42 protein-coding genes and 2 pseudogenes (1 of these 44 running past the window's edge) are annotated in these 57,671 nt (G+C 72.3%); 16 read left to right on the top strand and 28 right to left on the bottom strand.

All coding sequences use genetic code 11. The annotated features are described in order from the left end of the window. The 12 genes from ACWD01_RS20530 to ACWD01_RS20475 form a co-directional block, all read right to left on the bottom strand. Positions 1-1,413 carry the 5' portion of a TOMM precursor leader peptide-binding protein gene (locus tag ACWD01_RS20530; protein WP_451163790.1) on the bottom strand. The gene continues 540 nt to the left of window position 1, outside the view, so 1,413 of the gene's 1,953 nt are visible here — the first part of the coding sequence; the start codon lies at positions 1,411-1,413; the stop codon falls past the left edge of the window. After that, complete coding sequence (locus tag ACWD01_RS20525) at positions 1,410-2,165, bottom strand: ABC transporter permease (protein ID WP_451163788.1); 756 nt, start codon at positions 2,163-2,165, stop codon at positions 1,410-1,412. The genes ACWD01_RS20530 and ACWD01_RS20525 overlap by 4 nt, the downstream gene beginning before the upstream one ends. Then, a complete protein-coding gene (locus ACWD01_RS20520; RefSeq protein ID WP_451163786.1) occupies positions 2,162-3,121 on the bottom strand; it encodes an ATP-binding cassette domain-containing protein in 960 nt (319 codons plus the stop codon). The genes ACWD01_RS20525 and ACWD01_RS20520 overlap by 4 nt, the downstream gene beginning before the upstream one ends. A gap of 46 nt (positions 3,122-3,167) precedes the next feature. Beyond that, a complete protein-coding gene (locus tag ACWD01_RS20515) occupies positions 3,168-4,310 on the bottom strand; it encodes a metalloprotease (RefSeq protein ID WP_451163784.1) in 1,143 nt (380 codons plus the stop codon). After that, the gene (locus ACWD01_RS20510; protein ID WP_451163782.1) at positions 4,307-5,431 is read right to left on the bottom strand and encodes a lantibiotic dehydratase C-terminal domain-containing protein; all 1,125 of its coding nucleotides are present in this window, start codon (positions 5,429-5,431) and stop codon (positions 4,307-4,309) included. The genes ACWD01_RS20515 and ACWD01_RS20510 overlap by 4 nt, the downstream gene beginning before the upstream one ends. Then, complete coding sequence (locus tag ACWD01_RS20505) at positions 5,419-8,247, bottom strand: lantibiotic dehydratase (protein WP_451163780.1); 2,829 nt, start codon at positions 8,245-8,247, stop codon at positions 5,419-5,421. Before ACWD01_RS20505 ends, ACWD01_RS20510 begins: the two co-directional genes overlap by 13 nt. Positions 8,248-8,260: 13 nt before the next feature. Beyond that, positions 8,261-9,895, bottom strand: coding sequence for a nitroreductase family protein (locus ACWD01_RS20500; RefSeq protein WP_451163778.1), 1,635 nt, complete (start codon positions 9,893-9,895; stop codon positions 8,261-8,263). Between the two features lie 65 nt (positions 9,896-9,960). Beyond that, positions 9,961-11,895: a TOMM precursor leader peptide-binding protein gene (locus tag ACWD01_RS20495; RefSeq protein ID WP_451163776.1), complete on the bottom strand. Its 1,935-nt coding sequence runs from the start codon at positions 11,893-11,895 to the stop codon at positions 9,961-9,963. After that, complete coding sequence (locus tag ACWD01_RS20490; protein WP_451163774.1) at positions 11,885-14,134, bottom strand: TOMM precursor leader peptide-binding protein; 2,250 nt, start codon at positions 14,132-14,134, stop codon at positions 11,885-11,887. Before ACWD01_RS20490 ends, ACWD01_RS20495 begins: the two co-directional genes overlap by 11 nt. 183 nt (positions 14,135-14,317) lie before the next feature. Further along, positions 14,318-16,102, bottom strand: coding sequence for a BTAD domain-containing putative transcriptional regulator (locus tag ACWD01_RS20485; RefSeq protein ID WP_451163772.1), 1,785 nt, complete (start codon positions 16,100-16,102; stop codon positions 14,318-14,320). Positions 16,103-16,674: 572 nt separating this feature from the next. Further along, positions 16,675-16,845, bottom strand: a complete 171-nt coding sequence (locus ACWD01_RS20480; RefSeq protein ID WP_451163770.1) for a thiazolylpeptide-type bacteriocin — start codon at positions 16,843-16,845, stop codon at positions 16,675-16,677. A 198-nt stretch (positions 16,846-17,043) separates the two neighbouring features. Continuing rightward, a complete protein-coding gene (locus tag ACWD01_RS20475; RefSeq protein WP_451163768.1) occupies positions 17,044-17,976 on the bottom strand; it encodes an NADP-dependent oxidoreductase in 933 nt (310 codons plus the stop codon). 119 nt (positions 17,977-18,095) lie between these two features. Here ACWD01_RS20475 and ACWD01_RS20470 point away from each other — a divergent pair, with 119 nt between their 5' ends. Beyond that, the gene (locus ACWD01_RS20470) at positions 18,096-19,124 is read left to right on the top strand and encodes a GlxA family transcriptional regulator (RefSeq protein WP_451163766.1); all 1,029 of its coding nucleotides are present in this window, start codon (positions 18,096-18,098) and stop codon (positions 19,122-19,124) included. A 36-nt stretch (positions 19,125-19,160) separates the two neighbouring features. Here ACWD01_RS20470 and ACWD01_RS20465 read toward each other — a convergent pair whose 3' ends face one another. Further along, positions 19,161-19,607: a hypothetical protein gene (locus ACWD01_RS20465; protein ID WP_451163923.1), complete on the bottom strand. Its 447-nt coding sequence runs from the start codon at positions 19,605-19,607 to the stop codon at positions 19,161-19,163. A gap of 101 nt (positions 19,608-19,708) precedes the next feature. On the opposite strand from ACWD01_RS20465, the gene ACWD01_RS20460 reads away from it, so the two are divergent. From ACWD01_RS20460 to ACWD01_RS20445, 4 genes are all read left to right on the top strand, one after another. Beyond that, positions 19,709-20,497 (top strand): GntR family transcriptional regulator, encoded by a 789-nt coding sequence (locus ACWD01_RS20460; protein WP_451163764.1) that lies wholly within the window; start codon positions 19,709-19,711, stop codon positions 20,495-20,497. Further along, on the top strand, positions 20,494-22,905 hold the full coding sequence (locus ACWD01_RS20455; RefSeq protein WP_451163762.1) for a dolichyl-phosphate beta-glucosyltransferase: 2,412 nt from the start codon (positions 20,494-20,496) through the stop codon (positions 22,903-22,905). Before ACWD01_RS20460 ends, ACWD01_RS20455 begins: the two co-directional genes overlap by 4 nt. Before the next feature lie 201 nt (positions 22,906-23,106). After that, positions 23,107-23,757, top strand: coding sequence for a hypothetical protein (locus tag ACWD01_RS20450; protein ID WP_451163921.1), 651 nt, complete (start codon positions 23,107-23,109; stop codon positions 23,755-23,757). 146 nt (positions 23,758-23,903) lie between these two features. Then, on the top strand, positions 23,904-24,401 hold the full coding sequence (locus tag ACWD01_RS20445) for a hypothetical protein (RefSeq protein ID WP_451163760.1): 498 nt from the start codon (positions 23,904-23,906) through the stop codon (positions 24,399-24,401). A gap of 738 nt (positions 24,402-25,139) precedes the next feature. Here the strand turns inward: ACWD01_RS20445 and ACWD01_RS20440 are convergent. Then, complete coding sequence (locus tag ACWD01_RS20440; protein ID WP_451163758.1) at positions 25,140-25,883, bottom strand: SLATT domain-containing protein; 744 nt, start codon at positions 25,881-25,883, stop codon at positions 25,140-25,142. 404 nt (positions 25,884-26,287) lie between these two features. Here ACWD01_RS20440 and ACWD01_RS20435 point away from each other — a divergent pair, with 404 nt between their 5' ends. The 4 genes from ACWD01_RS20435 (at position 26,288) to ACWD01_RS20420 (ending at position 28,828) form a co-directional block, all read left to right on the top strand. Continuing rightward, the gene (locus ACWD01_RS20435; RefSeq protein ID WP_451163756.1) at positions 26,288-26,623 is read left to right on the top strand and encodes a YbaB/EbfC family nucleoid-associated protein; all 336 of its coding nucleotides are present in this window, start codon (positions 26,288-26,290) and stop codon (positions 26,621-26,623) included. Positions 26,624-26,702: 79 nt separating this feature from the next. After that, entirely contained in the window at positions 26,703-27,302 is a 600-nt protein-coding gene (gene recR / locus ACWD01_RS20430) for a recombination mediator RecR (protein ID WP_451163754.1), read from the top strand. Next, on the top strand, positions 27,295-27,954 hold the full coding sequence (locus ACWD01_RS20425; protein WP_451163752.1) for a DUF5063 domain-containing protein: 660 nt from the start codon (positions 27,295-27,297) through the stop codon (positions 27,952-27,954). The genes recR and ACWD01_RS20425 overlap by 8 nt, the downstream gene beginning before the upstream one ends. A gap of 106 nt (positions 27,955-28,060) precedes the next feature. After that, the gene (locus ACWD01_RS20420; RefSeq protein ID WP_451163750.1) at positions 28,061-28,828 is read left to right on the top strand and encodes a hypothetical protein; all 768 of its coding nucleotides are present in this window, start codon (positions 28,061-28,063) and stop codon (positions 28,826-28,828) included. Between the two features lie 63 nt (positions 28,829-28,891). Here the strand turns inward: ACWD01_RS20420 and ACWD01_RS20415 are convergent, their stop codons facing one another. The 3 genes from ACWD01_RS20415 to ACWD01_RS20405 form a co-directional block, all read right to left on the bottom strand. Next, on the bottom strand, positions 28,892-29,737 hold the full coding sequence (locus tag ACWD01_RS20415) for a class I SAM-dependent methyltransferase (protein ID WP_451163748.1): 846 nt from the start codon (positions 29,735-29,737) through the stop codon (positions 28,892-28,894). Between the two features lie 52 nt (positions 29,738-29,789). Next, positions 29,790-30,662 (bottom strand): alpha/beta fold hydrolase, encoded by an 873-nt coding sequence (locus ACWD01_RS20410; protein WP_451163746.1) that lies wholly within the window; start codon positions 30,660-30,662, stop codon positions 29,790-29,792. A gap of 292 nt (positions 30,663-30,954) precedes the next feature. Continuing rightward, positions 30,955-32,691 (bottom strand): LuxR C-terminal-related transcriptional regulator, encoded by a 1,737-nt coding sequence (locus ACWD01_RS20405; RefSeq protein ID WP_451163744.1) that lies wholly within the window; start codon positions 32,689-32,691, stop codon positions 30,955-30,957. Positions 32,692-33,300: 609 nt separating this feature from the next. On the opposite strand from ACWD01_RS20405, the gene ACWD01_RS20400 reads away from it, so the two are divergent. The 4 genes from ACWD01_RS20400 to ACWD01_RS20385 all read left to right on the top strand — a co-directional run bounded on the left by ACWD01_RS20400 (position 33,301) and on the right by ACWD01_RS20385 (position 37,928). Next, positions 33,301-34,572: an aspartate kinase gene (locus ACWD01_RS20400; RefSeq protein WP_356894463.1), complete on the top strand. Its 1,272-nt coding sequence runs from the start codon at positions 33,301-33,303 to the stop codon at positions 34,570-34,572. A gap of 25 nt (positions 34,573-34,597) precedes the next feature. Next, positions 34,598-35,650, top strand: coding sequence for an aspartate-semialdehyde dehydrogenase (locus ACWD01_RS20395; protein ID WP_451163742.1), 1,053 nt, complete (start codon positions 34,598-34,600; stop codon positions 35,648-35,650). Between the two features lie 398 nt (positions 35,651-36,048). Continuing rightward, on the top strand, positions 36,049-36,711 hold the full coding sequence (locus ACWD01_RS20390; RefSeq protein ID WP_451163740.1) for a SigE family RNA polymerase sigma factor: 663 nt from the start codon (positions 36,049-36,051) through the stop codon (positions 36,709-36,711). Between the two features lie 143 nt (positions 36,712-36,854). Then, entirely contained in the window at positions 36,855-37,928 is a 1,074-nt protein-coding gene (locus tag ACWD01_RS20385) for a hypothetical protein (protein ID WP_451163738.1), read from the top strand. A 255-nt stretch (positions 37,929-38,183) separates the two neighbouring features. Here ACWD01_RS20385 and ACWD01_RS20380 read toward each other — a convergent pair whose 3' ends face one another. The 8 genes from ACWD01_RS20380 to ACWD01_RS20345 form a co-directional block, all read right to left on the bottom strand. Next, on the bottom strand, positions 38,184-38,939 hold the full coding sequence (locus tag ACWD01_RS20380) for an SURF1 family protein (RefSeq protein ID WP_451163736.1): 756 nt from the start codon (positions 38,937-38,939) through the stop codon (positions 38,184-38,186). Between the two features lie 83 nt (positions 38,940-39,022). Next, complete coding sequence (locus ACWD01_RS20375) at positions 39,023-40,837, bottom strand: prolyl oligopeptidase family serine peptidase (protein ID WP_451163734.1); 1,815 nt, start codon at positions 40,835-40,837, stop codon at positions 39,023-39,025. Positions 40,838-40,975: 138 nt separating this feature from the next. Next, complete coding sequence (locus ACWD01_RS20370) at positions 40,976-46,087, bottom strand: DNA repair ATPase (RefSeq protein WP_451163732.1); 5,112 nt, start codon at positions 46,085-46,087, stop codon at positions 40,976-40,978. Positions 46,088-46,179: 92 nt separating this feature from the next. Continuing rightward, a complete protein-coding gene (locus ACWD01_RS20365; protein WP_451163730.1) occupies positions 46,180-48,282 on the bottom strand; it encodes an SPFH domain-containing protein in 2,103 nt (700 codons plus the stop codon). 271 nt (positions 48,283-48,553) lie between these two features. Next, positions 48,554-49,198, bottom strand: a complete 645-nt coding sequence (locus ACWD01_RS20360) for a hypothetical protein (RefSeq protein ID WP_451163728.1) — start codon at positions 49,196-49,198, stop codon at positions 48,554-48,556. Between the two features lie 558 nt (positions 49,199-49,756). Further along, complete coding sequence (locus ACWD01_RS20355; RefSeq protein ID WP_356894479.1) at positions 49,757-50,332, bottom strand: TerD family protein; 576 nt, start codon at positions 50,330-50,332, stop codon at positions 49,757-49,759. A 162-nt stretch (positions 50,333-50,494) separates the two neighbouring features. Continuing rightward, positions 50,495-51,001, bottom strand: a complete 507-nt coding sequence (locus tag ACWD01_RS20350; protein WP_451163726.1) for a cupin domain-containing protein — start codon at positions 50,999-51,001, stop codon at positions 50,495-50,497. Positions 51,002-51,199: 198 nt separating this feature from the next. Beyond that, positions 51,200-51,742, bottom strand: coding sequence for an MOSC domain-containing protein (locus ACWD01_RS20345; protein WP_451163724.1), 543 nt, complete (start codon positions 51,740-51,742; stop codon positions 51,200-51,202). Positions 51,743-51,822: 80 nt separating this feature from the next. Between ACWD01_RS20345 and ACWD01_RS20340 the strand changes: the two genes are divergently transcribed. Then, entirely contained in the window at positions 51,823-52,500 is a 678-nt protein-coding gene (locus ACWD01_RS20340; protein ID WP_451163722.1) for a TetR/AcrR family transcriptional regulator, read from the top strand. Between the two features lie 68 nt (positions 52,501-52,568). Further along, a complete protein-coding gene (locus ACWD01_RS20335) occupies positions 52,569-53,054 on the top strand; it encodes a hypothetical protein (RefSeq protein WP_451163720.1) in 486 nt (161 codons plus the stop codon). A 357-nt stretch (positions 53,055-53,411) separates the two neighbouring features. Here the strand turns inward: ACWD01_RS20335 and ACWD01_RS20330 are convergent, their stop codons facing one another. After that, positions 53,412-56,141 carry an FG-GAP repeat domain-containing protein gene (locus ACWD01_RS20330; RefSeq protein ID WP_451163718.1) on the bottom strand — a complete coding sequence of 910 codons (2,730 nt, stop codon included), beginning with the start codon at positions 56,139-56,141 and terminating at the stop codon, positions 53,412-53,414. 373 nt (positions 56,142-56,514) lie between these two features. Continuing rightward, on the bottom strand, positions 56,515-56,694 hold the full coding sequence (locus tag ACWD01_RS20325) for a hypothetical protein (protein WP_451163716.1): 180 nt from the start codon (positions 56,692-56,694) through the stop codon (positions 56,515-56,517). Between the two features lie 457 nt (positions 56,695-57,151). Here ACWD01_RS20325 and ACWD01_RS20320 point away from each other — a divergent pair. Beyond that, positions 57,152-57,577 (top strand): annotated as a pseudogene (locus tag ACWD01_RS20320) (MerR family transcriptional regulator); the annotation flags it as partial. Between the two features lie 10 nt (positions 57,578-57,587). Here the strand turns inward: ACWD01_RS20320 and ACWD01_RS20315 are convergent. After that, positions 57,588-57,671: pseudogene (locus ACWD01_RS20315) on the bottom strand (IS5/IS1182 family transposase); the annotation flags it as partial.

Raw genomic sequence — 57,671 nt, 5'->3', positions numbered from 1 at the left:
GGAGGCCGCCGCGGCGAAGGACAGGGTTCCGGGGCCGCCGTCCCGGCGGACGCCGACCACGGTGACGGCCGGGATCGCCAGGTCGATCCGGTTGTCGAAGACATGGACGTCGTAGCCCTGGAGGGCGGCCCGCTCGGCCATCGCGACGGCCGTGGGACTGCCCACCGTGGCCAGGTCGATGCGGGGCAGCCGGGCCGCGCCGTACCAGCCGTTCAGGAAGGAGTCCCGCTCGACGAGCTCGAGGAGGCCGCCCAGGACGGCCTCCTCCAGACAGCCGCCGATGGCGCAGCCGTTGGAGCACTCGAAGACGAAGTTGTCGCCGGCGAGCGGGATGCTGTAGTAGACGAGCCGGGACGGCACCAGCACCGGACGTTCGTCCCGCAGCGACCAGCCCCACTCCCAGGGGATCGGCCGACGCGGGTCGAAGGGGTCGGTCAGCGGATCGTCCCGGTACGTCTCCGGGCTGTACAGGCCGCACACCGCGGGGTCGACCGCGTCGGCCCGCAGTTCCTCGTAGGAGCCGACGACCGGGGCGCGGCCGCCGCGCCGGTGGGTGCCCGCGTACCGCTCCAGCCCCTCCAGGAACGCCAGCCGGCGGCTGGTGGCGAACGAGTTCTCCTGCCCGCTCCAGGTGACGTCGTGCAGCCCCGCGTAGCCGCGGACGAAGGCGCTGCCGGCCACCGGAGCGGTGGTGGACGAGGTGACATCGGTCCAGGTACCGGCCCCCAGGGCGCCGCAGACCGGGTTGGCCAGGGCGTTGGTGGGCAGCGGGTGGGCGAAGGCCGACCGCAGCCGGTAGGTGTCCGGGTCCGGTTTGGGGCGCGAGAAGAGGGTGAGCGGCTCGGCGTGGTCCGTCGCCGGGGTGCGGTGGCCGCAGTCCGGGCAGAGCGGGTCGGCGAGCAGCGGATACGTCCGGACGGTCAGGTTCGCCAGGCCGAGCCGGGTCACCTGGGGCAGGGCGCGGTCCGCCGGATCCTGTGCCGGGGGCGCCGGGAGAGGCCCTCGCAGCAGCGCCTCGCACAGCGCGGTCACGGTGTCCCGGACGTGACCGGTGAGCACCGGCCAGGCGCCGGCCGGGCGGGGCCCGTCGGGCCCGGCGGTCTCCAGGGCGTTGCGTTCGCTGCGGCTGCGCAGCCGCTGCCAGCGCAGGGCCAGGCAGCGGCCGCAGGCGGGGGCGGTGCCGTCGCCGCCCCACGGGCCGAGCAGGACCGCGGAGGCGGTGACGTGGACCAGCGCGGCGGGCCGGTCCGCGGCCCACGGGTCCCGGTCCCGGGCGTGCGGGCCGCCCGCGCCGACGGCGCCCACCGGGACCACCCGGGGAGCGTCGGCGCCGAAGTGGCCGTCCAGGTCTGCCTGCAGGGTGTCGCGCGCGTGCGCCATCGGCTGGGCGAGCGGCGGGGCCGGGGCGCTCATGAGGACTTCGTCCAGCGGAAGGTGCGCGCCGCGACGGCGCCGAAGACCACGGCGAACGCGACGAGCCCGACGGCGCCCCAGCCGATGTCCGACAGATCGCCGCGGCCGGTCAGCGCGGCCGACACCGCGTCGTTGAGATAGCGGAGCGGCAGGACCGTCGAGACCCTCTGCAGCCAGTCCGGCATGGAGTCCAGCGGGAAGAACGAACCGGACAGGAACGCCATGGGCAGCATCACGAAGTTGGCGATGCCGGCCACCGACTCCGGGGTGTCGGCGATGCTGCCGATGATCACGCCGAGCAGCAGGAAGGTGGTGATGCCGAGGAGCATGACCGGAATCAGCAGGGGCCACTGGGAGTCGGGCACCAGGTCGAAGCCCGGCAGCATCGCCACCCCGATGAACAGCACCGACTGCACCAGGCCCACGCCCAGGGCGAGTACGTAGCGGGAACCGATGACGGCGGTCAGCGGGGCGGGGGACAGCCGGATCATGCGCAGGATGTCGTCCGAGCGCCACTGCATCAGCGTGAAGCCGATACCGAAGACGGCGGCGTTGGCGACACCCCAGGAGAGCACCCCGGCGGCGGTGTAGGACAGGTAGGAGAAGCCGCTCTCCTCGACGCTGCGCCCGCGGAAGACGAGACCGAAGACGACGAGGAAGACCAGCGGGAAGGCGAAGGTGAAGAAGACCGTCGTCTTGTCCCGGACCTGGGCGCGGTAGCCCGCCGCGGTCAGCGCGGAGTAGGCGCTCATGACTGCTCCTGGTGGTTCGATGCGAGGGCGGCCTGCGGCCGGGAGGTGAGCTCGAGGTAGACGTCCTCGAGGCTGGGACTGCGGGTCTGCACGCCGTCCAGGCCGGTGAGGGGGTCGAGGGCGGCGAGGACCCGGCCGGTGGCACGGGTGTGGAGGACGAGGTGACCGCCCTGTACGGCGACGGACTCCACGCCCGGCAGGCCCGCGGCCTGCTCCTCGCCGATCCGGCCGAGCGGGACCAGCAGCCGGCTGGTGGCGCCGAAGGTCCCGATCAGGTTCTGCGGTTCGTCGGTGACGACGAGCCGGCCGTCCACCAGGATGCCCACCCGGTCGCAGAGCGCTTCCGCCTCGTCCATGTGGTGGGTGGTGTAGACGATGGTCCGGCCCTGCGCCTTCAGCCCCCGCAGCACCTCCCACAGATCGCGCCGCCCCTCCGTGTCCAGCGCGGCGGTCGGCTCGTCCAGGAAGATCAGTTCGGGGTCGTGGACCAGCGCGGAGGCGATGGCGAGCCGCTGCCGCTGGCCACCGGAGAGGTTGTCGACCCGGGCGCGGTGCTGGTCGCCCAGGCCCACGGACGCCAGAGTGCGGTCGACGGCCGCGCGGTCCGTGCCGAACAGCGCCGCGACGGTGCGCAGATGCTCGTGCACGGTCTGCCGTACGAAGAAGGCGGAGGACTGGGTCTGCACGCCCATGCGCGGCAGCAGACCGGTGTTGCGCGGCCAGGGCGACTCGCCGAACACCGTGACCGAGCCGGAGTCGGCCCGGCGCAGCCCCTCCATGATCTCCACCAGGGTGGACTTGCCCGCCCCGTTGGGTCCCAGCAGCCCGAAGAACTCACTGCGCCCGATGTCCAGAGAGACCCCGTCGACCGCCCGTCGGCTGCCGTAGTTCTTGGTCACGTCGTCGACCACGACGGCCGGCCCGGCCGGGTCCGTGGTGGGGGAGGGGGAGCTCATACGGGTACCTCATTCATGAGTTGCGTGTTCTCTCGTGGTCGGGGCGTCAGTGGAGGAACAGCCATACGACGGCGGCGCAGCTGCCGGCCGCGGCGCTCAGCACCAGGGCGGCCGCCGCGACGGCGTAGGAGACGTACAGGCGGCGGGCGCGCCGCGGGTAGGCGGCGACGGCGTCCCGCCCGTGGCGGCGCAGGGTCAGATACGTCCCGGTCTCCGGGGCGAGGTTCGCGGCCCCCAGCAGGTGGCCGAGCATGCGGTAGCCGTCCAGCGGCGGCAGCGGGACCAGATTGCTCAGCGCCTGCACGATGCCGATGAAGAGCATCCCGGTCAGCACCGGGCGGGCCGGGTCGGCCGGTGCCAGCAGCGCCCACCACAGTGCGAAGGGCAGCAGGAGGACCAGGTTGACGTAGGCGCCCGCGGCGGCGACCACCAGTTTCGCCCGCAGACCGGGCAGGAACAGGTAGTTGTCGACCCGGCAGTACATCATCACGGCGGGGAACCGCCAGCGCAGCCCGATCTCGGACACCACCCCGCCGTAGTGCCGGGCGGCGACGCCGTGCGCGAGTTCGTGCAGGCAGATGCTGAACCAGAGGAAGACCGCGAACGGGACCAGCGCCCACGGGTTGGTGAGCAGCTCCCACGTCCCGCCGAGGAACGCCCCCGGGTCCGCGAGAACGGCGACGGCCATCGCCACGGCGGCGGCGGCGGTCGGCAGTTGCGCCCAGGGGCGCAGCACCGGCCGCAGCAGCCGGTGCAGCCGGCCCGTCGTCGCATGGGCGTCGGCGACGGTGCGCCGGCTGCCCGCCCAGAAGGTGCCGGCACGGGCCGGGCCGGGCTCCGGCGGCGCGGGGTCCGGGGAGCCGTCGAGCAGGCCCCGGGTGCCCAGCAGCCCCAGGAGCCGCGTCCACTGCTCCTCCGGCAGCCTGCGCCGGAAGCGTTCCGCGTACGCGGCCACGACGTCGTCGACGTTCCGTGTCCCGTCGAGCAGGCCGATGACGAAGTGCTCGCGCGGGCCCACTTCGAAGGCGGCGCCGCTGACCGGGTGCTTGATCAGGTGCACGGTGCGCGGGCCGCGCAGCAGCGGCGGGCTGATCAGCACACCCGCCCGCAGAGCGGGCCGGTACGCCCGCGCGGCGGCCGCCCTGCCGGACCGGCCGGCGGCAGGACCGGCGTGGTCGGTGTCTCTCATGAGGCGGCCTGCCGTCCCTGGGCCGGTTCCCGCAGCACCCGGCCCAGGACGAAGGCCAGGTACGCCTCGTCCCGGATGGTGACGTGCAGCCGGTTGTTGGTCATATGCATGTACGGCGAGAGGAGGCGGGGCAGCACGGCCGGGGCGTGCGTGACCGTCACCAGGGGGGCCGCGTCGGGGTCGTCGGTGCGCGCCTGGCCGGCGTCCTCACGGGCCGGGCCGTCCCAGGCCGGAAAGGCGAGTTCGCCGCGTGCGGTGAGGTCCACCACCCGCTCGCGCAGTTCCAGGCAGTGCTCGGCCCAGCGGCGCAGGAACGCCGGCAGCCGGGACAGGTCGCCGCTCGCCACCGTCTGCCGCACCTGGGCGAAACGGGCGCCGAGAGCGGGCGCCTCCCGGTCGTAGGTGCGCTCGTACTCGCTGGACCCGATGAAACCGGTGCCGGGGAACAGCCGGTGCCAGAAGTCGTAGTAGGAGTCGAGGTAGTCCGCGAGCCGGTCCTCCTCGGGCAGGAAGCAGCCGGCCATCACCATCATCAGCTGCGCGGACGTGCCCAGGAGCACCGTCCGCAGGTGCAGGTTCATGCTGCGGTACGCCTCCAGCACGAGGTCGCTGGAGTGCCGGAAGTGCCACTCGGCGAGCTCCACGCCGGCCGGCCCGCCGTACTTGGCGTACTCGGGGGCGTAGGCCTCGTAGGAGAAGGAGTTGTTCGGCCGGAGGTTCATCCGGCCGTCCGGGCCCATGTACGCGGCGCGGTCCGCATCGGGGAACTCGATGTCGAACAGGGAGTTGTAGAAGTCCTTCAGGAAGCCCGAGTCGACCTCGTACAGGGCGGGGCGAGTCTTCAGGAAGCCGCTGATCGCCTCCTCGGCGCGGCGCCGCACCTCGGCCTCCACGGCCGGGCCGCTCGGGCGCAGCCGCAGCCGGACGTGCGGGCCCTCCAGCCAGTAGTTGATGAAGAAGTAGCCCGACAGCAGCCCTTCCTCGGTGAGCCGGTCCACCAGGGGACGGACGCATTTCACCAGCAGCGGCTGGGGGTTGGCGGCGTAGAAGATGTGCAGTGCCAGCCACGGCGAGGGGGCGGCGCCGGGCGGGGAGGACGCGGGTTCGGTCAGTTCGGACATGACGGTGCGACCTCCTGGTCGGACTGGGGCGGCTGACGGGTGGTGAAGGTCTCCACGGCGAGTTCGGCGACGTGCCGGCCGCGCGGGGAGGTGAGGTGGAGGCCGTCCTCGGCGGGGAGCATCTCCCGGAAGGCCACCCGGGTGCCGGGCCCGCGCTCCACCAGGGCGTCGAACGTGGCCAGGCACAGCGGGCTGTCGAAGTCGACGTAGACCGGCTTCGCCCCGATGGGCCCCTGGCCGGGGTGGGAGACCGTGGCGAAGCAGCGGTCCGGCAGGCCGTGGGCGCGTTGCCAGCGCCGGTACTCCAGGTAGTGCTCCTCCTCGCCGCCGCCCTGGCCCCGGACCGGCAGCACCTCCGCGTCCGCCGTCCAGGTCCGCCGGGCGACCACCACGTCCCCGTGCCTGACCCGGGGCCTGCGGGTGACGCCGTCGACCGGTTCGCCCTCGGGCACCCCCGCCCAGACGTCGAAGGGCGCCATGGTGCTGGGGGAGAGGAGCAGCAGGCTGCGCGGGATCTCCGGCAGCGCGATCGGCACGAGGTAGCCGAGGTACACCGGCACGACCTCACGGCCGAGGCGGCGGGAGCGCAGCACGAGCCGGCCCGCCGCCGCGTCGTGGACGACGTAGAGGTCGTCCAGCTGGATCCGGTCCTCCTCCGGCACGGTGCTGGTCTCGCCGGGGCAGACGATCTGATGCGCGGTCAGCCGGCCGTGCAGATTGAGGTTGCTGGTGACCGGACCGCCGGTGACCTCCGCGAGGACGGCGCCGTCCGGGCAGCGGGCCGCCATCTCCGCGCGCAGCGCGTCACAGAATCCGGGGGCGGACGGGTCGCCGTCCGGGCCGGCGCCGTCGAAGAGGTGGGTGAACCGGCTGAACGGGAAGGCCAGCCCGCCGTACGACTTGTTGAGCACCACCAGCGGCCGGCCGCCCTCCGGCCGCGAAAGCTGGAGGTGGTGGCTCTGGGGGGTGAAGTGGCCGGTGATCCCGCCCAGTTCGGCGGCGGTCCCCGACAGCAGCGCGGCGGGCAGCTCGATCTCCTCCGCGCCGCGCTCCGCGCCGTCCCGCCACAGCTCGCTCATGCCTGCGTGGAAGTGCCGGCGGGCCCCGTCGAGGGACCTCATCTCGTGCTGCCCGAGCCAGTTCTCCTCGGGCACGTAGGCGCCCCGGTCGTCGAAGGGGACCCGCTTGGCGGTGAAGGAGACGTACTGGTCGAAGAAGTCCTCGTGGAAGTCGTGGATCAGGCCGAGCAGGTCGTCGCAGCGGCCGCCGCTGCCGTAGCGGGCGACGAAGAACCCCATGAGGGTGATGCGTTGCGGCAGTGTCAGGTCGAACAGCGGCAGCACGCCTTCGACGGCGCGCAGCGCCCGGCCGGTCTCCCGGCCGAGCACGGCAGACGCGCACTCCGACACGCCGCCGGTGTCCACGTCCTCGTACACCAGGGTCTGCGGGAGCGCCGGTTCGGCCGCCCCCAGTTCCCGCTGGGCGTCGAGGAGCCCGGTGCGCAGGCTGCCCAGCAGGGCCCGGCGCTCGTCGACGCCCGCCGCGGGGTAGCGGGCGAGGCAGTCGGCCACGCCGTCCAGCAGGGCGGCGAGCCCGTCGGCCCAGGAGGCCCCGAGCGAGCGCAGGGCGTCCTGGTAGGAGCGCAGCGGGTCGAGGTCGTGCACGTTCGCGCGGAGCGCCGGTGTCTGCACCATGCCGAGGTCCAGCAGGGCCGACGCGTACCGCTCGCACGCGTCGCGTCCCGCGTCGTGCTCGCTCTCCAGCCAGGCCACCAGGTCCCGATGGCGGACCGGTTCCGGGTGCCCGCCGAGCCACTCCAGCAGGCGCTCCAGAGTGCCGCTGCTGCGCAGGAAGAACAGCCGGTCGCGGACCGCGTCGAAGGTGACCGCCGCACTGTCGTCGCCGGCGGCCAGTACGTGGCGTACATAGCGGATGCGGTCGGCGTCGCGGCCCCAGCCCGGCGAGAGGACCACCGGCAGGTCCTGGCGGCGTACCGGATCGGCCGTGATCAGCTCGGTGAGCCGGGCCAGGGCCACCACGTTGAGCCGTACGTGACTCACCCAGTTCTCGCCGGTGCGCAGCGCCGCCCCGGCGGGCTCCGGGCCGTCGGTGAAGGCGCCCAGGCCGATGCCGGTGAAGGTGCTGAAGGGGCTGGTCTTGCAGGCGGTGCGGTACAGGTAGGTGAGCGCGGACCGCTCGATCTTGCGCAGGCGGTTGCCCGGCCGCTCGCCGGTGTCGCGCAGGTAGGTGTCCAGCCTGGCGTCGAGGGCGGGCGAGGCGAGCAGCAGCCCGAGGCGCAGCCGGTCGTCGGCCAGCACCGCGCGCAACGCGCGGCGGTTCTCGCGCAGTTCACCGGCGAGCAGGGCGGCGCCGTCGCGCCGGAGGGCGTCCAGGCGGGCTCGGTCGCGCAGCCACTCCTCGGTACGCCGGCCGGTCTCCGGGTCACGCTCCGCCACCAGACGGACGGACGCCGCGGGGTCGGCCGGCAGCCGGTTGTTGAAGATCTGCCGCCGCAGGTTGATCAGGCCGCGGCGGGCCGCCGCGTCGCCCGGGTGCTCCTCGGGGCCGGTGGTCGCCTTGACCAGGGTGTGCAGCAGGTCGCTCAGCTCCGCGCCGGCGGCACTCAGGCGTTCGTCCTCGTCCAGCACGGCGTCCGCCCAGCGGCGGGTGCCGGGGCAGCGCAGGCCGTGCACGGTCTCGACGGGCAGGCCGGCGGCGCGCAGCACGAAGCGCCGGCCGAGTTCCCAGTGGGCGCCGGGGGCGGCGGGCTCCGGGTGGGCGGTCCGGGCGCCGGACTCTATGGGGGTCATGAACATTCCTTCGCGGCCGTCAGGCGATCTCGTGGCGGAAGTCGGCGGACCCGGGCCGTTCGTGACCGAGGGCCATGATGAGCAGGGGGGCCTCGTCCCCGTCCGCCAGGCCGAGCCGCTCGACGAAGGAGACGTTGTCGAAGCCGAGCGCCACGCCGGCGCCCAGGCCCAGGGCGGAGGCCGCCAGGTAGAAGCTCTGCGCGACGGCGCCCGCGGTGCCGACGGCCAGCCGGTAGCCGCGGTCGCCGACGGCGTCCAGTACGGCGGTGGTGCGCACGGTGGGCACGATCACCACCCCGGCCTGCTCCAGGTTGTAGTTGGCCAGGAAGTAGTTCTCCTGCAGGAAGGAGCCCTGCGGACCGGCGGCCACGAGCCGCAGGTCGCCGTGGTCGGGGTCGTAGACGTACGCGCCCTGCTCCACGCCCTCGACGTGGTTCACGAAGGCGTACATCCGGGCGAGCCGGACCTCCCCGGCCGGGTCGGCGTCGCCCGCCGGCCGGGTTTCCGCGCAGGCCGCCAGCACCGCCGACACGTGTTCGGCGGCCACCCGGCGACGGGCGTCGAACCGGCCGAAGCTCGACCGACGTTCGCGCAGGGTGCGGCGCAGGCCGGTGCCGGGGAAGGCCGGCGCGGGCAGCTCCACCCGGTTGCCGCCGGCGTCGGTGGGCAGGGCCGCGGCGGCCGCCAGCGCCCCGGGCGGGGGCCGGTCGGCGGCGCCGGCCAGGGTCGCGCGGTGCATGGCGCGCAGCGCGGTGAAGTCGAGCAGGGTGCGGGAGCGTTCGACGTCGCGGTGCCGGACGGAGGGCCGGTGGGCCGGGTCGGTGCGCGGCGCGTCCTCGCGGGCCCGGTCCCGCCGGGGCGCCGGTGCGTCCCAGACCAGCGGCACGACCGCGAACACGGACTCCTCGTCGCCCGTCACCCCGAGCAGCTCGTTCAGCCGGGGCTCGTCGAACCACATCACCGGGGCGAGGCGCAGCCCCCGGGCGGCGGCCCAGATCCGCCAGGTGTGCACCAGGGTGCCGATGTCGGTGGAGACCACGTGGAAGGAGAAGCTGTTGTACTTGAACGAGTTCTGCCAGTACTTGACGCCGAGGATCAGATACTGGTCGGTGCCGAGGACCTCGGCGGGGGCGTCCGGGCCGAGCGCCCGGTGGACCCGGTCGGTGACGTCGCCGGCCAGCAGCCGCTGCAGGGCGTGCCGGTGGACGTCGTAGTAGTGCAGGCCCGGAGTGAGGGGACCGGAGGCGCCGGACGCCCAGTGGATGCTCACCGGGTACAGGCCTCCGCCGCCCGCGGTGCCGCGCGACCAGTTGGCGTGCGGGTAGAACGGCAGACCGGGCAGGTCGGTGTTGGCCTGGACGCCCAGTCGGCGCCCGGTCAGCCCGTAGGAGTCCTGGAGCATCGCCGACAGCAGCGGCAGGCTGAAGCCGGGGGCGGCGTCGCCGCCCTGCACCGGAACGGCGCCGGGCAGCAGACCCGGCGCGACCGGGACGTCGGCGAGGTCCTCGGTGGTGGGCAGGGCGAACGCCTCGGCGGCCGGATAGTACTTGCCCCGCCGCGGACCGTCGTCCCAGTTCACGACATGGTCGGTGGGCTCCATCGGGACGCGCCCGCGGTGCAGGACGGCGTGCGCGTACTCATGGGCGTACCCCATGAGCTCCCCCTTTCCTCGGTTCTTCCTCGGTACGCCGGCGTCCGTGCGCCGCGGCGGTCGGCCGGTCATGGGAACGGATGCGGGCCGGGGTTGAGGCCGGACTCGGGCAGGTCGTCCGGACGCAGCCCCGCCTCGCGCAGCGCGGTGCGCATGCGCGGCATGTGCCGGGCGCGCTGCCGGGTCCAGCCGAAGTCGAGCGGCAGCAGCCCGGGCACCAGCACCTTCACGGTGTACAGCCCCAGAGCGCGCTGCTCGGGCGTGGTCTGGTCGACGACGACGACGTCGAAGCCGGCGGACGTCACGGCGTCCACGGCGGCGAGCAGGTCGTCGCGCACGTCGGGACCGGAGCCGTCGGCGCGGCTCCAGGCCAGGTCGGCCACGGTCAGGAGCGGCGCGGGCGCGGACTGCCGCAGCAGGAAGTCGGCGTGACGGCCCATCTCCGGCACGGCGTAGACCAGCGGATGGTCGTGCAGGCTGGTGATCTTCTCGAAGTCGGCGGCCATGGCGCGGTACCCGTCCGCGTCGCGCTCGAAGCGCTGCTTCAACTGCACCGAGTCGGTGGCGATCTCGCACAGGGCGGCGGCCAGCGCGGCCTCCGGGTCGAGGGAGGCCCCGGCCCCGAAGCACATCCGGGCGGGCCCTTTGTCGAACCGCTCGGCGACCCCGGTGACCACGGGGACCGGGAAGGTGATCCGGGTGTCGAAGAACCGGGCCCGGTACCCGTACATGGCCATGCGGTCGGTCATGAACCGGGTGCGCGGGTCGGTGCTGGTCGACGGGTCGATCTCGCGCAGCGGCTGCATCCCGTGCCAGGCGAGCAGGAAGGCGTCCCGCTCCAGGACCTCCATCAGACCGCTGAGCACGGCCTCCTCCAGACTGCCCCCGGAGGCGCAGCCGTTGGAGCTCTCCTGCACGAAGCGGTGCTCGATGCCCGGCTTGTGGTAGAAGGCCAGGATCTCCGGAACGGGACGCGGCCGGGCGTCCCGCAGCGACCAGCCCCACACCCAGGGGATCGGCCGGTCCGGTGTGAACGGCGGCACCCAGGGGTTCGCCCGGTGGAAGCCGTCCGTGTACAGGCCGGTCTCGCGCGGGTCGACGGCGTCCGGCCCGAGGTCGTCCAGGGCGGCGGTCAGCGTGACCGCGCGGCCCCGGGCCCGCATCCCGGCGAAGCGCTCCAGGCCCTCCAGCACGCCGATGCGGGTGCTGTCGAGGTACGTGTCGGCGTGCCCGCCCCAGAACGTCTCCCGCAGGTAGTCGCCGGAGCGGCTGGAGAAGCAGCCCACCGTGGCGGAGGTGGTCGGCGAGGTGACGTCGCACACCACCGACGGGCCGACCGCCCCCCAGTGCGGGTTGGCGAACGCGTCCACCCGCAGGCCGTAGTCGTCCAGCGGACGGACCCGGCTGACACCCGGCCGGTACTTCGGCGCGGGCCGCAGGCCCAGGGCCGCCGACTCGGCGGTCACCGGCTCGGGGACGCCGCAGCGGGGGCAGTCCGGCTCAGGCACCAGCGGATGGTGGCGGACCGTCAAGTCCTCCAGGTCCATCAGCCACACGTCGGGGAACGGCGTGTCCCCGTGCGGGCCGGCCGCGGCGAGCCGGGCGATCAGCGCGGCGACGGCCTGCGCGGCGAACGGCGTCGGATAGGGCCAGGGGCCCGCCTCCCGGGTGCCGCCGCGCAGTTCCAGGCCCTCCCGCAGACCGACCGAGCGCACCGACTGCCAGCGGCGCCGCAGGCACACGGCGCAGCCCGCCCCGCCCTCGGCGGGCCAGGGGCCGACCATCACCTGGCGGCCGTACAGGTGCACGGGCAGGACAGTGTCCGGGGCGTCCCCGGGGTCGGTGAAGGCGTCCCGCACCCCGAGCGCTGCGACACCGATGCCGGGTACCGGGCGTCCGGGCGGCGCGGGCAGGTCGCGCAGGGCCCGGTGGACGTCCTCCGCGAAGCGGCGGCAGGCGTCCTCGCGCGGCCCGGCAGCGGACTCGGTCAGGTCAGCGGTCATCGTCGGCCGCTGCGGTGAGCAGAACGCGGACGGTGTGGATCCCGGCGGCGGGCAGGTCGGCCGCGTGCGTGGGCACGACGAGGGCGTCCCGGCCGGCCGACGCCAGCCGTTCCAGTACGTCCGTCCACGTCACGGGCGGCCGGCCGGCGGCCGGCTCCTCCCCGGCCCCGTCGGCCGTGACCGGGATCAGGGCCGCGTCCAGCTCGGCCAGCAGCGGATCGCCCGGGTCGGGCGTGCCCAGGACCCCCTCGGCGGAGAGCTGCACCGCGCCGATCAGGTCGCGGAGGGCGTCACCCGCGGCGGCGGCCGGCTCCAGGGCGGCGCCGACGGCCCAGCGGACCGGCTCGTGCGGCTCGGCGGGGCGGGTGCGGGTCAGCACCACGGACACCCCGGTGCGCTCCGCCTCACCGAGGTCGAGGAGTTCGGTCTCCAGGCCCAGATGTCCGGCGGAACGCAGCAGGAAGGTGCCCTCGGGGTCGTCGGCGAGCAGCGCGGGGGAGAGCACCGCGGTCCGTCCGGTGCCGCGCACGGCCCGCTGCAGCGCGTCGTGGGCGAGCGCCGACAGCAGTCCGGCCGCCGCGGCGGTGGGCAGCCCGTCGCCCGCGCCGGCCCCGGCGCGCGACGGCTCGAACCGGCGGTCCTGGTTGTCCGGACCGAACGGCCGTACGGCGCCGGCCGGCACCAGGATCCTCTCCTTGGTCAGCAGCGACGTGGCCGCCGTCCAGGCGGCGACCGGACCACTCCCGGCGCCGGTCGCCGTGGAGAGCGTCTCGGGCCGCACCCGCGCGGCCTCCGAGCCGTCCGCGCGGGACGCGCCGCCCGGCTCGTGCACGGCGGGCACGACGTGCTCCGCGTAGACCGCGGCGGCGGCGTCGAGCGCCCGCAGACGGGCGCCCGCGGTGTGCTGGACGTCGAACGCGACGACGGTCCGGGTCCCGGGCACGCCCAGCCCGACGTCCACCGCGCCGACCTTCAGCGGGGTCTGGGTGACCGGCTCGTCCGCGTACCGGGTGAAGACCCCGACGGACGGCCGGATCGCGATCGACCGGCGGTCCAGCTCGGCCAGCGGCCCCTCGGTCGCGCCGTCGTCCGGGGCGGCGGCGACGGCCGGCTCGAAGCGCGGGCGCGCGGGAGCCGCGGACAGATCGACGGGTTCGGGCGAGACGGGCTGGGCCCGGCAGTACGGGCAGCGCGGGTGGGGCAGCAGCCGCTCCGCCAGGACGTCGAAGGAGGCCATGTCCTGGAGCAGCACCTGACCCCGGGTCTCGGCCGGCAGGGCCTCGGTGACCAGCCGGAACACCTCGTAGCCGAGCAGGTTGCCGAGCATCGCCGCGAGCGGCCCGCGCGGCACCTGGGGCGCGCTGGTTCCCAGGGCCAGTCCGCTCCACAGGCCGGCCGCGACCGCCGGGTCGCCCGTCGCGCCGAGCCGCAGTGCCGCGCAGGCGAGGCAGCCGTCGGTGTCCGGGGCGCTGACCGGTCCGACCACCGCCCGGCCGCCGAACGTCCAGGCGGGCAGCAGCGTGCGGCCCTCGGGCACGCCCTGGGCGAGCAGGGTGATCGCGGTCCGGAAGGCGTCGCCGCCGGCGGCGGCGACCACCACGTCGTACCCCTCGTACGCGTCCCAGCCCGCCGGGCCGGCCGCGGGCAGCACCGTCACCTCGGCCGGGGCCCCCTGCGCGGTGCACTCCGCCGCCGCCTCCCGGAGCCGGCCGAACTCCGCGGCGGTGGCGGGGCCCACGGCCAGGGCGTCCTCCACGGCGACGTTCGCGCAGCCGTTGCGTATCAGGGACAGTGCGCACCAGTGCGCGACCGGGCCGTCACCGAGCACCGCGACGCGGGTGCCGCGGAACGAGGCGAACCTGCCTTCGGCGTTGTCGGCGTAGTGGTCGAGGTAGGCGATCTGCTGCGCGAAGTGCGCGGTGACCGCGGCGTCCGGTGACGCGCCGGGCCCGGGGTCCGGCACGGGCCGGGCGAAGCCGCGGGCGTAGAGCGCCTTGACGAGGCCGCCGACCATCGCCCGCTGCTGGTCCGGGAAACCCGTGCAGATCTCCGCCACGGTCCGGCTGCCGTCCAGGTGCGGGACGAGGAGTGTGGCGAACCGGTAGGCGGACGGGGAGCTGAGCTGGAAGCCACCGTCGGCGTTGTGGAAGACCACGCCGTTGGGCGTCTCGGTGAACAGCACGTCGCGGCGCACCCTTGGCCGGGTGTCCGCGGTCTCCTCGTAGGGCGTCGTGGGCATTGCGGGGTCGCACCTCCGGGTCGGGGCCTGTCGGCCGCGGTGGATCTGAGAGCAGGGTCGGGGGCGGGTGTCGGGGCGCGGACGGCCCACGTCTTCTCGTCGTGGCGCGGTCGCCGCCGGCGGCTCCGGACGGCAGCGCGGTGCCCCGTCCGCGGCGGCGACGGCCCGTGGGCGGCCGTCCGTTCAGGCCGCCCGGTGTAGTGCGTGCACGCGGAACAAGCTGTTCATCCGCAGGGTCCCGGGCTGTTCCTCGTCGAGGAGCCCGGTGTCGAGGAGCCGCTCGAGCAGCTCCTCGGCGTGGGTCTCGGGCACGCGGAGTGCGGTGGCCGCGTCCGGTGCCGTGAGCTGCCCCTCCAGCCGGGCCAGCCGCAGGTGCGCGTCGGCCAGCGGTCCGGGCAGCCGTTCCAGGGCGCCGTCGAGCGTCAGGGGCACCGACATCCGGGGGTCGTCGGGCAGCGCCAGCCGGGTCGGCAGGCCCCGGCGCAGCCACGCGGCGTAGTCGGCCAGGCTCAGCTGGGGCCGGGTCAGCAGGCGGGCGGCGGCGATCCGCAGTGCGAGCGGGACATGCCCGCACAACTCCGCGAGGGCGTTCGCCTCCGCCGCCTCCGCCGCGACCCGCTCCCGCCCGAGCACGGCGGTGAGCAGGTCCGTCGACTCCCGCGGTGTCAGCGCGCCCAGTTGCAGCACCGCCGGGCCGTGCGTGGCGACCAGGGCGGCCTGCCGCATACGGCTGGTGACGACGAGGGCGCCGCAGCCGGGCACGCCGAGCATGTCCCGTACCTGGTCCGGGTGCACGACGTCGTCGAGCACCACCAGACACGACCCGCGGGGGGTGTCGGCCGGAAGTACGGCGAGCAGTTCGGCCGCCGCCTCCTCGGTGGGCCGTGGCGTACCGTCGGGCCGGGTCAGCGGCAGCAGCACGCCGCCGTCCGGGTAGCGGTCGGACACCAGCCGTCCGGCGTGCAGGGCCAGCGCCGTCTTGCCCATGCCGGGTCCGCCGGAGATGACGGCGATCACCGGGCCGGCGTCGGCCCGCCCGTCGCTCCGGCCGCTCCCCTTCAGCCGGTTCACGAGGTCGGCGGTCTCGCGGGAGCGTCCGGTGAAGCCCGGGACCTGGGGCAGCCGGGGGCTCGTCGAGAGGGCGGGTCCCGGGGAGGGAGGGCCGTCGCCGTGCGGAGCCGCTCCTGCCGCGGCGCCGTGTCCGCCGTGCACCGCGGGCGCGGGGGCCGAGCCGTGGATTTCCTCGCCGCGCAGAATGGCCAGCTCCAGGTTCTTCAGAGCCGCGGCCGGGTCGACGCCGAGTTCGTCCCGCAGGTGTGCTCTGATCCTGCCGTACTCGGCGAGTGCTTCGTTCTGCCGCCCCGCCCCGTAGAGCGCCCGCATCAGCTGGGCGGAGAACCCTTCATGCAGAGGGTGGGTCCGGGTGGCCTCCCACAGGTCCACCAGGACCTCGCGACATCGTCCGCCGGCCAGTTGCAGGTCGCAGACCCGTTCCAGGACCCGCAGGCGTTCTTCGACCAGCCGGGGGACCTCGTCGCGGTGCAGCAGGTCGGAGGGGACGTTGGCCAGCAGCGGTCCCTGCCACAGGCCGAGCGCCGTGCGCAGTATGGAGAGTTCGGCATCTCCGCCGCCGGACGCCTCGGACACCAGGCGGCGGAAGTGCAGCAGGTCCAGGGTGCCGTCGTCGGCCGGAAGGCGGTAGCCCCCGGCGACCGCGACCACGGCGTGCTCCTCGATGTCGTATTTCGCGAAGAGACGGCGCAGCCGCAGTACGCAGCTCTGCAGGGCCGCCTTCGCCGTCGCCGGCTGTCTCTCTCCCCAGATGGCCTGGCGGAGGTGCTCCGTGGGGACCACCTCACCGGGCCGGACGAGCAGCGCCGCGAGCAGCGACGTCGGCTTGGCCGGCGGCAGGACGACCACGGAACGCCCGTCGGTGATGCTGAGCGGGCCGAGCAACTGAAAACGCACTGGTTCCCCCGTTGAAACCTCGGACTTCTTCGGGGCCGGCACGCCGACCCCCGCAGGGCAGCGGTGCCGCGCCGCACCGTCCAATCCGGCGCCGTCCGAGTGGTGGCTCATTCGCGACGCCTGCTTCTTCGCCGGCACCGGAGGTACGCCGCAGATGTGAAGTCCTGCTGCACGTATGCCGTTGGTCTTGTGCCAGTCGTGAGTGTCTACTGGCGTAGAACGTGGGTCAAGGGGCGGTTGTGAAATAAGTGACAGTTGAGTTTCAGTCGCTGACACTTCGTCAAATACCTTGCGCCACAAGCATTTTCACTGGTCGTCGGCGTGCCGGTGCGTTTGCGGAGCACCAGTACGCCGGGTGCCGTCGCGGAACCGGAAATCCCCGGTCCTCCGGGATTCGCCGAACGTACCCACGCTGTTCAGATCCGCCGCTGCCGCAGCTCGGCCCCACGGCCGGAACACACCTTCTCGGGCACCGCCGCGACCGGCCCTCGGGCACGCCGAGCACCCGGTCGGCACCCTCCCCCGATGAAGGGGGCGGGCGCCGGCCGGGCGTTGCCGCGCAGGACGCGAGGTCAGGCGGAGCAGGAGGTGGTGCTGCAGGTGGAGCTGGAGGTCGAGGTGGAGCTGGTGCTGGTGCAGCCGGCCAGCACGACCTCGCTGGCGTCCGAGTAGTCGGAGATCTCGAACGTCTCGGCCTCGAGCTCGAGGATCTCGTCGGCGAGGGTGCTCAGGTCCATGCTCATGGTGTCTCCCCATGGTCGGGGCGGACCACCGTGTCGGGTGGCGACCGCCGTTCGGTGACGAGGCCATTCCAGCGGCCACCACTCACCGTTCGGCACGTCTTCCGCTGTCATTCCGCTGACGCGCCGCGCAAGCGCCGACCGATCGGGGCTTCCGGCAGGCCGACGCCCCCGTCGTCGGCACCCCCGTGCCACCACCCCTTACCCCACCGTCAGCACCACCTTCCCCCGCGCACCCCCCGCCTCCCCCACCGCATGCGCCTTCGCCGCCTCTTCCAGCGGCAGCACCGCCTCCACATGCACCCGCAGCCGACCCGACTCCACCAGCGCCGCGATCTCCTTGAGGGAACCCGCGTCCGGCTCGACGATCATGAAACCGGCGCGCAGGCCCTGCTGTTCCGCGACGTCCGCGAGATACGCCTCCGCCGGGGACGCGATCGAGACGAGCGCGCCGCCGGACCGCAGCACGTCGAGCGAGCGCGGTCCGTACTCGCCGCCCACCGCGTCGAGGACGACGTCCACGTCCCGGACGGCCGTCTCGAAGGCCACCTCCCGGTAGTCGACGACCTCGTCCGCCCCCAGGCCCCGCACGAAGTCGTGCGCGGACGCCGACGCCGTGCCGACGACGTACGCGCCCCGGGCCTTGGCGATCTGCACGGCGAGATGGCCGACGCCGCCCGCGGCGGCGTGGATCAGGACGCGCTGCCCGGGACGGACGTCCGCGGTGTCGACCAGCGACTGCCACGCCGTCAGCGCCGCGACGGGCAGCGCGGCCGCCTCCACGTGCGAGAGCCCGGCCGGCTTGCGGACGAGATGGCGGGCGGGCGACGTCAGGAACTCCGCGTACGCACCGGCGGGCTGGGGCAGCCGCGGCATCCCGAACACCTCGTCGCCCGGCCGGTACACCGTCACGCCGAGGCCCACTTCCTCGACGACGCCGGAGACGTCCCAGCCGAGCGGCACCGGACCGCCGGAGAGCAGGCCGCCGGTCGAACGGTGCCACCGGTCCGTGGGGTTGACCCCGGCCGCGTGCACCCGCACCAGGACCTCCCCCGGGCCGGGCTCCGGCCGCTCCTTCCCGACGATTTCCAGGACTTCGGGTCCACCAAGGGTCTGCTGGCCGATGGCACGCATGACTGACGCTCCTTCAACAGGCGTTCGACGGGGGTGTGCGGGGGGTATGCGCCCACCCTCCGCCGCCGCTCACGCCCCCCACGAGTGGCCGGGTGGCCAAGGTGTGCAAGGATCCGGCCATGCCGCCACTCCCGTCCGCGCCGCGCCTGCACCGTGTCGTCGTGCTCGCCCTCGACGGCGTCTATCCCTTCGAAATGAGCATTCCCGCACGGATATTCGCCACCGCCGCCGGCCGTGACGGTGAGCCGCTCTACGAAGTGATCACCTGCAGCCTCGACGGCGGCCCGGTCCGCACCAGCGCGGACTTCTCCGTCACGGTGGAGCACAGCGCCGACGTCCTCGCGACGGCGGACACGCTCGTCGTCCCGCCCTTCGCCTGCGGGCCCGGCCAGAACACGGACCGGCTGCCCGCCCCGCTCGCCGACGCGCTGCGCGCACTGCGCCAGGGGACCCGAACCGTGTCCATCTGCACCGCCTCGTACGTGCTCGCCGCCGCCGGTCTCCTCGACGGGCGCCGGGCGACCACGCACTGGAACGAGGCCGCCGCCTTCCAACGGGCCTTCCCCGAGGTCGAGGTGGACCCGGGCGTGCTGTTCGTCGACGACGGCGACGTGCTCACCGCGGCGGGCGTCGCGGCCGGCGTCGACCTGTGCCTGCACATCGTGCGGCGCGACCACGGCAGCGAGGTCGCCAACCGGGTGGCGCGGCTGTGCGTCGTGCCGCCGTGGCGGGAGGGCGGGCAGGCACAGTTCATCGAGCGGCCGGTGCCGCAGCAGACCGCCGCCACCACGTCCGCGACCCGCGCCTGGGCCCTGAGCCGTCTCGGCCGCCCGGTGAGCCTGGCCGAGCTGGCGGCGCACGCGCGGATGAGCGTGCGCACCTTCTCGCGCCGTTTCAGGGAGGAGGTCGGCATGACCCCGGTGCAGTGGCTGACGCAGCAGCGCATCGACCATGCCCGCCGCCTGCTGGAGACCACGGACCTGCCGGTCGACCGGGTCGCCGAGGAGTCGGGCTTCGGTACGGCGGCCTCGCTGCGCCAGCACATGGCGGCGACGGTCGGCGTCTCCCCGATGGCGTACCGCCAGACGTTCCGGGCCCAGGCCGACCGGGCCCGGACGGACCGGGCGCAGGCCGACCCTGTCCGTTGAGCCGTTGAGCCGTTGAGCCGTTGAGCCGTTGAGCCGTTAAGACGGCTCGACCTCCAGGAACCGCCGCTTCCGCGGCCCCCGGTACAGCAGCGCCTCCCACCCCAGCCCCGCCAGCACCTCGGCGCACGCCTTGAGCCGGGTCTCCTCCTCCTGGGCCGCGCCGCCGCCCGGCGGGCCGAGCCACTCCACGTACACCGTCCGGGCGCGCTCGCCGGGCAGCACGCGGTAGCCGGTGGCCGTGCGCCGGGCGGCGTCGTCCGCGGCCACCGCGGACGGCGGGAGCCCGGCGGCCTCCAGCGCCAGGGCCACGGCGCGTACGGTCCGGTTCAGCTCCCACGGTGCGGGCACGCTCTCGCCGCCCGTGGAGTTCGTCACTCGGCGGATCCGGAGCAGCCCCTCGAACGCCGTCCGCACCTCCGCGGCCCTGCCCGCCCCCGTCACCTGGGGCCCGTCGCCGGTGGCTGGCTCGAACACGTCCTCCATCCGGGCATCGCCTCCCCTCACGGTCAGACCGTACGCCGCGCACTCGCCGCGCCTGCCCTGGCCTATCGTGTCCGGGACCGAAGGTGAAGGGGAAGGCCACGATGCCCGGCTACGGGAGCGGCAGCGGTGGCGGGAACGGCGGCACGAGCGCCGTCACCCGCAGCACTCTGCGGCAGCAGATTGCCGATGCTCTCCGTGACGAGGTGCTAGCAGGCCGTATGCGGCCGGGGCAGGAGTTCACCGTCAAGGAGATCGCGGAGCAGTACGGCGTCTCCGCGACGCCCGTCCGCGAGGCACTCGTCGACCTGTCGGCGCAGGGGCTGCTCGACTCCGACCAGCACCGCGGTTTCAAGGTGCACCAGTTCTCCGTGGACGACTACCGGACCATGGTCGAGACCCGGTCCATGGTCGTGTACGCCATCTTCGGCCACCTCGAACAGCAGCGGCCCTGCCCGCCCACTCCGCAGGCGCTGCTGTCCGTGCAGCGCCGGGCCGAGGAGGCGTCGCGGGCGGCGCGCACGGGCGACCTGGACATCCTGATCGGCTACGACCTGCGCTTCTGGCGGGAGCTCGCCGCGCTCGCCGCCAACCGCTATCTCTGCGACTTCCTGCACCGGCTGCGGGTGCAGGCATGGGTGTTCGCCGTGCCGTTGCTGCGTGCCGACCCGGAGCAGTCCGACTGGCTGTGGAGCGGGCACCAGGACATCGTCGACGCGGTCAACAGCGGGGACACGGAGGGCGTGCGGACCGCGATCCGCGCGTACAACGACCACGCCCTGGCCTGGGCGGACCGGCTGGAACGACAGAGCCGGCAATGGGAGCAGAAGCAGAGCCGGCAGCGGGAGAAGCCTGACCGGCAACAGGACCGGCAGCGACGGCAAGAGCGGTGAGCGTGGATCTGAGCGTCGTCGTCCCGGCGTACAACGAAGAGGCGCGGCTGCGGCCGACACTGGACGCCATCCGCGCCCATCTGCGCGCCGAGCCCGACCGCTGGGGCGAGTGGGAGCTGATCGTCGTGGACGACGGCTCGACCGACGCCACCGTGAAGATCGCGCAGGAGGCCGCGGCGGAGGAGCCGCGGATCCAGGTCGTGACGAGCGCGACGAACCGCGGCAAGGGCAGCGCCCTGCGCCTCGGCGTCCTCGCCTCGTACGGCCGGCGGGTGCTGATCACCGACGCCGACCTGGCGACCCCCGCCGAGGAGCTGGACCGGCTGGAGACGGAGCTGGAGTCCGCCGGCGCCGCCGCCGCGATCGGCTCGCGCGCCCACCCCGACGCGCGGATCGAGGTGCACCAGCGGCGCGTGCGGGAGTGGCTCGGGCGGATGGGCAACCGGCTGATACGAGCGGTCGCCGTCCCCGGCATCCGGGACACCCAGTGCGGTTTCAAACTGCTCGACGGCGACAAGGCGCGCGCCGCCTTCGCCGACTCCCGGCTGGACGGCTGGGCCATCGACGTCGAGGTGCTCCGCTTCTTCCGGCGCCAGGGCTGGCCGGTGACCGAGGTCCCGGTCCGCTGGTCGCACGTCGCCGGCTCCAAGGTCAGACCCGCCGATTACGGCAAGGTGCTCCTCGAACTGCTGCGGCTGCGCGCCCGCGCCGTGCGCCGGGTCGACCTGGCCGTCGCCGGGCTCTTCCTCGTCGCGTCCGTACTGCTCTACAAGGGGCTGTGGACGGACCTGGACCGCGGGTACCTCCGTGACGCCGGCCAGGACCAGAACCAGTGGGAGTGGTTCTTCGCCGTCACCGCCGACAACGTCGTCCATCTGCGCAATCCGCTCTTCACGACCCTCCAGAACAATCCGGAGGGCGTGAACCTGATGGCGAACACGGTGATGCTCGGGCTGTCCGTGCCCTTCACCCCCGTCACCCTCGCCCTCGGCCCGACCGTCACCTGGGCGCTCGTCCTCACGCTGGGGCTCGCGGCGACCGCGACCGCCTGGTATCTGCTGATCGCCCGCTGGGTGGTGGCGAACCGGTGGGCAGCGGCGCTCGGCGGCGCCTTCGCCGCGTTCGCGCCGCCGATGATGTCGCACGGCAACGCGCACCCGAACTTCCTCGTCCTGTTCGTGATCCCGGTGATCATCGACCGCGCGCTGCGGCTGTGCGAGGGACGGAACGTCCGGCGGGACGGGATACTGCTGGGCCTGTTCGCCACGTACCAGATCTTCCTCGGCGAGGAGCCGCTGCTGCTCGCCGCGATGGGCATGCTGCTGTTCGCCCTCTCGTACGCGCTGGCCGCCCGCGACGTGGCCAGGGCGGCCTGGCGGCCGCTGCTGAAGGGCACCGGCATCGCGCTGCTGGTGTGCCTGCCGCTGGTGGCTTTCCCGCTGGGCTGGCAGTTCTTCGGGCCGCAGAGCTACAAGAGTGTGCTGCACGGCGACAACGCGGGCAACAGCCCGCTCGCCTTCCTCCAGTTCTCCGGCCGTGCGCTGCTGGGCTCCGACGCGGGCGCCGACCCGCTGGCCATGAACCGCACCGAGCAGAACGCGTTCTTCGGCTGGCCGCTGATCGCGCTGGCCTTCGCGATCGTGATCCGCCTGTGGCGGCTCCCGCTGGTCAAGGCGCTCACCTTCACGGCGGTCGCCGCGGCGTTCCTCTCCCTCGGGCCGAAGTTCCGCATCCCGCACACGGACATCGTGCTGACCGGCCCGTGGCGGGCGCTGGCGCACCAGCCGCTGTTCGAGTCGGTCATCGAGTCGAGGGTCGCGATGATCTGCGCGCCCGTCCTCGGGGTGCTGCTCGCGCTGACGGCGCAGCGGCTCGCCGCCTGGCGCCCGCCGCTGCGCGGTCTGGGCTTCGCCGCGCTGGCGGCGGCGCTCGTCCCGGTGCTGCCGACGCCGTATCCCGTACGCGAGCGGCCCGAGATACCGGGCTTCATCGCGCAGGGCACGTACGAGAAGTACCTCGCGGACGGCGAGTCCCTGGTGACCGTCCCGCTGCCGCACCCCGGCAGCGCGGAGGCCCTGCACTGGCAGTCGGCGACGGGACTCGGCTTCCGGGTGGCGGGCGGCTACTTCAACGGCCCGTGGGGCCCGGACCGCATCGGCATCTACGGTGCGACCCCGCGCCACACCTCCAACCTGCTGAACGACGTCCGCAACTCCGGCCAGGTCCCCGTCATCGGCCCCAACTGGCAGGCGCAGGCCCGCCAGGACCTCGAGGCGTGGAACGCGGGCGTGGTGGTACTGGCCCCGCAGTACAACGACGGGCCGCTGTACGCGACGGTGGAGAAACTCCTGGGCCGACCGGGGGAGAGGGTGGCCGGGGTGTGGGTATGGGACGTGGGAGAGGAGTGACAAGGAGGTGCCGGACCGTACGAAACCGTGCCGAACGGTCCCTTCGCCGACCGCGCCCGCCGCACTACGCTGCTGTGACCATCGTCCTTCTTCACGCTTCCTCCACCTTCCGCCGTCTTCGGCCCGCAGGTCCCGGCCCGTACGGTCACCGGACCCTCGACCGCACCACCCGTGCCCGAACTGCTGAGAGCGAGCCCTCCCTTGGCCTGTGACCTGTGGCTGGTCCCCCTCGTCGACGTGCTGTGCCACAGCCCCGACAATCCCTTCGCCGAAGAGATCGCGTCCTACGACAAGGCCCTGACCGGCGCGGGCCTGCCGACCGTGCCCGTCTTCGCCTACATGCCGGGCCTGTCGGGCGACGTCGCGCCGGTGGCCGGGTTCGACTACGACGCGCTGCACTTCCTGCGCCGTGCCTATCTGCTGCAGCTGTGCGGGCTCGCGGTGACGCCGGTGGACGAACTCGGCGGCGACTACGAACAGTTGCTGGAGATGTTCGAGTCGACGGCCCAGCAGTCCCATCTGGTGTGGCACTACGACCACGCCGGCGCGTATGTGCCGGTGGACTTCCCGGCCCCCCTCTTCAACGACGAACTCCTCGAGGGCGGCGGCCCCTTGGGCTCCACCCAGGGCCTGCTCCGCGAGCTGGAGTACGTGGCCCCGTCCATCGGCATCGACCCGGCCAACCCGCCGGCCGCACCGGACCCCCCGGACCGCCCGACGTCCCTCGAGGAACCGGCCGGCCCGATCCCCTACGACGACAACCCCTTCGCCCGCGAACGCCACGTCTGGCTGGGCCTCCACGCGGCGGCGACGCGCAGCCTCGGCCAGGGATCAATGATCATCTTCAGCTGACGCCCGCGTGCGCCCGCCTCCTCGCGGCCCACTCCACCGACCAGGCGCCCGACACGGTTCGGGCGCCTGGTCCGTGCGGGGGCGTGTCCCTGGGGCCTCCGCGGGCCTACGGTCGGCACTGCTGACCAGAGAAATGGTTTGTTGCGATGGAACATGAACGACGGCTGCTGCAAGCGGTCATCGAGTGCAGCGGCATCTCGGAGACCCGATGTGCATGCGGCAGGAGTTCCCGCCATGTAATCGACGAGCTCTTCGAATCTCTGGACCGTGCCCCCGGAAGTCTGGTTGAGAAGGACTGGATGGAAGGGCACATACTCATTCAGTCCTTCATGGAGGAGTCTGCACCTGCTGTGGCGCGGGTCCTCATGTCGGCCTTGCCCGTCTACCCCTCGGGGGAAGCCAGGCAAGTCCTTCTGGAATCACTGATGTACCTGTCCGGAGGTGACTCCGACGAGTTGGTGGACCGATGCCAGGAAGTGATCGGCCGTGGTGCCTGGCTGCTCCTGGAGGAGATCTCCTCAGGGCGATCGACAGCCTGCGCTTCCTACGCGTTCGAGATTCTGGAAATCCTTGGCGAGGACGAGTGGGTGAGCCTTTCACGTGCGTACTTCTCGGATTTGCTGCCCCAGGAACCTTCTGAGTAACGCTTCGCGTTGATCGGTCGGGGCCACGCCGGGACAGGTCAGCCGGCCAAGGACGATGGCGCGACCGTTCGCGCGCGGTCGTAGAGGTCTCGTGCGGTGGCGTTCTTCAGGTGGGGTCGCAGGAGGCTGAACATGGTTCTGATCCGGTCGTCGGCGCGGCCGGCCGGGCGCTTCGAGTGCGTCGGCGTGGACCTTCAGCCCGGTCTGGTCGACCACGCCCACCGGGCCCGGCCGGGGCTGGACACCCGGGTCGGGGACATGCGCACCGTACGACTCGGCAGGCGCACGGATGTCGTGACCTGTATGGGCAACAGCCTCGCCTACGTGCACGGCGACGAGGAGATCAGCCAGGTCTTCGCCACCTTCGCGGCCCACGCAGGGCCGGGCGCGCTGCTCGTGCTGTGCTCACCGGTCGCCCCGATCACGCGGACCGAACCCGTCGTCGCCACGGTAAACACACCGAGCGGATCCGCGACGGTCACCGTCCGACACGAGTGGGACCCGCGGACCCGGATCAACACCACGCACCGGCACTGGGTGCTCCCCTCCGGCGACGATGCCCGGGACGAGCTCCGCAGACGCGTCCTGTCCCCCCGCGAACTGGAACGCTACGCGGAGTGCGCCGGCTTCGAAGTGGTGGACATGACCGACGGCGCAGGGACAGGACTCACGGGGGCGACGGCCTGGACGGTGGCCCGGTACGCCGACCGAAGGCCGGCCCCGCGCCCCCCGGCGGGCTCAGCGCGGGGGCTCCGGGGGGCGTTGGCGGGGCATGTTGGGGCGGGGGGTCGGAGGGAGAGGGAAGCGGCCCTGGATGACGCCCGGGGCCGGGTGCGGGTCCGGGGCCGGGCGGCCGGGGGAGGACGGGAGGCGCAGCGGGGCCGGGCCGTGGCGGAAGTCGGTCATCCAGTCGGAGGTCTCGGAGCGGACCAGGTCCGCGATGTCCTCGGAGAAACGGCGCAGCACGCCCAGGCAGCGTTCGGCCGCCTCGCTCGCCGTGCCCTCGGTGGGGCCGAGGATCTCGCGGACGCTCTCAGAGGCCCAGTCGTACTGGAGCGCCTGGAGGCGGCGCTGCACGGCCTGCGCGGTGGCCACGTCCCGCATCCAGCCGGCCGTCAGGCCGAAGTACCGGTCGCAGGCGAGGCACGCGGCGGCCACCAGCAGGGACAGATAGCCCCAGGGAGCGGCCCCCGAGACGGCCCGCGTCAGGTCCAGGAGGGGGAGGGCCGCGCCGGCGAGCGCACCGGCGGCGGTGCCGAGGCGCAGGGTGCGGGCGGCCCGGCGCTTGAGGACCCGGTCGGCCAGATACCAGTCCGCCGTCCGCAACGCGTCCGCCTCGACCCAGCGGTAGAGCTCGTCCAGTCGGGCCGCGGGCTCGCCCCAGTCCCCGAGGGGGAACGTCCGTCCCGTCAGGTCACTCGGCGGCGCCTCGCCGCCCTCCCCGCGGGTCGGCCCCCCGGGCTGCATCTCCGGCTGGCTCACCGGTGCACTCCTCTGCGCTCTGCTGACGGTCAGGGCTGACGGTCAGGACTGACGACCCAGCCGGCAACCGAGGCTGACGCCCAGGACTGACTATCAGGTCCGAAAAGGTGCTGAAAAGGTGGTGACGTTACACCGCGTGACGTACGTGGCGCGCGTTCGTTCTGATGCGACGCAGCCCTTCATACCGCCGAATGGTGGGCTGTGGGTCGCGGATCCCGGTATTTCCGTCCGCACGGGGGTTCTGGTCAGGTATGGGAGCGTCGAGCGGCCCCGTACCGCTCACTCGAAAGAGTTGCCCGGGGCAGGGTGATGCAGGGTGGGGCGGCCGGCCGGGTGAGCACGTAGGCTCAAAGGAGTACCGAAACGTACAGCGTGTTCAGTCGTCGATGCAGCCAGGAGTGACCGTGATCCCCGGTGGTGGCCAGCCCAACATGCAGCAGCTGCTCCAGCAGGCCCAGAAGATGCAGCAGGACCTGGCGCAGGCCCAGGAGGAGCTTGCGCAGACCGAGGTCGACGGTCAGGCCGGCGGCGGTCTCGTGAAGGCGACCGTCACGGGCTCCGGCGAACTGCGGGGCCTGGTCATCGATCCGAAGGCCGTGGACCCCGAGGACACCGAGACCCTGGCGGACCTCGTCGTCGCCGCGGTGCAGGCCGCGAACGAGAACGCCCAGCAGCTCCAGCAGGACAAGCTCGGGCCGTTGGCGCAGGGCCTCGGCGGCATGCCGGGCATGCCCTTCTGACGCAGTACCGCCGTCGGCCTTCTGACCGGAACCGGCAGCAACTACCGTAAGCAGCAAGCACTCCAGGAGAGGCGTTCCGTTGTACGAAGGCGTGGTTCAGGACCTCATCGACGAACTGGGCAGGCTGCCCGGCGTCGGTCCCAAGAGCGCGCAGCGGATCGCCTTCCACATCCTCCAGACCGAGCCGACCGATGTCCGCCGCCTCGCGCACGCCCTGCTCGAGGTCAAGGACAAGGTGCGTTTCTGCGCGGTGTGCGGCAACGTCGCGCAGCAGGAGCAGTGCAACATCTGCCGCGACCCCCGCCGGGACCCGACGGTCATCTGTGTCGTCGAGGAGCCGAAGGACGTCGTCGCGATCGAGCGGACCCGGGAGTTCCGCGGCCGGTACCACGTCCTCGGCGGCGCCATCAGCCCCATCGAGGGCGTCGGCCCCGACGACCTGCGCATCCGCGAGCTGCTGACCCGCCTCGCGGACGGCACGGTCACCGAGTTGATCCTGGCCACGGACCCCAATCTGGAGGGCGAGGCGACGGCCACGTACCTCGCGAGAATGATCAAACCGATGGGTTTGAAGGTCACGCGGCTGGCCAGTGGACTCCCTGTAGGGGGAGACTTGGAATACGCCGACGAGGTCACGCTCGGCCGTGCCTTCGAGGGGAGACGACTGCTCGATGTCTGACGCCATGCTGCACGCCGTAGAACAGGATCCCGACAGCTTCGCGGTCCAGATCGCCGACTCGATCGAGTCCTTCATCGTCGCGACCACCGAGGTCGCCAAGGGCGACGAGCCCGACAGCGCGATCCCGTTCCTGCTGCTCGAGGTCTCCCAGCTGCTGCTGACCGGCGGCCGCCTCGGCGCGCACGAGGACATCGTCCCGGACGAGCGGTACGAAACGGACACCGGCCCGGACTTGGACGTCGACGATCTGCGCATGCGTTTCGCGACCATGCTCGAGCCGATCGACGTCTTCTCCGAGGTCTTCGACCCGTACGAGCCCCGCAAGGCGCCCGTGCCGTCGCGGATCTCCGACAGCCTCGCCGACATCATCATGGACCTGCGCCACGGCCTCGCCCACTACCGGGCGGGCCGCATCAGCGAGGCGCTGTGGTGGTGGCAGTTCTCGTACTTCTCCAACTGGGGACCGACCGCCTCCGCGACCCTGCGCGCCCTCCAGTCCCTGGTCGCCCACGTCCGCCTCGACCAGCCCCTCGCGGAGCTGGACGGCCTCGACACCGACGAGGACGTCACGGAGGACGCGCTGGCCGAGGAGGCCGGCAAGGTCATGGTCCAGGAGATCGCCGCGCCGCTGGGGCTGCGGCAGGCCCGCTGAACCGTCCACGAGGCCGTAGTACAACCGCTACTCGAGCGTGTCCTGACCGCTCCCCCGCGCTGCTAGGTTCGGCCGTCGGCCGACCGCCAGCGGGGGAGTGGACACAGTGGTGACGCAGGGGTGGACGGGCATACGTACCCGCGGCGCGGGCATGGCGACGCTCACGGCGGCCGCGCTCCTGATCGGCGGGTGTGGCCCGAAGGACGACGACGGCAAGGCCAGGGCGGACGAGACGACGGCGGCCGCCGCTGCCTCTGCCTCCGTGCCCGTATCGCCGTCTCCGTCGCCGTCTCCCACTCCATCGGTGACGACCGCATCGCAGTCTCCGCCCGCCTCGCCGTCGGCGTCGAAGCCCGCCCCGCCCCGGACCCCCGCCGCGCCGCCCGCCACCACGCGGCCGCCGAAGCCGACCGTCCTGTCGATGTACGCGTCGGCCGGCGGCGGCCCCCTGAGCCTGGCGCGCGGCGGGGCGGCCCGCGAGTTCACGGTCACGGTCAGCAACGGCAACACCCGCGCCTACGGTGCCCTGCGCGTCGTCTTCCAGATGGAGATGATGATCGGCGACGAGGGCGCCACCCCGCCGCAGAACGGCTTCACCCTGGAACGCCGCGACCCGGCCTCCGGCGCGTGGAAGACGGTCGAACTCCGTGTCGCCAACGACGTCCAGCCGCACTACCTGTTCAGCGGCGGCGCTCCGCTCGCAAAGGAAACTCTCCGGAGGGAGCGCTACCGCATCCGCGCCGGAAGCGCCGGCCCGACGGGCTCCACGGCCCTGATGATCCGCCTCGTCGACACGACCGCGCCCGAGAGCGCGTCGTACGAGCGCGGTGTCCCGGCGGCCACGTCCCTGATGGTCACGGCGCGTCGCGGCTGAGGGCACCGTCCGGGACGGTGTGCGGGCCGGCGTTTGGGCGGCCGGTGTCATTTCGTGCCGGCGTCACTTCGTGCCGACGCCCACGTTCATCCGGCTGTTGAGCACGGCGACGTCGCGCCCGCCGGAGCGTTCGAGGAGCATGCCGTCCAGCACCTGACGTGCCGCGCCGCGTTGCTCCTCCGTCAGGCCGGGGACGAGCGTGGCGACGATCGGATGGCCCGAGGTCGTCACGTCCCACAGGTGTGCGGCGGAGCGGATCTCGACAGGCCAGTCCACCGTTTCCACGCGGACGTCGGTGAGCGAGGCGTCGGCGAGCACGTGGCGCATCTTCTCCGGGTCGGTGAGCTGGAACGGCGGCGGCGGGGGATCCGTCGGTGGCGGCGTGAAGCCCGGCACCGCGGCCCGCAGGGCGCCGAAGACGAAGGCGATGAACTCCGTTTCCTGAATCGGCGCCCCGAACGCGACGAGCAGAGCCCGCCCGCCCGGCCTGGTGACCCGTACCAGTTCCGCCAGTCCGCGGGTCAGGTCCGGGAAGACCGACACACCGTTCTGCGAGCCGGAGACGTCGAACGTGTCGTCCGCCAGATCAAGCGCCAGGCCGTCCATGACGTGGCTCTCCACGTCGCTCAGGCCTGCCGCCTGCGCCCGGGCGGCGAGGCGTTCGACCATCGCGGGTGAGTAGTCCGTCGCCGTGACGTGTGCGCCGCGGCGCGCGGCGGGGATGCTCAGTGCCCCGCTGCCCGCCGCCACGTCCAGGAAGCGCATGCCCGGACGCAGGCCGGCCAGGTCCAGGGCCCGCTCGGCCAGTTGGCTGGACAGCGGGGTGACATGCCGGTCGAAGCCTTCGGCGATGCGGTCCCAGGCCGCCCGTTCCCGTTCCTGCTGCTGTGTGGATGCATGGGTGGTCATGACCGTCACTTCCTCTCGACCCCCCTTGGTGTTCGTGCCGGCTGTTCGGTGTTCATGCCGGCCGGAGGGCGGCGCGCAGTGCATCGAGGAACGCCTCCGGCTGATCTATGGGCGGCTCGTCACCGGCTCGGTCGATCACGTGGAGGGGCCAGCCGTAGCGGGCGCTTGCGGCTTCGGCCGTCCTGACCCGTGTCTGGGGGTCCTCCCGTCCCCAGATCAGCGCGGTGGGAACAGTGATCCGCCGCAGGACCTCGTCGGGGATGGCCGGCAGGGCGAGCTGCGGCATGAGAGCGCGCATCGCGGCCTTGTTGCGTCGGGTGCGGGCCGTATCGACGGCGTACGTCTTCAGCGCGTCCGCCGTGTCGCCCAGTTCCCGCTCCACGCGTTCCGGTTCGGCCGAGCACGCGCGGAAGAGGCGGTTGATGGAGTGCGGGGTGGGACGTGCGGCGAAGCCGGCGAGAGCGACGGCGAAAGACGGCGTCGGCCGGAAACGGGACAGTCCGTAGCTGTCGACCAGGATCAGGCGTTCGAGCAGGTCCGGGCGTGCGGCGGCGAAGCGGGCCGCGATGGCACCGCCGAGCAGGCGTCCGACGACGGCGGGCGGCGACGGACAGGTCTGTTCGACCAGGTCCTCCAGCCAGACCACCGTGCGGTCGGCGTTCAGTGGGCCGTCCCCCGCGTCTCCCGTGTCGGAGGAGCCGTGGCCGGGGAGGTCGGGGGCGACCACACGGTGGGTCGTCACGAGGTCGGGGATTACCCGGGTCCAGTGCGCCGCGCACTCCCCCGGACCGTGCAGCAGGACGAGCGGCGGGCCGTCCCCGCCTTCCAGGACGGCGGTGCTCACACCCGCGCAGGTGACGCGCCGCTCGGTGACGGGGAGCGGGGCCAGCAGAGTCTCACGCGCGTCGATGGTGATGGTGGCCATGACGTCCACCTCTTCTTCGTATGGCGGTGGTTCTTCGTATGGCGGTGGCCCGAAGTACTTGACGCCACCGACGCTACGGAGAGCCGCCGACGCGCCGCATCGCGCACGCGTACCAATGCGGCGCGTCGGCCGGAGTGGTCCGTACGTACCACGGGCGGAGCCGGCGGGTGCCGGACGAGGACCGGAGAGGGCTCGAGGGCGGCGGGTGCCGGGCGGACGCCGTGACTGCGTGTCGTGAGCGGAGCACTGCCGCCGCACAGCGGCGTGCGGCAGGCCGGGCTCGTGGAGGGCGTCAGAGCAACCCGTGCCGGTAGGCGTACGCGGTGGCCGCGGCGCGGGAGGACACACCCAGTTTGGTGAAGACGTTCTGCAGGTGGCGGCGGACGGTGTGCTCGCTGAGGAACAGTTCCGCCGCGATCTCGCGGTTGGTCCGCCCGGCCGCCGCCAGCTCCAGCACCTGGACCTCGCGCCCGGTGAGCCCGCCCGCCGCCGTTGCGGGTCCGCCGCCGACCGTGGCCCTCTCCGCCGCATCGAGGAGGGCCAGGTCGGGTGCCGCGCCCAGGTCGCGGAAGATCCGGCGTGCTCCCTCGAGGTCCAGCGCGGCGGTGTCGTGGTCACCGAGCCGGTGGCAGGCGATCCCCATCAGGGCACGGGTACGGGCGTCCTCGTACGGGACCTGGAGCTCCAGCCAGAGCTGCCGGGCCCGGCCCAGTTCCGCGCAGGCGGCGCGGGCGTCGCCCTCCGCGAGGAGCACGGCCCCCGTCGCACGGGCGGAGACCGCGCGCAGCAGCGGCGCTCCGAGGTCGGCCGCGATCGCCGCCAATTCGTCCGCGGCGGTGCGGGCGGCGGCTGTGTCGTCGGCGGCCCTGTCGTCGGCCGCCGTTCGCCGCGGCGAATGCTCCGTGTCCACGGCAGGGGCGGTGTCGTCGACGGGGGCCCGGCCGTACGGGCCGAGCATGGCCTCGACGTACGCGGCCAGCACCTTCGACCGGGCCGGCCGGTCCTGGGCGTCCCGCACGATCCGGCCCAGGGCCGCCCTCGCGTCCGCGGACCGCCCCTGGGCGAGGCGCAGCAGGGCCAGTCCCGGCTGCGGCGGGCGTCCCTGCTCGGCGGCCTGCCGGTAGGCCTGCTCGGCCTCCTCGAACTCGCCGCGCAGCCGGTGCAGTTCGGCCTGCTGGTAGTACGCCATGCCGACCGCCGGCTGCCCGGGTGGTGTCGCGAGCCGCTCGCGCGCCCGCCGTACCTCGGTCATCGCCGAGGCCCACTCACCGTGCATCTGAAGGATCTCCGAACGGTGCACCAGGCACTGGCCGCGGTAGGGCACCAGATCCGGGTGGGACGCGCACCAGCGGCTCAGCGCCTCCGCCCACTCCTGCGCCCGGTGCAGATCGAAGGCCTCCTGGCAGGTGATGATCACCGCGCAGTAGACGATCCCGGCGACCACCGGTGACGCCTCGCCCGCGGTGACGCCGGTCATCACCTCGTCGAGCAGTGCCAGACCCTGGGCCGTCTCGCCCATCCGGACCAGTGTCTGCCCCCGTCCCAGCAGCGCGAACGCGGCGAGGTCGCGGTCCCCGAAACGGTCCGCGACCTTGGCTGCCTGGCCGCAGAGGGCGTACGCCGCCGGGGCGTCACCGCCCTCCAGGGCTTGCAGCGCCATGGGCACCAGCAGGTAGCCCTGCTCCACGCAGTCAACTGCCCCCTCGTCGAGCAGCCGGTGCGCCCGGCCGATCCAGCCGCCGCCGCGCGCTGTCTCGCCCCGGTTGAAGAGGAGCATCCCGAGCCAGAACGCGCACCGTGCTCCACCGGGGACGTCGTTCTGCTCCAGCAGCACATGGTGCGCCCGCTCCCAGGCGCGGACGCTGCTGTCGTCCTGGCCCACCAGGTACGCGGCTGTGGCGAGTCGCTCCAAGTCCCCGGCGGCGAGCGGTTCGCGGTCGTCGGCAGATCGGAGCAGGGCGTAGGCGTCCGCCCACCTCTGCTGCCCGAACGCGGTCCGGCCGTCCTCGAGTGTGCCGAGTGGGGACATGCCCGCCTCCTGCCGTCGCCGTCCCGGCGCGCACCTGAAATTTTACGCTCCTGAGCTACCGGCTACCGGCTACCGGCGACCGGTGCGGCGGTGCGGCCATGGCCACGCCCGGCCGCCGAAGTCACCGCGCGCGACAGGGGCGCGGACCGTCGCGATCACGTCGATGTTCAGCTCAGGGGCTGTACGACAGCCGGGATCCCCGCCCACCTCCTCGTCGACCGTGACGACCACTCCGTCACGGTCTTCGCGCGACCGTGGAGCTGCCGGGCCCGGTCGGGACCACGCTGGAGACGGGGCAGCGCGAGGGCTGCGCCGACTGAGGCCGCGTGCCCGGCCCGGCCCGGCGAGGTCCGCGGTTCCGGCCGCCGCCCGGGAGTGTTTCCGGGCCGGTCAGGCCCGGTGCGTGTGAGCCGGCCCACATACTCGCGTACCCCGGCGACCCTTGGGCAGTAGCCAACCCGAACGGCCGCGGACGCCCTCCGGGACTTCCGGATGATCACGTAGTGAGCGGGACATCTCACGATGTGACATCGGCGGGGCGATCCGCGGCCGCTCGATAAAATGAGCCGACCGCAGTAGTGACTGCAGAAGACCGAGCGAGGAGCGCACGTGGGCCTTGTCGTGCAGAAGTACGGAGGCTCCTCCGTAGCCGATGCCGAAGGCATCAAGCGGGTCGCCAAGCGAATCGTCGATGCCAAGAAGAACGGCCACCAGGTGGTCGTCGTGGTATCGGCGATGGGCGACACGACGGACGAGCTGATCGATCTCGCCGAGCAGGTATCCCCGATCCCTGCCGGGCGTGAGTTCGACATGCTGCTGACCGCGGGAGAGCGGATCTCCATGGCCCTGCTGGCCATGGCGATCAAAAACCTGGGCCACGAGGCACAGTCGTTCACCGGCAGCCAGGCAGGCGTGATCACCGACTCGGTCCACAACAAAGCGCGCATCATCGATGTGACGCCGGGCCGGATCCGCACGGCGCTGGACGAGGGCAACATCGCCATCGTCGCCGGGTTCCAGGGTGTGTCACAGGACAAGAAGGACATCACCACGCTCGGGCGTGGCGGGTCGGACACCACCGCGGTGGCGCTGGCCGCCGCGCTGGACGCCGAGGTCTGTGAGATCTACACCGACGTCGACGGTGTCTTCACCGCCGACCCGCGGGTCGTGAAGAAGGCCCGGAAGATCGACTGGATCTCCTCCGAGGACATGCTGGAGCTCGCCGCCTCCGGCTCCAAGGTGCTGCTCCACCGCTGTGTGGAGTACGCACGCCGATACAACATTCCGATCCACGTCCGCTCGTCCTTCTCGGGACTGCGCGGCACCTGGGTCAGCAACGAACCGCGAGGGGATCAGAAGGTGGAGCACGCCATCATCTCCGGAGTCGCCCACGACGTCTCCGAGGCCAAGGTCACGGTTGTCGGCGTCCCCGACAAGCCCGGTGAGGCGGCAGCCATCTTCCGCGCGATCGCCGATGCCGAGATCAACATCGACATGGTCGTGCAGAACGTCTCGGCGGCCACCACCGCCCTGACCGACATCTCCTTCACGCTGCCCAAGACGGACGGCGCCAAGGCGATGGCGGCCCTGGAGAAGCAGAAGTCCGCCATCGGCTTCGACTCGCTGCGCTACGACGACCAGATCGGCAAGATCTCCCTGGTCGGCGCGGGTATGAAGACCAACCCGGGCGTCACCGCCTCGTTCTTCGAGGCGCTGTCCGACGCGGGCGTGAACATCGAGCTGATCTCGACCTCCGAGATCCGCATCTCGGTGGTCACCCGTCAGGACGACGTCAACGAGGCCGTGCGCGCCGTGCACAGCGCCTTCGGGCTCGACTCCGACTCGGACGAGGCCGTCGTCTACGGAGGCACCGGCCGATGACGCGCCGGCACGGAGGCGTGGCGCGATGACGCCCAAACCGGCGCTCGCGGTCGTGGGAGCGACCGGAGCCGTCGGTGCGGTGATGCTCCAGATCCTGTCCCAGCACGCGGACGTCTGGGGCGAGATCCGACTCGCCGCCTCCCCGCGCTCGGCCGGCCGCAAGCTGGCCGTGCGCGGGGAGGAGTGCGAGGTCCTGGAGATCGGCGAGAACTTCTTCGACGGCATCGACGTCGCGATCTTCCTGGCGCCCGGCGAGGTGTCCGAGCGGTGGGCGCCCGTGGCGGTCGCCAAGGGCGCCGTCGTCGTGGACGCGTCTCCGGCGTTCCGGATGGACGCCGAGGTTCCGCTGGTCGTCCCCGAGGTCAATCCCCATGCCGTACGGGTGCGCCCGCGCGGCATCATCGCGAGCCCGCACGACACGACGCTCGCCATGCTCCCGGCCGTCGGCGCGCTGCACGGCGAGTTCGGCCTGCAGGAACTGGTCGTCTCGTCCTACCAGGCCGTGAGCGGCGCGGGCCGTGAGGCCGTGGCCTCGCTGCGGGCGCAGCTCTCGATGGTCGCCGGTACGGATCTGGGCGTGGGGCCCGGTGACGTACGGCGTGCGGTGGGCGACGACCTGGGGCCGTTCCCGGCGCCGCTGGCGCTCAATGTGGTGCCCTGGGCGGGGACGGTCGCCGACGACGGCTGGTCGTCCGAGGAGCTGGGGCTGCGGGCGGAGACCCGCAAGATCCTCGGCCTGCCGTCGCTGAAGGTGACCGCCACCTGTGTGCGGGTGCCCGTGCTGACGACCCACTCGCTGTCGGTGCACGCGCGCTTCGAGAAGGAGATCACCGTCGAGCGGGCCCACGAGGTCCTCGCGACCTCGCCCGGCGTCGTGCTCTACGACAACCCGGATGCGGGCGACTTCCCCACCCCCGCGGACGTGGTGGGGACCGACCCGACCTGGGTGGGGCGCGTACGGCGCTCCCCGGACGACCCCTGCGGTCTCGAGCTGTTCGTCTGCGGCGACAACCTCCGCAAGGGCGCGGCTCTCAACTCCGCCCAGATCGCCGAGTCCGTGGCCGCCGAATACAGGTGAGACCGCCCTCTTCGTGCCGGGTTGTACCCGGGTTGGGCCCGGCCCGTACGGCGACTCGCGGGCGGGTGGCGTCGGGGATGTCAGTGCCGTCTCGTAATCTCGTGGTCCCAGCAGTTAATACGACGTGGTCCGGGCCCCGTTCTTTGTAGGATCTGTGAACGCCCTGCGAGGGAAACGTGGTCTGTGCCGCTTGAGCTGGGGCGTCGGCATGTTCGAGTAGGCGATTCCCCCTTGCTGCAACCGGTAGTTGGGCGGGAGCGTCTTTGCGGGCACCTCGGCACGGTGCCCCAAAAAGTGGGGCATTGGGGAAGAACGGTGCGCATGCGGGTTTTCGGTTCGCCGCCAAAAGCGGGGGCATGCGCGTACAACCCTGGCGGGGGGCGGCGTGTCCAACAGGCGTGGCAGAGGTTCTCGACATCGCAAGGGTGGCCCCGGTACGTGGCGCTTTGGTGCGCCCGCGCCGCAGGCCACGTCCGGCCGGCGGCATGCCGGTGATCGCGCCCGTGCCTGCCTCGCGGACCACGCGCGTGCCGTCCCAGCGGCCGGGTGCTGACGACACCATGGCCACGGGTACCACCGTCGACCTTCTGACCGAGACCTACCGCGCCCACTACCGATCGCTGCTGGGCCTCGCCGCCCTGCTCCTCGACGACACGGCGTCGTGCGAGGACGTGGTCCAGGAGGCGTTCATCCGGGTCCACTCGGCGCGGAGCCGTGTGCGGGACCCGGAGAAGACCCTCGCCTATCTGCGGCAGACCGTGGTCAACCTCTCCCGGTCCGCGCTGCGCAGGCGCATCCTCGGCCTCAAGCTGCTTTCCAAGCCGATGCCGGACATGGCGAGCGCCGAGGAAGGCGCGTACGACCAGCTGGAGCGGGACGCGCTCATCAAGGCGATGAAGGGGCTGCAGCGGCGCCAGCGCGAGGTGCTGGTGCTGCGATACTTCGCCGACATGACGGAAGCTCAGGTGGCCGAGACCCTGGGGGTCTCCCTCGGCTCGGTCAAGGCGTACGGCTCGCGGGGGATCGCGGCGCTCCGTGTCGCCATGGAGGCCACGAAATGAGCGGCCGTGACGACGACTCCGAGCGTTTCGGGCCTCTCGGACCTGGAGAGCCGCGTGGAGTTTTCGGGCTTTTCAAGAAGTACAGGCATGCTGAGCATTACGGGCCGGACGGGCCGTCCGACCACCGGACTGGGAACGACACTGTGAGCAACGGGCCGGCCGACGGGCCGAAGGATCTTCCGGTCAGCGACATCGGAGGGGACGAGGACGCACTGCGGCGCCTGCTGCAGGGTGCCGTCCAGGACATCCAGCCCTCCGCCGACGCACTCGACCATCTGCGCCGGGCGGTTCCGGCGCGGCGGGCCCGCAAGCGGCAGGCCCTGGTCGGCATGGCCGCCGCGGCCCTGCTGATCGGCACCGCCGTCCCCGCCTTCATCCACGTGGCGAACTCGGGAGGCGCCGACAGCGCCAACCCTGTCAACGCCGGACACGACCAGCAGGCGCAGGGCGGCACGGGCAACGACCCGGGCGTCACCGGTGGCGACAACGGCGTCAAGTCGCCCACTCAGGGCGCCGGGGACGCGGTCGTGCCCGGCCGGACGACCGGACCGGAGCTGTCGGCGGAGGTGCCGCCCGGCGGCTCGGACGGCGCGTCCGGCGCGGTGCAGACCCCCGAGACACCGGCCCAGGCCTGCGAGCCCGGGCAACTGGCGGTCTCGACGGAGCTGGCCGCCCCGGACGCCGAGGGCACGGCGTACGGAACCTTCCGCGTCACCAACCTCTCCGACGCCGACTGTTTCGTCGGCAGCTCCACCGTCGGCTTCCAGGCGGTGGGCGGCGCCGACCCGGCCCGGATCGGTGTGGCGCGCCACACCGCGGGTGACGCGGCGAGCGGCCTGCCCGACCCGGCGCCGACGGAGACGGACGTGGCGGTCGCCATGGCGGCCAAGTCGTACGAGGTCAGGTTCGCGTGGGTGCCGTCCGACACCTGCCCGACCGAGGGCACCTCCCCCGCTCCCTCCCCGTCCGGTGGCGACACCTCGGGCGGCACCGGACCCACCGGCGGAGGCGCCGGCGGTACTGCCGGCGGCCAGGACGGCACCGGTACGTCCGAGGGGAACGCCGCGGAGCCCCAGCTACTGGTCGAGGACGGCACGAAGGACGGCAGCGTGACGGTCACGTACTCGGCGCTGAACGGCAAGGTCGCCGGCCAGACGACCGTCGCCGACGCCTGCGCCGGAACGATCTACTACACAGGCGTGCTGGCAGGCCAGTGACGCCGGCCGGGCCGGCCGGGGGCTGATGCCTGATCGTCGCGGGTTCGGGTCGCGAACCCCCGGGCCGACGCGGGGCCGGGTGCGGCGGGGCTGCGCCGGCCGGGCCGGTCTGGTCGGTTCGACGAGGCCGGGTGGGACGAACCGGCCGGGCCTACGCGGGCCCGGTTGCGCCAGGCTGACGCGGCTGCGGGAGACGAAGGAGACGAACCGGCCGGGCCTACGCGCCGCCCGGGGCCCACGTGCCGCCCGGTCGGGTCAGACGGTCTCCGGGTCGAGGCCCAGGGCCTTGTCCCGGGCCGCTTCCGCCTCCCGGCGGGCCAGGCGGAACCACATGAAGAGCACGAAGCCGGCGAAGACGAACCACTCGCCCGTGTAGCCGAGGTTCTGGAACGCCTTCAGGTCCAGGCCGCTGTTCTCCGGGGCCGCCGCCGGCACGGCCGTCAGACCGCCGTCCGCCTTCGACAGCGTGACCCACGCGTCGTACACGTCGTCCGGGACCAGGTTCACCAGCGACGCCGCGCTGATCATGCCCAGCTGCCCGCTCGGCAGACCGCCCGCCGCGTGCACCCCGTCCGTACTCGTGGATTCGGAGGCCTGCAGTGCCCCCGTGACCGTGACCTCGCCGGCCGGGGCGGCCGGCGCCCGGCCGCCCTCGGGCATCCAGCCACGGACCACGGGCAGCACCCGCCCGCTGTCCGTCCGCAGCAGCGTCAGCACGTACGAGCCGCTCCTGCCGTCGAGTTCACGCTGCGGGACCACGAACTGCTCGCCGTACCGGCCGGAGGCCGTCGCCAGCCGGCCGGACGTCTCCTTGTCGACGGGCAGCAGCTCCTCGAGCGGTGCCGCCTTCTGCTGCTTCTCGTCCGGCCGCTGCTCCGCCTCACGGTGGGAGTCGACGCGGTCCTCGAACCTGCCCAGCTGCCACGAGCCCATGAAGATACAGAAGGGGATCGCCAGCAGGACGAAGACGTTGATCCCCCACCAGCGGGGCGTCAGCAGGAATCGGTACACCCCTCCACGGTACGGAACGCGTCAGCGGTTCCGTGTGCCGGGGCTGCGACGGAGGCGACGACCGGGGCGGCGGCCCGGACGGTTCACGGCTCCATCGCGGCTCCCTTCAGATACCGGTCGGCGAAGTCGATCTCGAGGCGCACCTGCTTGATGCGCTCCTCCACCACGAGGGAGCCGTGTCCCGCGTCGTACCGGTACACCTCGTGGACCGCGCCGCGTGCCGCGAGCCTGTCCACGTAGTTGTCGATCTGCCGTATCGGGCAGCGCGGGTCGTTGACGCCGGCCGAGATGTAGACCGGGGCCCGGACCGCGTCGACATACGTCAGGGGCGACGACACCTCGTACCGCTCCGGTACCTCCTCCGGACTGCCGCCGAACAGCGTGCGGTCCAGTGCCTTCAGGTTCTCCATCTCGTCCTCGTACGACGCGACGAAGTCGGCGACCGGCACCGCGGCGAGGCCCACGGCCCAGTCCCGCGGCTGGGTGCCGAGGCCAAGCAGGGTCAGATAGCCGCCCCATGAGCCGCCCGCCAGGACCAGTTTCGCCGGGTCGGCGAGGCCGGAGGAGACTGCCCATGCGCGGACCGCCGCGACGTCCTCCAGTTCGATCAGACCGATCCGGTGCTTCAGCGCGTCCGTCCACTCGCGGCCGTAGCCCGTCGAGCCGCGGTAGTTGACCCGCACGACCGCGTACCCGTGGTCGATCCACGCGGCGGGGCCCGCCGCGAAGGCGTCACTGTCGTGCCAGGCGGGACCGCCGTGGATCTCGAAAACCGTCGGCAGCGGACCGGAGGCGCCCGCGGGCCTCTGGACCAGGGCGTGGATGCGGCCGCCCGGTCCCTCCACCCACACGTCCTCGACCGGCACGGAGGCGGGTGCCTTCAGACCGGGAGGGTCGAGGACCACGCCGCCCCTGGTCGACCGGACCCGCGGCGGCTGCGCCGCGGACGACCACAGATACTCGACGCTGCCGTCCGGGCGGGCCGTCGCGCCGGAGACCGAACCGTCCGGCGTGTCGATCTGCGTCAGCGCACGAGTCGCCAGGTCGTAGCGCCACAGCTCGCCGCGTGCCTCGAAGCCGTGCGCGATCAGCAGCGCGGAGCCGTCCGGATACCACTCGGCGTTCACGTCGCCCGGCAGCTCGACACCGAGGTCGGTCTCCTCGCCCGAGGCGACGTCCCAGATCATCGGCTCCCAGCGGCCGCGCCGCTGATGCCCCACGAGGAGCCGGGTGTCGCCGTCGACCGGGGCGAAACCGAGGACGTCCAGGCCGAGCTCCACCGTGCCGCCTGCCGTGTCGTCCAGCTCGGCCACGGTCGTGCCGTCGAGCCGGGTCACCCGCAGGGAGGAGTGCATGGCGTCCCCGTGCTCCGTGTGCTCGATCGCGAGCAGCGACCCGTCGTGCGAGAGGTCGCCCACCCCGGCCGACTCCCGGTGCCGGTAGATCTCCCGGGGCGCCTGGCCGGTCCGTACGACATGGATCGTCGTGCCGTCCTCGTCGGTGGAGCGGCCGACGACCGCGGTGGTCCCGTCCCTGCTGATGGCGAGACCCGCCGGATACGAGGGCTCCAGGCCGGGGGCGGCGGGCACGTCGTCACCGCCGTGGAACGGCTGGCGCATCCAGACGCCGAACTCGTCGCCGTCGGTGTCGGAGAACCACCAGACGGCCTCGCCGTCAGGGGTGAGTATCCCGTCCGACGTGCCGTTCGGCCGGTCGGTGACCTGGCGCTGGTGGCCCGTCGCCCGGTCCCAGGCGTACAGCTCGTACGTCCCCGTCGCGTTCGACACGAGGAGGGAACGGTCCGGCGCGTCCTCCGCCCAGTCGGGCAGGGAGACGCGCGGCGCCCTGAAGCGCTTCTCCCAGTCGGGCATCTCGGCCATGGTGTGTGCGTCGCTCATGCCCTCAATGAAAGCGGATGGCGCCCACATCCCCCGCAGCCTGTGGACGACTTGTCCACAGGCTGCGGCCCCGGCTCCTGTTCCCGGCCTCGGCCCCCCTTCCCGCCACTGCTGCCGGCCCCCGTTCCCGGCGGTGGATCACACCCCGCGGTCCGCCGCCCCCTCGTCCGCCACCGAGCCGGCCGTCATCGCCCCGTCCCCCGCCCCTTCGCCCGCGAAGTCCGCCGCCGCGAGCGCCGGCGCCGCGTGCCGGCCGGTCGGCCGCGCCATCAGATGGCGGGGGTTGGCCGCCCGCGTGATCGCGGACTCGACCGCCGCCACCCGGTCGGCGAGCAGCCCGAGCGCCGCGACCGCCCGCGTCAGCGGGTCCCCGTCCGAGCCGCCGAGGGCGCGGGCGCGGACGTACCGCGACTTGATCTCCTCCCAGCGGGCCGCCTGCTCCGCCGTCAGCGTGCCGCGCAGCTCGGCCAGCTTGAGCAGGGCCGCCTCCGCGCCGGTCGTCAGCGTCTGGGCCTCGCCGGAGTAGTGGTCCTCGATCACGGACGCCAGCTCGTCGTCGTTCATGACCGGGCTGATCCGCTCCACGATCTTGTTCATGTTGCGGTACGAGCCCTGGAGCCGGAACGGCGGCTCCGAGCGGGTCTCGTCGCTGCTCGCGGCCGAGGCGATGTACGCGGCGTTCACCGCGAGAACCGTGCGCCGGGCGGTCAGCAGATGCCGCAGGACCGCCAGCACCTGCTCCAGCTCCGCCGGCGCGTAGGCGTGCCGCAGCCGGTCGGCCCGCGCGGTCGGGTCGCCGGCGGCGAGCCCGACCAGCAGGTCCAGGTCCGCCCGGTCCCGGCCGGAGAGCGGCGCGAGCAGCGGGTGGGAGGTGAGCGCGTTCTCGACGAAACTCATCGCGAACACGTCGTCCTTGCCGGTCAGCACGTCGCCCAGGTTCCACACGTCGGCACGGTTCGCGAGCATGTCGGGGATGCGGAACCGCTGCCCCGACTCCGTGTACGGGTTGCCCGCCATGCACACCGCGAAGCGCTTGCCCCGCAGGTCGTACGTGCGCGTCCCGCCGCGCCACACGCCCTCCATGCGGCGCTGCGCGTCGCACAGCGAGATGAACTTCTGCAGCAGCTCGGGCGAGGTGTGCTGGATGTCGTCCAGGTACAGCAGGACGTTGCTGCCCGCCTCCAGCGCGAAGTTGATCTTGTCGACCTCCTGCCGGGCAGTCGCGTTCGGCGCCTCCTCCGGGTCGAGCGAGGTCACCGCGTGCCCCATCGCGGGGCCGCTGACCTTGACCAGGAGCAGGCCGAGCCGGTCGGCGACGTACTCCATGAGCGTCGTCTTGCCGTAGCCGGGCGGGGACACCAGCAGGAGCAGGCCGTTGCTGTCGGTGCGGCGGGACTCGCCGACGGTGCCGAGCTGCTTGGCCAGGTTGTCGCCGATGAGCGGCAGGTACACCTCGTCGATGAGCCGGTTGCGGACGAACGCCGGCATCACGCGGGGCCGGTGCTCGTCGAGCCGCAGCCGCTCGCGCTCGGTCGCGGCCAGGGCGGTGCGGCGCTGCTGGTACGACCGGAAGCCGGGGGCCACGTCGTCGCGGAAGCGCCGGGTCCGGGCCAGCAGCTCGTCGATGCGGACGTTCATCGTCCGGCGCTCGACGCGCGGGTGGCTGCCGAGCAGCCCCTCGACCGACTCGCTGAGCGGCGCGGCGCACTCGTACCGTACGAGGTCCGGGCACAGCTCGATCGCCGCGGCCTCCGCCAGGTCCGTGTCGTCCGCGCCGGTCGCCTCGGTGTAGGCGCACAGCCAGTTCTCGACCACCTGCTGCCGGGTCGGCAGGTCGTCGCCGAGCGCGGCCAGGTCGTCCTCGTACACCGAAGTCCCGACCGTACGGCGGAACTTGTCCAGCAGCGTGCGAGCCGAAGCGCCCGTCACAAAGCCCTCGGGGCCGCAGGTCAGCTCCTCGAAGAGGTACTCGGCCGCGAGCGCGTCCCCCAACTCCCGGGCCATCTCCGCCCGGAACGCGTCGATCGCCGGCGCCAGGCCGAACGTCTCGCGCGCACGCGCCAGCGACACCGCACGCCGCGTCCACGCCGTGCGCCGGGCCTCGTCCGTGCCGTGCGCCCAGAACAGCTGGGCCGCGGCCCGCGCCTGCGGCGGGTAGCGCAGCAGCCCGGCCCCCTCGTGCAGCCGCAGCAGCGCGCCGAGGATCAGCGTCGCGTCGTGGTCGTGGACACCCCGCTCGTAGCCCTCGTCGTACGCCGCCTCCGCCGCCCTGCGGACGACGTCGGCGAGATCGGCGCCCGCCAGGGCCTCCGCGCCGTGCTCGTCGAGGAGCCTGGCCGCCAGATGCTCGGCGCGGTACACCGACGCGTTCTCCGACGGGAGCGACTGCTCCCAGTACGGCCGGGTGTCCGTGAAGCCGGGCGCCGTCGCGTCGGTGACCGGGGAGCGGTAGTCCGTGCCGGTCAGCGCGAACGCGAGCCCGTCGCCCTGCGGCACCAGCGTCAGCTCGAACGGCTGGCTGTTCACCGCGAACCGGTGCCGGCCGAACCGGATCGACGAACCGCCGTCCGCGTACAGGTCGGTCCGGTCGCGCAGCGCCCGTGCCGCCTCCTGGCGAGCCGCCTTCAGCCGGCCCTCCAGCTCCTCCGCCCTGACCTCGTCGCCCAGTTCACGCAGCTCGTCGGCGGTGCGGCGGACCTTGGCGACCATCGGGTCGGAGGCGAAGTAGGTGTTGATCTCGCCCGTGTCGGCCAGCGTGGAGACCCGCCGGGAGACCGTCTCCAGCACGCGCACGGCCGACCCCGCCAGCCGCTCGGCGCGCCGGGCGCGGGCGTCCTGGAGGGTCTGGCGGCGGGACGCGAACGCGTCGTACACCTCGGTGCGCTTCGCGCCCAGCTCGGCGAGGAACTCGTCCGACTCGGCGAACCGGGACTCCAGGTTCTCCAGCCGCAGCAGCAGCGCCGCGAGCTGCTCGTCGCACGCCTTCGGGTCCGAGGCGGCGGCGAGCGCACCCGTCACGGCCTGCCCGAGCAGGGCCAGCTCCGCGGCGAACTCCGCCTCGCCCTCGTGGGCGAGGAGCTCCCTGCGGCGGGCGTCGAGTGTCGCGCGGGCGCGGTTGACGCCGCCGAGGACCTCGGCGATCCGCTCCAGGATCGAGGTACGGACCACCGCGTCGCCGATGTCGAGCCCGGCGACCACCTCGGTCACCGTGCGCAGCCCTTCCGCCTGCCCGTCGAGCTGCCCGCCCACCGGCGCGGCCTCGGCGACGGTCGCGATCGCGCCGGCCTTCTCCGTCAGCTCCGCGATGTCCGCGTGGTAGTCCGCGAACGCGTCCTCACGCGCCAGGAACGCCACGGCGCGCTGGGCGAAGGAGGCGATGTCGGCGTCGGTGTCCGCGGCGAGGGCGTCGATACGGTCCGTGTCCGCGTACCGGAGCTCCTTGAGGGTGATCAACTCGCCCTGTGCGCGGCGCAGTCCGGTGAGCCCGTCGACCCAGCCGCTCGCGCCCCGCGGCGTCTCGCCGCGCAGCCGGCGCACCTGGGCGGCGATCCGCCCCGCGGTCTCCTCCAGCGCGCGGGCGGCCTGCGCCGTCAGCTCCCGTACGGTCTCGAACTCGCCGATCACCTGCTCCGCGGTCGCCCGCACACCGGCCAGCGGCGTGGCGAGGTCGCCGAACTCGGGGTCGGCCAGCCAGTGGTACGCGTCTGAGGTACGGGTGCAGGACGCGACCAGCGCCTCGTACACACCGGTCGTGGGACCGGACTGAGTCTCGGTGACGGCGCGGGCGAGCGACAGGCAGTCGGAGATGCCGCGCACCAGATCGGCGTTGCCGACGACGGCCAGCGGGCCCTGCCCGGCGGGGCGGGCGGCGGCGTACGTGTCGGACACGAACGGCGACTGCCAGCGCTGCACCGGGTGGACCCTGGCCGGCTCCCCGCCCTCGGCGCGCAGGACCAGCAGCGCGCCGTCCTCGAACACGGCGTAACCCTGGCAGTTCAAGGGGGTGGCGACCGTCTTGCGGATCACGTTGTACGGCAGCAGGAGGCTGCGGCCCTCCGCGCGCGCGTGGAAGGCGAACATCACGTCCTCGCCGTTCGGCGACCGTACGGTCCGCTCGTACTCCAGCGAACCGAGCAGCCCGGCGTCGACGTCGAAGGTGCGGGCGGTCCCCGTCGCGGCGAGGTAGTAGCCGCCGGGGAAGACGATGCCCTGGTCCTCCGGCAGCAGGCGGCAGGCCTGGCCGATGCCGTCGAGCCGTACGACCGTCTCGGTGACCGTGTTGTGGACCAGGTACCGGTACGCCTCCTCCTTGTACGGGCGGATGCGCAGCAGGACCAGCGGTCCGACGCGGGCGTGTTCGATCTCGGCGTCCGCCAGCGACTGGAGCGGCTCGTCGACCGGCTCCGAGTGGATCCCCTCGCCGGTCTCCGTGTCGTTCTCGGTCTTCACCGTCAGTGCGCCGCCGACGGTCGCGACGAACACCTCGCCGCCGACGGACACATGCGGATGCCGGCCGAGGACGTGGTCGTCGCGGGTCGAGGGCGTCCACTCGAACTCGTGCGACGCGGGGAAGACATGGTCGCGCTCGCCCCGCGCGTCCAGGAACTCGGGGCTCCCGTCGGGCGTCACCGCCCAGCGCAGCACCCGGATGTCGGTGGGCTTGTCACCGGTGCGGAAGACGGCCAGCAGCCGGCCGCCCGTGCGGCGGAGCTGGAGCAGACGGGCGCCCTGGTAGTAGCGGTACAGAGCCTCGAACTCCCGCAGGAACGCCGGGTCGTCGAGGAGGCCGGGCACCGCGTCGTCGGGAAGCCGGTTCAGGTCGCGGTCGTGCAGGGCCAGGACGTCGCCGACCGAGGTTTGCGGACGGACCCCGACGACGACGTTGTAGCCGAAAAGCAGGCTGTCGCCGACGGCGACGACGTCGCGCGGCACGCTGTTGTTCTCGGTGCGCAGGTGCTCCGTGCCGGCGAGCCGCAGCTCCGTCGAGCCGAAGGTGGCGACGCGGCGGGTGTTGAGGTCGTCGGCACGCCGGGCGAGCTCGGCCGCCTGGGCGGCGAGGCGGTCGCGCAGCACCTCGTACGTACCGGCGTCCATCGTGCCGGAACCCGCTTCGGCTTCGGCGGCCTTGGCTCCCGTGGTCCCGGCTCCCGCGGGGCGGGCGTCCGCCGGCTTCGGGCCCGTGGCCCCGGGGGCGGTCTCCCCGAGGGCCGGGCCGTCGTTGACGGGCACGGCGGTGGTGGGCGTCGTCATGTGCGTGCTCGCTTCCTGCGATGAAGTTCGTACCCGGGGCGGGACCGGCGCTGCTGACCCCCGTCCGGCAGCACCGGTCCCGCCCCGGAGATTCAGGCGGCCGGCTGGGCCGAGCCGTTGAGCGAGGCCGCCGGGGCGGCGCCGCCCTGCGCTGCCGGGGCCGCGAGCGATCCGACCGGGGTGTCCGCGAGGCCCAGCCGGTCGGCGGCGTCGAGCAGCTGCTGCAGCTGCCCGCTCTGCGCGCCGCCGATCCCGGACTTCATCAGCCGCATGAGCAGCGCCGACACCGTCAGGTTCTGCACGTCACCGGTCGACACCGAGCCGAGGACCGACGTGAGGTCGTCCGTGAAGCTCGACGTGCCGTTCAGCCACGGCCCGGCCAGCGTCTGCGCGGTCTGCGAGTGCTCCATGAAGGAGTCCACGCTCTTGCCGAGCGAGATCGACGACATGAGCCGGTCGAAGAACACGGACTCCCCGCCGACGATGCTGATGTCGGCGCTCTCCAGACCCGCGGCGAGCACCGTGGCCTGCGCCTCCGCCACCTGGCGCTGGACGTCGATCCCCGCCAGCCGGATGTCCTTCTCCGCCTCCAGGCGCAGCCGGTACTCCTCGTGCCCGCGCGACGCCTCGTCCAGTGCCGCCATCGCCGCGGCCTTCTCGGTCAGACCCTCGGCCTCGGCCTTCAGCTTGTCGCCGATCGCCGCCGCGTCCGCCGCGCCCTTGGCCCGTACGCCCTCGGCCTCCGCGAGCAGGCGTGCCTGCGTCGCCCCGGCCTCGGCACGGCCGGCCTTCTCGATCGCGTCGGCCTCCTTCTCGCGCACCTGGACCGCCGCGAGTCCCGCCGCGGCCGCCTCGGCCTGGATGCCCTCGGCGAGCCGCAGCTTGGCACGGGCGTCGAGGTCCGCGGACTTCACCCGGGCCTCCGCGAGCGTGACCTCCTCGGCCGCGCGGTGCACGGCGGCCTGCTCGGCCGCCTCCGCCGCCTTGATGTCCTTGACCAGCCGCTCCTGGGCCTCGGCCTCGGCCGCGATGACGATCGCCTGGCGCTCGCGCTCCGCTTCCTCCACCGCGCGCAGCCGCTTGATCGACTCCTCCTGCTCGGCGACCGTACGGTCCACGGCGACCCGCTCGCGCACGACCTCCGCGATGTCCCGCTTCTCGGCCTCGACCTCCTTGTCGGCGGCGATCCGGGTCAGCGCGGTCTCCCGCTCGCGGGCGATGACCTCGAGCATCCGGTCCTTCTCGATGCGCTCGCTCTCGATCGCGATCACGCGCTCGCGGTTCTTCTCCGCGACGGCCACCTCGCGCGCCTGGTTCTCGCGCTGGACGCCGAGCTGCTCCTCGGTCCGCAGGAAGGCGCTCTGCGCCCGCAGCCGCTCCTCCTCCATCACCCGGGCGGTCTCCGCCTCCTCACGGGCCCGCACGGTGTCGATCTCGCGGCGCTGCTTGATCTCGGCGTCGGCCTGCCGGCGCTCCAGCTCGAGGATGGCCTCGCGGGCGTCGACGTTCTGCCGGGTGATCTCCTTCTCCTCGGTGCGCTGGAACTCGTTGGTGCGCACATGCTCGACGGACGTCATCTCGGTGATCTTCCGGATGCCCTGTGCGTCGAGGACGTTGGACGGGTCGAGCTGGGAGAGCGGCGTCTGCTCCAGGTAGTCGATCGCCGCGTCCTCGAGGCTGTAGCCGTTGAGGTCGGTGCCGATGAGCTGGATGATCCGGTCCCGCAGCTCGTTGCGCTTGGTGTAGAGGTCGGTGAAGTCCATCTGCTTGCCGACCGTCTTGAGCGCCTCGGAGAACTTGGCGTTGAACAGGTCCTGCAGCGTCTCCTTGTCGCTGGCCCGGGCGGTGCCGATGGCCTGGGCGACCTTGATGACGTCCTCGGCGGTCTTGTTGACGCGGACGAAGAACGAGATCCGGATGTCGGCGCGGATGTTGTCGCGGCAGATCAGACCGTCGCGGCCGGTCCGCGTGATGTCGATGGTCTTCACCGAGATGTCCATGGTCTCGGCCTTGTGCAGGACGGGCAGCACGACCTGACCGGTGAAGGTGACGTCGACCTTCCGCATCTTGGAGACGATCAGGGCCTTGCCCTGCTCGACCTTGCGGAACAGCCTCGTGACGATCAGCAACAGACCTACGGCGATGAGCAGTACGGCGGCGATGAGCACGCCGATGCCCGCGGTGATGGCATCCATGAGGAATCCCTCGGGGTGAGAGGTGAAGAACGAGCGGCGAGAAGGGCTGCCGGTGCAGGCTGCCGGGTGGGGCTTTTGGTACGGGTGTCTGTGTGGGGTGTCCGTGTGCGGTGCTTGTGCGGTGGTTGTACGGGGTGTCGCTACGGCGTGTCGGCGAGCGCGCTCGGGCGGCGCGGCTCAGCCGGCGGGGGCTTGACGAGTTCTGACGGGCTGTGGGTCGGGCGGGCTCCGACGGGTTCGGTTGACCGGGCCGGGCGTCCTCGGGCGGGGTTCAGGCCGCGTTCGAGGAGTCGGCTCCGGGCAGTTCGCCGATCGCGGTGAACGGCGCGACCCAGAAGAACTCACCGTCTTCGTCGTACTGGTAGAGCAGCCCCGTGGACCCGGCGGCGAGAGGACCCTCGCCCTTGGCGTCCAGCTGTCTGACCTGTACGACGGCGGTGGAGCCGTCCCTGGCCCTGACCTCCGCCTGGCCGAAGCCCGCGTCCACCCGTCCCGTACGGACGGTGCACGTCATGCCGACGAAGTCCTGCCGGGACGGCACCCGTTCCTCGGGGAAGAGTTTCGCCACGGTGCGGACCAGCCGCCGGGTGACCACCCAGGCGACGAGTACGGCAGCGGCGAGGACCGTACAGGCGAGCGCGGCGTACGGGATGCCGGCCAGGTTCGAACGGTGGAGCAGCACCGAGCCGGTGAGGCTCGTGAACCATCCGATCGCGATCAGCAGCGACGCGGCGACGGCGACCGGCACTCCGCCGAGTCCCGAAGCACCGATGCCGGCCGGCTCGACGTCGCCGTCGAACGAGTCGTGGTCGGCGGCACCGAGCAGCACCAGGACCCAGAAGACGACCACCACGGTGAGAGCGGCGCTGAACAGGATGGTGGGAAAGGCGAAGGCGGTCGACAGGAACTCGTTCACCGTTTTCGACCCCCGTCTCCCACTACCGAACCATGACCGGCCCATTGCCGAGCCGCAGCATCCGGCTGTGCCGGGCTGCCGACTGGTCCCATCCTGGCAGCGGGGACGGCTCAAGCGCATTGCCGGGTTCCGGCAATCTTTACGGAGCGGGGATGCCGGATCGGGGGCCGCGTGACGCAGCCGGGCGCCGATTGGTTCCGGGGACCGCAGGGGGAAATGCGAGGCGCGGCGGGAGAGGTGCGGGCCGCGTGTCTGGTGGGACGCGGGAGGCCGTGCGCAGGTTGCTCGCGGGGCTGCGGGGGCGGGCCGGGGCGCGTTTGGTGGGGCCGGGTCGGGGCGCGGCTGCCGGGTCGGCCGCGGGCCCGTTCAAGGCGGCCCTGGCGTGGCCGAGACAGGCTTACCGAGGCAGCTGGTGCCCGGCCCGTGGCACGGGCCGGGCACCATGAGCCGGCACTTGTCAGACGCTGACGCCTCGCATGCAGACGCCCGACGTGCAGACGTCTCAGAGGTCGATGCTCAGGTATTGACGCTCAGAGGTCGATGCTCAGGTATTGACGCTCAGATGTTGACGCCGAAGTCCTGCGCGATGCCGCGCAGACCGGAGGCGTAACCCTGGCCGACGGCGCGGAACTTCCACTCCGCGCCGTTGCGGTACAGCTCGCCGAAGACCATGGCGGTCTCCGTCGAGGCGTCCTCGCTCAGGTCGTAACGCGCGAGCTCGTTGTTGTCGGCCTGGTTGACGACGCGGATGAACGCGTTGCGCACCTGGCCGAACGACTGGCCGCGGCTCTCGCCCTCGTGGATCGACACCGGGAAGACGATCTTGTCGACCTCGGCGGCCACACCGGCCAGGTTGACCTTGATCTGCTCGTCGTCGCCCTCGCCCTCACCGGTGAGGTTGTCACCGGTGTGCTCGACGGAGCCGTCGGGGCTCTTGAGGTTGTTGAAGAACACGAAGTGCGAGTCGGTCAGGACCTTCCCGTTCGCGTCCACCAGCAGCGCGCTGGCGTCCAGGTCGAAGTCGGTCCCGGTGGTGCTGCGGACGTCCCAGCCGAGGCCCACGACGACCGCGGTCAGGCCCGGGGCCTCCTTGCTGAGCGAGACGTTGCCGCCCTTGGAAAGGCTGACACCCATGGAAATCCCCTGCGCAATCCGGCGCGGGCCGCGCCACTTGACGATTCCTTTGCCCAACCGGTCAACGACGGACCCCCCGCTTCGGTTCCCGACCCGTCGGATCGCCTGTCAGGCCTCCGCTCAAGACTGCCACCTCACCCGGGCCGCCGGCCCGACGACGCGCTACGAACGGGCCGGACCGTCGTCCTCGTCGACGAAGAAGCTGTCGTGTTCGACCAGGAACCGGGCGAACTCCTCGCCGCCCTTCGCCGCCATCTCCGCGACCTTCTCGAAGTACTCCTCCCGCGGTGCGCCGGGGGAGAAGAGCATCAGCATGGAGGCGGGACCGTCGGACTCGTTCCGGAAGGCGTGCAGCCCGCCGACCGGCACATAGAGGAAGTCGCCCTGCCTCCCCGTGATCCACCGGTCCCCGTCGTAGAGGCGGACCTCCCCGGAGAGGATGAAGAACGACTCGGAGATCGACCGGTGGAAATGGGTGCTCGGACCAGGGGACTTCGGCCCCATGTCGACCCGGTAGAGCCCGAATTCGCCACCGGTGGAGGCGTGCGTCGCCAGATAGTGGGTGCGGTTCCCGGAGGGCGAGCTCAGCTCCGGCTCGGTGTCGGCCGGCCTGAACGCCGCGCTGATCCGGCCGTTCTCCCCGAGGTAGCGGGGTTCGGGATAGGACATCGGTTGCTCCCTTCGCTGCGAACACCCAGTCTGGTCGCCCGCCCCGTCACAGACATCGCACCTTGGACCGAGAACCCCCCACGCCGGGGACGAGACCGCTCCTGACCCGCAGGCCTAGGACCTGGGACCGGCGGGTCGTGTCCCGAGCCCGGTCCGGGCCCTTGGGATCGGCTGAGGGGCGGCGCGTCCCCGGGGTCGTCAGACCCTGTCGAGCGGCCGATGCGGCTCCTCGGGCAGGCGCACCGCGATCGTGTCGCCGGGCGCCACCGCACCGCCCGTGACGACGACGCTCATGATGCCCGCCTTCCGTACGACGTTCCCGGCCTCGTCGCGGCCGACGACCTGCTTCAGCAGCCCGGCCCGGAAGTCCTCGATCTGCAGGCACGGGTTGCGCAGTCCGGTGACCTCCACGACCGCCTCGTCGCCGATGTGCAGCCGTGTCCCGACCGGCAGGCCGAGCAGGTCGATGCCGCGCGTCGTGATGTTCTCCCCGAGGTCCCCGGGCTTCACGTCGAACCCTTCCCGGGCGACCTCCGCGAAGAGCTCCTCATGTATGAGGTGCACTTGGCGCAGATTCGGCTGGGTCGGGTCCTGGGCGACCCGCGAACGGTGCTTGACCGTGACGCCCGCGTGCACGTCCCCCTCCACGCCGAGCCCCGCGAGCAATGTGATGCGGTCGCGGTTTCCCTTGGTGAACGAGTACTCCCCGTTGCTGCTGACCGCCGTCACTGTCCCGCTCATGGCGGAACCCCCCTTCTTCGTCGGCAGAGATCCATGGCGAGCCTAGTCCGTCGCAGGGCTCGGCGCGCTAACATACGTGCATGCATGTACGTAACGAGTCGAGCCCGGACGGTCCGCCAGGTCGCTCCCGCTCCAGCCCCCGTGCCAGTCAGGCCGACCGCAGAGCGCAGTCCCGCAGCGCGCTGCTGGAGTCCGCCGCCCGGGGCCTGTCCCGGTACGGCTACGGCAACCTGAAACTGGAGCAGGTGGCCGGCGAGGCCGGATACACCCGCGGCGCCCTGTACCACCAGTTCAAGGACAAGCAGGAACTGACCCTGGCCGCCCTCGAGTGGGTCCTCGACACCTGGCAGCAGGAGGTCGGGCGCCTCGTGGAACAGGAGCCGGAGCCTGTCGCGGCGTTGCGGGCCATGGCGCGTGGACACGCAGTCTTCTGCCGGCGCGACGTCGCCCGTATGGCGATCGCCCTGCGGCTGGAGTTCACGGGCCAGGACCATCCCGTCGGACGGGCGGTGGAAAGCAGTTACGAGGAACTCGTCACGCTCTGCGGCGGCCTCATCGACGCGGGCCGCGCGATCGGAACGATCCCGCCCGGCCCGCCGACCCGCACGCTGGCGTCGGCCTTCGTCGGCGCCCTCGAAGGAACCGTCGTCGCCCTGGTCGGCCAGGCCCCGCACGACGAGGACCTCGCCGAACGCGCCGCCACCGGCGTGCTGGGCCTCGCCCCCGTCGCGCCCGACCGGTCGGAGGGCCACCGGTAGGAGCCCGAAACCAGCCGTCCGCAGTCCTGTTGGCACGTCCTCGAACCTGACCACCGAGAGGTACCACCATGAACGACCGCGTCCTGACCGCCCGTCAACGGCACGACATACCGGAGGCGATCCGCTCCCTCAGCACCTTCGACGACCCCGACTACGCCGACCTCTTCACCCTCACCACGCACGACGCCGCACACACGTCACCCGAGCAGTGGGCTCGCGCCGCCTTCGAAGATGTCGCGGGCTTCCAGGGCCAGGTGATCTGGAGGATCATGCTCGGCCTGCGCCTGAAGTGGCGCTCCTCACCGGACCACGTGGCCGGCTGGCGGATCGCCGACCGCACCGACCGATGGATCCGGCTCGAGGCCCGATCCTGGATGCTGACCGGCCACCTCGTCATGAACGTCGCCGACGAGCAGGTGTCGCTGGCCACCTTCATCCGCTACGACCGCCCGGCAGCCGCATGGGTCTGGTCACGCTTCTCCGCCATCCACCGCAAAGTGGCCCCCGACCTCCTCCGCGACGCCCACAGGTCCCAACACCCCACACACCGCTGACGCCCCGACCGAAAGCGCAGGAACCTGTCGGGTGGCGGGATTTGAACCCACGACCTCTTCGTCCCGAGTGAGGTTCGGTTGCCGTTCTTGCCAGCGAGGATCGTATTTGCACTGGTCAGAGGCATGGTTCCGGTTGGTCTCGGGTGGTGTGGAAGGGGCTTTGGGAGCAGGTCGGCTCCCAAGCGGCTCCCAAAGCACTTTGGTGGGGGAGCGCCGTCACACATCAGCTGCTGAACGCCCCTCGGTGCGGGCCCGCATGGGCGTCCTCCGCCTTGGCGACACAGGGCAGGAAGGCGCCGAAGGTCTGTCATGCCCCAGCGATCTCCACGCCGGGGCATGACACACATCACGACGTGGCTAGAAAATGCCCCTGTAGCTCTGCCAGCCGGTGGCGATCTTCACGCGCGCGGCGAAGGACCCGTTGCCGTAACCGGCCTGCCGGAAGAGATTCCCGGCGGTGTCCCGCGCGATCAGGTCGGCTTTACCGTCGCCGGTGATGTCCCCGACCCCAACGACCCCGTTGTACGAGGAGCCCCAGCCGGCGGCGATCTTCACGCGCGGGGTGAAGGTGCCGTTGCCCTTCCCGAAGTACCGGTACAGGTTGTTCGACTTGTCTTGCGCGACGAGATCGCCGATCCCGTCACCGTTCAGATCCCCGGCCCCGACGACCTTCTTGTACGTCTTCCAGTTGTCGTACAACTTCACGCGCGCGGCGAGCTTGCCGCCGCTCGCGCCCTTGTACAGGTACACCGCGCCGGTGGAAGCATTGCGGGCGATCACGTCGGGGCGGCCGTCCTTGGTGATGTCACCGGGGGAGGTGAGGACGTCGTACTGGTTCCAGCCGGTGCCCAGCGTTGTGTACGACGTCGTCGGCTTCAGCGCCGCCCCGCAGGCCGGCTTGTACAGCCGCAGAGTGCCGCTGCTCAGTCGGACCAGGACGTCGTTGCAACGATCCCCGCTCAGGTCCCCGACGGGCACCGGACGGATGCTGGTCGCCCAGCCACTGCCGCTGACCCTCCCGGAGAACGTTCCCTTGCCCGTGCCTTGCTGGAACGTCAGCGTGCCGGAGGAGTTGAGAGTGAGCAGGTCGCCGATGCCGTCCCGCCCCGCGTGGTCCCGCAGGACCGGCGCTGCGAGGGAACCGGCGGTGAGGATATGGATGCGCTCGTCGGCGTCCACGAACGCCACCCGGTTCCCGTACGGGTCGAGGGTCCAGCGGATCCGGCGGTCCGAGGTCGTGCCCTCCGGCCAGAGGTTGGACGGGGCGGGCAGATCGGCCACGTCGCCGGTGACCGCCTGCCCGGAGCGGACGTCGGTGCGCACCAGCTTGCCGCGGGTGTTGTCGTGGCGGACCAGGAACCCGTTGGCCAGCAGAGCGTCACCCGTCGGCACGGCCATCGATCGACCTCGGGAGCGGTCGAACACTCCGGCCTTCCTCTGCGCGGCGCAAGCCCAGTACACAAAGCGGCCGTTGACCTGCAACTCGCTGGGTACGCACGCCGAGCCGACGTTGACATCGACCGCCGGAACGGTCGATCCGAGGCGGCTCATCGACAGGTGCCCCGCGGTGGACGTCGTGGTCCACAGCTGCCCGTCCCACAGGGCGGCGGCGTTCGCCGTGCGCGTCGACACGACCTTGGACTGCGTCCAGTCGACGACGAACTGCTTCCTGTTCGCGCCGCCGGACAGAAGCGCGTACCGTCCCTCCGCGGCCTCGACCTCGCCGAAGAAGCCGGGCACCGTCAGCGTCTGGACCTCGCCCGTGGGCGTACGGCGGTGGACCCACTGGGTGGAGTCCAGGTCGTTGTAGACGACGGACCCGTCACCGGCCCCGACCAGCCGGACGCAGCCGTAGTGAACCTGACACGGCTTCACCCATCCGCCCGCCTGCCGAACCGGTCCCACCTGGGGGACCGCGTCGGCGGACACCGTGCGCGTGTTGAACATGACGTCGTAGGCCGGGGACGAGGTCTGGTCGGTCCAGGCCAGGGTGCCGCCTGCCAGCGACAGCCCGTCGACGGGCGCGGGCACCGGCGGCAGGTCCATCAGTTCTTGGGCGGCGACTTGTCCGTCCGGCGCCTCGGAGAGCCGGTGCACGCCCCAGTCCGCCTTGTCAGGACCGCCCGCCACGATGGCCGACCCGTCCGCCGAAGGCCAGATCCAGCCGTCCATCTGCGGGAGCAGCGTGCGCCACTCGCCGGCGTCGGTCAGGGGTCTGGTGAGCACGGCACGGGTTTCGTCGCCGTACGTGGCCACCACGACGTTGTCACCGATGACCGTGAACTCGGTCTTCCCTCCGGTGCCCTGGCCCGGAACCGCGGTCACCGGTCCGTGGAGCGCGTCGCGGCGCAGCAACCGCGCGCCGCTCCCCGGATACCACCAGCCGACGTAGTCCTCGCTCAGGAAGGGCGACCGAGCCGAGCCCGCCTTGTAAGGGCTGAATACCTTCGCCCAGGATCCGTCGCGGACGTCGACGAGGACGAGTTGGTCGAGGAAGACCGCGGGGTCCTCCGTGGGCACGCGGTAGCGCATGAGCAGCGAGCGGTCGTCTCGCTCGCTCACCGGGAGGAGCTTCGCGTCGGCGGGCCAGCCGGTCAGTATCGTGTCGCTGGTACCGCCATCGGCCGCCGCCTTCAGCAGGTGTACTTCGCGCACGTTGGCGGAGCTCCCCAGGGCGACGACGACGCCCTCGCCCGCGGTACCGGCGTATGTCAGGCCGGTCGGGACAATCACCGTACCCTTGTCCGCGCCGGAGCCGATCGCACGGAACTGGACGACGCGTCGCCCCTCGGCGTCGGTCGACAGGGTGTACGTGGTGTCCGACTGGGCGAGCCCGTTGGGTCGCTGCGTGCCGGCGAACTCGGTCACTTCCCTGGTCTGGCCCGTCGCGTAGTCGGTCCAGCGCAAGCCGACAGTGCCTTCCGGGCTCGACAGCACACCGGTGTCGCCGAAGCCCCCGAACGCAGGGTTGCGCGTGGCGGTCCGGTCCGCGGCGGGCAGGATGATCCCGTCCTCGCCGACGGTCGGCGCCGCCCCCGCAGGCACGGCAGCCAGGGCACCTGCGGCCAGGGCAACGGCCGCGACCATGGCCGTGCCTCCTCGGTCGAACAGACGACGGCGTACGATCTTGTAGCCCTGCACGGAACCCCCCGGTCCCTCGACCCCGATAGCTGTGACCCCAACAGCCCCAAATGACCTGTGCATGTCTTGTGCGCTGGGAGCGTATCAGCGTGCGGTGGTCCGAAAGCGCGTGCCGAGGGGCCATCCAGTACAGACGACGACGTCGCCCGGCATCAAGCAGCTGCGACAGACGATCATGTCCTGGTCTCGGGGACGACTTGTGGGGGTCTGGTTCAAGTTTCGAGAGCTGGCTGCGTGTTGTAGTTGCTGATCTCGCGTAGTTCTCTACTCACCCGGACGCCTGACAGGCAACTGACCGAGGAAGCCGGTTTCGTGATGGTCAGGCCGCGTCCCTCGGTCCATTCCACCAGATCCAGCGCGGCACGCTGTCGTGCGGTCCCGGGGCCCGCAGACCGCACACCTCGTGCAGTTCGGCTCCCTGTTTCGAGCTCCGCTCCAGGAGCGCGGTCAACTCCTGCGGGATCATTTCGGGATCGGTGAGGCTCAGTACCCGGTTCAATTGAATGGCCTTGGCGGGCAATCTCATATTGGTGAATGGGCCCTTCGGTTTCTGTACTGAGTGGCCTCCAGGAGAATGGGGTACGTTCAGGCCGGTATCGATGGGGGCGGAAGGAGGCACACGGTGTCGTACGAACCCAAACTCGCCGCGGCCCTTTCCGGCGCCACGCTGCGCCAGCTGTCCCACTGACGCCGAGCCTCCGGGCCCAAGGGCGCCGTGCTTGTGCCCGAGATCTCCAGCGAGAGACCGATCCTCTACTCGTTCCGCGACGTTGTCGCACTCCGCATCTGTGTGCAGCTGCGCGAAGAGGCTTCGTTGCAGAAGATCCGCCGTGCGTTGAACACGCTCCGGGAAGACCTCGGCGAGGAATTGTCAAGACTTGTGGATGAGGAGTGGTTGCCTGCTGGCAGGCGAAGGGACTTGAGTCTCCAGTAGGGGGAGACGCAAAGGTGGGGGCATGGACGGTGACACGCTCTACTCGATCGGCGAACTCGCTCGACGGACCGGTCTCACGGTCAAGACCATTCGGTTCTACTCCGATCGCGGAATCGTGGCGCCGACGGACCGCAGCCCGGCCGGCTACCGCCTCTACGGCATCGACGCCGTCGCACGCCTGGACCTCGTGCGGACCCTGCGCGAGCTGGGACTCGACCTTCCCACGATCCGCAAGGTCGTGGACCGCGAGCTCTCACTTCCCGAGGTCGCCGCGGCGCACGCCGAAGCACTGGCAGTGCAGATCCGCGTCCTGCGCCTGCGGCGCGCGGTGCTGACGGCGGTGGCCGAGCGCGGGTCCACACCTGAGGAGACGGAACTCATGCACCGGCTGGCCCAGCTCTCTGAGGACGAACGCAGATGTCTGATCGGAGATTTCCTCGACGCCGTATTGAGCCTTTTCAGCGTTGCCTCTCCAGGGTGAGGACCGCGGCGGCGATGTCCGTCATGCGGTTCGGGCTGCAGCGGCTCCGGCGGAAGATCCG

The sequence above is a fragment of the Streptomyces sp. NPDC002835 genome (assembly GCF_053591995.1).
This window is presented reverse-complemented; position numbering and strand designations above follow the sequence as displayed.

Excerpts from the sequence above, each read along its gene's own strand:
- ACWD01_RS20525 (WP_451163788.1), bottom strand. The coding sequence starts at position 2,165 with ATGAGCGCCTACTCCGCGCTGACCGCGGCGGGCTACCGCGCCCAGGTC.
- ACWD01_RS20520 (WP_451163786.1), bottom strand. The coding sequence starts at position 3,121 with ATGAGCTCCCCCTCCCCCACCACGGACCCGGCCGGGCCGGCCGTCGTG.
- ACWD01_RS20515 (WP_451163784.1), bottom strand. The coding sequence starts at position 4,310 with ATGAGAGACACCGACCACGCCGGTCCTGCCGCCGGCCGGTCCGGCAGG.
- ACWD01_RS20510 (WP_451163782.1), bottom strand. The coding sequence starts at position 5,431 with ATGTCCGAACTGACCGAACCCGCGTCCTCCCCGCCCGGCGCCGCCCCC.
- ACWD01_RS20505 (WP_451163780.1), bottom strand. The coding sequence starts at position 8,247 with ATGTTCATGACCCCCATAGAGTCCGGCGCCCGGACCGCCCACCCGGAG.
- ACWD01_RS20500 (WP_451163778.1), bottom strand. The coding sequence starts at position 9,895 with ATGGGGTACGCCCATGAGTACGCGCACGCCGTCCTGCACCGCGGGCGC.
- ACWD01_RS20495 (WP_451163776.1), bottom strand. The coding sequence starts at position 11,895 with ATGACCGCTGACCTGACCGAGTCCGCTGCCGGGCCGCGCGAGGACGCC.
- ACWD01_RS20490 (WP_451163774.1), bottom strand. The coding sequence starts at position 14,134 with ATGCCCACGACGCCCTACGAGGAGACCGCGGACACCCGGCCAAGGGTG.
- ACWD01_RS20480 (WP_451163770.1), bottom strand. The coding sequence starts at position 16,845 with ATGAGCATGGACCTGAGCACCCTCGCCGACGAGATCCTCGAGCTCGAG.
- ACWD01_RS20475 (WP_451163768.1), bottom strand. The coding sequence starts at position 17,976 with ATGCGTGCCATCGGCCAGCAGACCCTTGGTGGACCCGAAGTCCTGGAA.
- ACWD01_RS20470 (WP_451163766.1), top strand. The coding sequence starts at position 18,096 with ATGCCGCCACTCCCGTCCGCGCCGCGCCTGCACCGTGTCGTCGTGCTC.
- ACWD01_RS20465 (WP_451163923.1), bottom strand. The coding sequence starts at position 19,607 with ATGGAGGACGTGTTCGAGCCAGCCACCGGCGACGGGCCCCAGGTGACG.
- ACWD01_RS20460 (WP_451163764.1), top strand. The coding sequence starts at position 19,709 with ATGCCCGGCTACGGGAGCGGCAGCGGTGGCGGGAACGGCGGCACGAGC.
- ACWD01_RS20445 (WP_451163760.1), top strand. The coding sequence starts at position 23,904 with ATGGAACATGAACGACGGCTGCTGCAAGCGGTCATCGAGTGCAGCGGC.
- ACWD01_RS20425 (WP_451163752.1), top strand. The coding sequence starts at position 27,295 with ATGTCTGACGCCATGCTGCACGCCGTAGAACAGGATCCCGACAGCTTC.
- ACWD01_RS20415 (WP_451163748.1), bottom strand. The coding sequence starts at position 29,737 with ATGACCACCCATGCATCCACACAGCAGCAGGAACGGGAACGGGCGGCC.
- ACWD01_RS20410 (WP_451163746.1), bottom strand. The coding sequence starts at position 30,662 with ATGGCCACCATCACCATCGACGCGCGTGAGACTCTGCTGGCCCCGCTC.
- ACWD01_RS20405 (WP_451163744.1), bottom strand. The coding sequence starts at position 32,691 with ATGTCCCCACTCGGCACACTCGAGGACGGCCGGACCGCGTTCGGGCAG.
- ACWD01_RS20395 (WP_451163742.1), top strand. The coding sequence starts at position 34,598 with ATGACGCCCAAACCGGCGCTCGCGGTCGTGGGAGCGACCGGAGCCGTC.
- ACWD01_RS20375 (WP_451163734.1), bottom strand. The coding sequence starts at position 40,837 with ATGAGCGACGCACACACCATGGCCGAGATGCCCGACTGGGAGAAGCGC.
- ACWD01_RS20370 (WP_451163732.1), bottom strand. The coding sequence starts at position 46,087 with ATGACGACGCCCACCACCGCCGTGCCCGTCAACGACGGCCCGGCCCTC.
- ACWD01_RS20365 (WP_451163730.1), bottom strand. The coding sequence starts at position 48,282 with ATGGATGCCATCACCGCGGGCATCGGCGTGCTCATCGCCGCCGTACTG.
- ACWD01_RS20355 (WP_356894479.1), bottom strand. The coding sequence starts at position 50,332 with ATGGGTGTCAGCCTTTCCAAGGGCGGCAACGTCTCGCTCAGCAAGGAG.
- ACWD01_RS20350 (WP_451163726.1), bottom strand. The coding sequence starts at position 51,001 with ATGTCCTATCCCGAACCCCGCTACCTCGGGGAGAACGGCCGGATCAGC.
- ACWD01_RS20345 (WP_451163724.1), bottom strand. The coding sequence starts at position 51,742 with ATGAGCGGGACAGTGACGGCGGTCAGCAGCAACGGGGAGTACTCGTTC.
- ACWD01_RS20340 (WP_451163722.1), top strand. The coding sequence starts at position 51,823 with ATGCATGTACGTAACGAGTCGAGCCCGGACGGTCCGCCAGGTCGCTCC.
- ACWD01_RS20335 (WP_451163720.1), top strand. The coding sequence starts at position 52,569 with ATGAACGACCGCGTCCTGACCGCCCGTCAACGGCACGACATACCGGAG.
- ACWD01_RS20330 (WP_451163718.1), bottom strand. The coding sequence starts at position 56,141 with ATGGTCGCGGCCGTTGCCCTGGCCGCAGGTGCCCTGGCTGCCGTGCCT.